Here is a 54,685-nt window from a genome sequence, read left to right on the forward strand (position 1 = left end):
GTCGGTGACGTGCAGCAGGCCGTCGATGCCGCCCAGGTCCACGAACGCGCCGTAGTCGGTGATGTTCTTGACCACGCCTTCGCGGACTTCGCCCTCTTGCAGCTGCGACACCAGCTCGGTGCGCTGCTCGGCGCGGGCTTCTTCCAGGATCGCCCGGCGCGAAACCACGATGTTGCCGCGGGGACGGTCCATCTTGAGGATGGCGAAGGGTTGTTCCTTGCCCATCAGCGGGCCGACGTCGCGAACCGGACGGATGTCCACCTGCGAGCCGGGCAGGAACGCCGAGGCGCCGCCCAGATCGACGGTGAAGCCGCCCTTCACGCGGCCGACGATGACACCCATCACCGGCTCGTTCTTGGCGTAGACTTCCTCAAGCCGCGTCCAGGCTTCCTCGCGGCGGGCCTTCTCGCGGCTGATGACCGCTTCGCCCATCGCGTTCTCGACGCGCTCCAGGAACACCTCGACGGTGTCGCCGGCCTTCAGCGGCGGACGCTCTTCGCCAGGCGCGGTGAATTCCTTCAGCGGGACGCGGCCTTCGGTCTTCAGGCCGACGTCGACGATCGCGAAGTCCTTCTCGATGGCCACCACCTTGCCGTGGACCACCTGGCCTTCCATGAAGTCACGCCCGCCGAGGGACTCGTCGAGCAGCGCGGCGAAGTCGTCGCGCGAGGGATTGAGGCTGATATCGTTCGCCATGAGATCTTTCGTTCGGAATGATCGACGTCCGCGCAGCCGGCGGCCCGCGGTCCGATCAGGTTAGGGGTTGAACCGAAGACGCGGGAAAACCACCCCGCGCGGGTGTAATCAAAAGTCTGCCCGCGGCGACCGAGGGAAAGGCGCGGTTGGATTCGCCCTGCCGGCCAAGCCTCCTATCGGGAAGCTTCCCAGCGGGCGCGCGCCGCCTCGACGATGCGGCGGGCCGCATCGGCGGCGAGGTCTATAGTCATTTCGGTGGTGTCGAGCAACTCCGCGTCGCGCGCAGCGACCATGGGGGCGGCCTCCCGGGCGCCGTCGCGGGCGTCGCGCCGGCGGATGTCGGCCAGCACGTCGGCGTACTCCACCGTCTCGCCCTGGCCCGCAAGCTGTTTCCAGCGCCGCTCGGCGCGGACTTCGGGCGTGGCGGTGACGTAGAGCTTGGCCGGCGCGTCGGGGCAGATGACGGTGCCGATGTCCCGACCGTCCAGAACGGCGCCGCCCGGCTGCGCCGCGAAGGCCCGCTGGAAGTCCAGCAGAGCGGCCCGGACGCCGGGATGGACCGCCACGCGGCTGGCCAGCTCGCCCGCGCCGCGGGTGCGCAGGGCGGGGTCGTCCAGGACTGCGGCCGTCAGCCCGCGCGCGCCGTCCGAGGCGGCGGCCTCGTCGTCCGGGTTCCCGCCCGCACGGTCGGTGAGCACGCCTACCGCACGGTAGAGCAGTCCGGTGTCCAGCACCGGCAGGCCGAACATCCGGCCCAGCCGCACGGCGATCGTCCCCTTTCCCGAGGCGGCAGGGCCATCCACGGCGACGACGAAGGAGGGCGCCGTCATCCTTCGCGTTCCCGCCTCACGCCTCGACCGCCTCGCCGATCCCGGCTCCCAGACCGCGCATCATGTCGACGAAGCCGGGGAAGCTGGTGGCGATCATGCCCGGCTCATCGACGGTCACCGGCGTTTCGGCCGAGAGGCCCAGCACGAGATGGCTCATGGCGATGCGGTGGTCGCCGTGCGTGACCACGCGCGCGCCGCCCTCCACCCGGTGATTGCCGCCCTTGGCGCCGACCACCGTCAGGGCCTCGGCTTCCTCCTCGATGCCGACGCCGCAGGCGGCGAGCCCCGCGGCCATAAGGGCGATCCGGTCGCTTTCCTTCACGCGCATTTCGCCGATGCCCCGCATCACCGTCTTGCCTTGCGCAAAGGCCGCCGCCACCGCCAGGATCGGATATTCGTCGATCATCGACGGCGCGCGCTCGGGCGGCACGTCCACGCCCGAGAGTTCGGAGTAACGCGCCGTGACGTCGCCCACGCTCTCGCCGCCCTCGTCGCGGATGTTGGTCACCGACAGGTCGGCCCCCATGTCGCCCAGGGTCTCGAGCAGACCGATGCGGGTGGCGTTGAGCAGCATGCCCTGGACCGTCACCTCGGATCCCGGCGTCACCAGGGCCGCCACCAGCGGGAAGGCGGCCGACGACGGATCGCCCGGCACGTGGATACGGGTTCCGCGCAGCTTCTGGCCGCCGGGCACGACGATGCGGCGGGCCGCCCCGTCCTCCGAGACGTCAACCTGCGCGCCGAAGCCGCGGAGCATCCGTTCGGTATGGTCGCGGGTAGCCTCGGGCTCGATCATTTCGGCGCCGCCGTCGGCGCGCAGGCCCGCCAGCAGGACCGCCGACTTCACCTGGGCCGAAGGCTCGGGCAGGCGGTAGGCGATCCGGCGCAGATTCCCGCCCCGCAACGTCAGCGGCAGGCGGCCGCCGGCGCGGCAGATCCAGCTCGCCCCCATCTCGCCCAGGGGTTTCAGAACCCGGTTCATGGGCCGGCTGCGCAACGAGGCGTCCCCCGTGAAGGTGACCGACAGATCGAAGCCCGCCGCCGCGCCCATGATGAGACGCACGCCGGTGCCGGCGTTGCCGCAGTCGATCACATCGGCCGGCTCGGCGAACCCGCCGCGCCCTTCGACGCGCCACGCCCCTTCGCCCAGACAGGTCACGTCGGCGCCGAAGGCGGCCATGGCGGCGGCCGTGCGCTTCACGTCGTCGCCTTCCAGCAGCCCCTCGATCTCGGTCACGCCCTCGGCGAGGGCGCCCAGGATGAGGGCGCGGTGGCTGATGGACTTGTCGCCGGGAGCCCGCACCCTGCCCCTCAGGGGGCCAGAGCGCCGGGCGGTCAGGGTCGCCGCCGTCATGAGTGAAAAACACGCCTCCGAAAACGGGGTCAGATCGAAAGGGGGATTGCTTTGACAGCCGCCTTCGCGCGTGGCAAGGGACGCCGCTTTTCGCGAAACCGCCATATCTAGAGGGTCGCCGTCTTTGGCCAATCCCGAGCTGGGCACGAAGCAAATCTGCCCCAACTGCTCCGCCAAGTTCTATGATCTGAACAAGCGGCCTGCGCACTGTCCCAAGTGCCATACCGAGTTCGATCCCGACGAGGCCGTCCGCAGCCGCCGCGTCCGCGCGCGCGCCGTCACGCCCGAAGCCGAGGCGGACGACGAACGCGAGGATCAGGTCGCCGACGACACCGAGCGCGACGAGGATGAAGAAGAAGAGGCGGCGACGCCCGAGCTGGACGACGTCTCGGACGAGCCGCCGCTGAGCTCGGACGACGACGACAGCGACTCCGAGCCGGCCCAGGTCTCGGAAGACCTCGGCGAATTCGGCGACGACGAGGAAAGCGACGAGGACGACGACGTGCCGTTCCTGGAGGACGAGGACGACGACGACTTCGACGAATCCGAGATCGAAGGGCTTCCGGACGAAGGGGACGACGACCGCTAGGAGGCGGTCGGAACCCGGCCGCGCCGGCCACCAGACCGGCGCGGAACCTGCCTTTTTCGTCACCGGCCAGCGGCCCGTGGCGACCTTCCTCCGAGGGAGGAAGAAAAGACGAAAAAAGCCTGCGAAGTGGGCTTGATCGCAGGAACCGGTTTGAATAGGTTCCGCGCCTTCCTGGGGCCCCGGCTCTCGGGAAGACCCGGACCTCGGGGCTATAGCTCAGTTGGTAGAGCGCTTGAATGGCATTCAAGAGGTCAGCGGTTCGACTCCGCTTAGCTCCACCATGAAGCCTCCCAGGAGACCCCTGGGAGGCTTCATCATTTTCGGGCCAGAGTCTCGTTCGGGCGGGACACGCGCCGAGCAGCGTCAGCAGGAGGGGCGGCTCCCGGCCGCGCCCTCCCTCTCACAGCCTGGTTCCGGGGCCTGGTTTCAGGGCCTGAACTTGAAGTGGCGGCCACCGAAATCGAACTCGGTATAGCGACCTTCCCACGCTGGCGGGACCTTGTCCGCCTCCCAGCGGTCGTACTGCGCCTTGAGCCTGGCCAGCCGTTCGGGCTCCCGGGCGGCGAGGTTGGTGGCCTCCTTGGGATCCTCACGCAGATTGTACAGGTGCTCCGCGCCGTCGAAGTCGCGATGATACTTCCAGTCGCCCTCGCGGACCGTGCGCAGCGGCGTGGAGCGCCAGACGAACTGGCGCGCCGCATCGCCGCCGGCCTTCACCTGGGCCAGCAGGTCGCGGCCGTCGTAGACCCGATCCTTCGGCAGCTCCAGGCCAGCCGCCTTCACCACGGTCGGGAAGACATCCATGCTCGACACCGGGGCGCGATGCGTCCGACCCGCCTCCAGGGCGGCGGGCCAGCGCATGACGAAGGGCACGCGGATGCCGCCCTCGTAGTGCGTGAGCTTGCCCCCCGTGAGCGGCTCGGGGCTGCAGAGGCCCGGCAGGTACGCCGCACAACCGTTGTCGCTGAGGAACACCACGATGGTGTTGCGACCGAGCCCGCGCCTGTCGAGATGATCCAGCACCTCGCCGACACTGTCGTCCAGGGCGCTGACCATGCCGGCGTACACGCGCTGGGCCTTGTCTTCGATATGGGGGAAGCGGTCGTAGTACTTCAGGGTCGTCTGGAACGGCGTATGCGGCGCGTGGTGCGCGAGGTAGAGGAAGAACGGGCGGTCGTCGGCCGCATCTATGAACGCGATCGCCTGACGGGTCAGTTCTTCGGTGAGATACCACTCGCCGTGCGGGACGACCGTGCGGTCAGCGCCCTTCACCACGGCGTTCAACGGATCGACGATGTCGTAAGGCTGGGCGATCGTGCCTTCGCCGCGCGTCCGGCTGATGGGCGCGCCGTTCACGACGGTGGGCGCGCGGGGATCGATGAAGTTGGTCTGCCCGGTGAGGAATCCCCACCAGGTCTCGAAGCCCCGGTTGGTGGGGTAGTGCTCGTCGTTCCAGCCCAGGTGCCACTTGCCGATGGCGGCGGTCCGATAGCCGCCGGCCTTCATCACCTGTCCGAGGGTCACCTCCCGCGTGTCCAGGCCGAGATGCTGGTCGGCGTCGCGGCGGGCCGGTCCGTTGTTGTACTCGAAGCCGTACCGCTGCTGGTGGCGTCCGGTCATCAGCGCGGCCCGGGAGGGCGAACAGATCGGCGTCGACACATAGCCTTCGGTGAAGACCACGCCGTCGCGGCCCAGCCGGTCTATGTTGGGCGTGGGAATCCGCCCCTTGTGATAGGTCGAAACGTCGGCGTACCCCAGGTCGTCCGCCAGGATGACGATCACGTTCGGGCGAGCGGGCTTTGCGGCGTCACGGGCCTGCGCCCCCGTGGCGAACAGGCCGGCGCAGACGATGCCGGCGGCGACAAGGGTTCTCCGGAGCAATATTTCCTCCCATCGGGATCATGTCTTTGACTGACCGAACGGTAGGTAAGAGATTTGACGCGGTCAATCCGGTGACGCCTGACGGGCATGAAGCCGGCGCGGGACGCAGCGTGGAGAGGAAGGAGACGGCATGCCCTATCTGACGAGGCCCGACGGCGCGAAGATCAGCTGGGAGGCGCACGGCCCGCCGGGCGCGCCGCCCCTTCTGCTCTGCACCATGGCGACCGCCGCGATGTCGGTCTGGACGCCGCTGGTCGAAGCCCTGTCGCCCGACTGGCGCGTGCTGCTGCACGACCGGCGCGGCGAAGGCGACTCGGACGCCGGCGCCCCCGCCACCCACACCTTCGAGACGATGCGCGACGATGCGCTGGCGGTGATGGACGCGGCAGGCGCGGCGTCGGCCGCGGTCGCCGGCATGGCCTTCGGCGCGCGGGTCGCGTTGCGGATCGCCCTGGACGCGCCCGACCGCGTCGCGGCCCTGATCCTGTTCGACGCCACCGGCGGGCCCCCGGCTCCGCTCGCCGAGCGCACGGCGGGCCGCGAGGCGGCGAAGGCCCTGCGCGCGGCGGCCGGGCTGGCGGAGCCGGCGGTCGAGCGGGCCTGGTTCCGCCGCCGCGACCCCGGGGGCGAGAAGGTCAACGGCCGCGCGCTCGCAGGGCAGCCGGCGTGGATGCCGGGACTTGAGCGGATCTCGGCCCCCACGCTGGTGGCGTGCGGCGAGCAGGACCCCAACCTGCCGGGGTCGCGCCGGCTGGCGACGGAGATCCCCGGAGCCCGCCTGGAGGTGATGCCGATGGCCGGGCACGGCTCGATCCTGGACCGGCCCGACCATGTGGCGGCCTGCGCGCGCGCCTTCCTGGAAGGCCTGCCGGCCTGACGCCGCGTTCCGCCGGAATAGGGTTCAGAACGCCTCCTCGTGCAGTTGGAAGTACTCCCGGTAGGGCGCGCCACGCGAGGTGAGGAAACCGCCATCGACGGGCAGGTAGACTCCGCTGACCGCGCGCGCGGCCGGGCTGGCCAGGAAGGCGCACACATTGGCGACGTCCTCCGGCTCCACGACGCGTTGCAGCGGCAGGTTCCGCGCGCTGGCGGCCTGACGCTCGGCCGGGATGTCACCGCCGCCCATGCGGTTGCGCATGGGGCCGGGCGCCACGGCGTTCACCCGAACGCCCCGCCGGCCCAGTTCGAAGGCGGCATGGCGGACGAGGCCCGTTAGCGCCGCCTTGGTGGCCGCGTAGTGCGCGCCGCTCATATAGGCCACATGTTCGGCGGCGACGGACGAGATGGCGGTGATCGAGCCCTCGCCGCGCATCACCCGCGCACCGGCCTTGAGCGTCAGGAAGACGCCGGTCAGGTTCACGTCGACCACGCGCCGCCACTGGTCGGCGCTCATCTGCGGGATGGTGTGGCGGCTGGCGATCCCCGCGCAGCAGATCACGTGGTCAAGGCCGCCCTCGCTCAGCAGCCGGTCGGCCAGCGCCTCGAGCGCCTCGGCGTCGGTGACGTCCAGCATGACGGCCTCGGCCCGCCCACCTCCGTTCACGATCGCGGCCGCCACGCCCTCGGCGCCGCGCGTATCGAGGTCGCAGACCGTCACCTGCGCGCCGTCCGCGCCGAACCGCCGCGCCACCGCCGCGCCGATCCCTGAACCTCCGCCGGTCACCAGCACCCTGCCGCCCGAAGACACCATCACATCCTCCCTTGTTCCACGTCCCCAAGTACCGCCCGTCCGTCCGGTAAGTCTACGGGATTGCAGAAACCGACCGACCGGTTAGTCTGTGCGCGATAGGGTCGGCGAAGACGTCCGGAGCGATTCCCGGCCGAGGCGCACAACGGAGGTGGAGATGGTGAAGTCGCCGGCGCCGGTTTCCCGCCCCGCCCTATCTTCCCGCCCCGCTTTGCCTGCCCGCCCCGTCCCGTCATTTCGGCCGGTCCGGGACAGTCACCCACATCCAGGGCCCCGGCCTTGACGACGCCCCGCAGGCCCAAGCCCGGCGATCTGGTCATCGATCCTCTGCCGCCCGCGCGGACCCATCCGGTCAGCGAACGCCTGCGGCAGATCTACGCCGAAGCCGCGCGGCTGTTCGTGGAGAAGGGCTACGACGCCACCTCGATGAGCGACATCGCCCAGGCGGTGAACATCACCAAGGCCGGCCTCTATCACTTCGTGAAGAGCAAGGAGGACCTGCTCATGACGATCGTGACCCACGGCATGGACCAGCTCTTCGACGACGTGGTGGAGCCGGCCCGCGCCGTCGCGGATCCGGCCGAGCGCCTGAGCCTCATCGTCCGAAACCATGTGATGAACATCGGCCGCGTGCGGGGACGGTCCGGTAATCCCCTCACCATCATCGCGGACGATGTTTCCGGCCTCGGCGGGGAACGCAAGCGCCAGATCGATCGCCGCAAGCGCGAATATTTCGACCTCGTGCGCGACACGCTGGGCGCACTTCAGGCCCGCGGCGACATCGACGGCGCGCTCGACATCACCGTCTGCGCGCACAACCTGATCGGCGTGATCCTCTGGACGGCGCGGTGGCGCCGTCCGGAAGGCCGCGCTTCCCGCGACGATGTCGCCGAGCAAATCCTGGCCTTCGTTTCGCGCGGCGTCCTGGCGCGCCGCCCGCCCGACACATCAACGCTTGCGAACCTGCCGACCGATCGGTAAGTGGTCTCCATTCCTGCGATCGTGCGGCACAGCCCGAGGCGGGACCCAGGGAGGTCGACCTATGCGTATCGGTCCCGTTGGAGCCTCCGTCGGCGTCGCCGCGCTGGTCGCGGCCCTCGCAGGGGGCGCCTGGACGGCGCTTTCGGCCACGCCCTCCGACGCCCGCGCGTCGCGGGCCGAACCCCTGACGCCCCGCGACGCGGTGATGGTCACGATCCCCGGCGGGGCGGTGACCGTCGGAGACGACGCCGGGCCGCCCGACGAACGCCCGGCCCTCACCCGCCGCTTCCAGCCGTTCCTGCTCGACCGCACGCCGGTCACGGTGGGCCAGTTCGCGGTGTTCGTCCGCGAAACCGGCCACGTCACCGAGGCCGAGAAGCTCGGCGAGGGCGGCGTACTGGACCGCACGGCCGGCGCCTGGGCCTCCGTACCGGGAGCCGACTGGCGTCATCCTCAGGGGGCGGACCGACCGGCCGCGCCGGCGGACCATCCCGTCACCCAGGTGTCCTGGGCCGACGCCGACGCGTTCTGCCGGGCCTATGGCGCGCGGCTGCCCACCGAGTTCGAATGGGAGCGCGCCGCCCGGCTGGGCCAGACACCGGACGGCCACGTCTTCCGGGCGGGCGATCCCCTGGCGCTCGACGGCCGGTACCTCGCCAACACATGGCAGGGCTTCTTCCCGATCGAGGACCGGGGCGAGGACGGGTTCCGGACCACCTCGCCCGTGGGCGCCTTCGGCGAGACGCCAGCAGGCCTCACCGACATGGCCGGCAACGTCTGGGAATGGACCGCGTCATGGCGGCGACCCTATGCGACGCTCGACGCGCCGTTCCGCCCGGGCGTCGGCGCGGAACGCGTGCAACGCGGCGGCTCCTTCCTGTGCGATCCCTCGTTCTGCGAAGGCTTCCGGGCCACGGCCCGCAACCATTCCACCCCGGAGACGGCGCTCATGCACGTCGGCTTCCGATGCGCCGCCGATACCGGCCGCGCATCGCCCCTGATTGGCCGCATCCGCCCCCTCCCGCAGGCCTGAGCCCCAGGATCCCAACGCCATGAAGCATCCTCTTCGCCTCGCCCTCGCCCTCGCCTGCAGCGCGACCCTGGGCCTCACCAGCTGCATGAGCGGTCCCGGCGCGCCCGCCGCCGGCGCGGAGACGGTCGCACGCGCGCCCGCGCGAGCGCCGAACGTGATCATCATCATGGCCGACGACCTGGGTTACGCCGATATCGGCGCCTATGGCATCAAGCGCATCCCGACCCCAAACATCGACCGGATCGGGATGGAGGGCGTGCGCTTCACGGACGGCTACGCCAGCGCGCCCGTCTGTTCGCCGTCGCGCGCCGGAACCCAGACCGGCCGCTACCAGCAGCGCTTCGGCTTCGAATTCAACAACGGCCCCGCCCGCCGCGACCACGAGGAATCGCTGGGCATAGACGTGAACGAGATCACCCTGGGTCAGGCGCTGAAGGGCCAGGGCTACGCCACCGGCCTGGTGGGCAAGTGGCACCTGGGCTCCCGCGACCCCTTCTATCCGACCAACCGTGGCTACGACGAGTTCGTGGGCCTGCTGAGCGGCGCCACCAGCTACATCGACACCACGCGGGAGGACGTCGTGCACTGGGTGCGGCCTGGGCGCGAGGGCAACGACGGGCCTTCAGGTCGCCGGAACCGGTTCACCGAGATCTACGAAGGACCGGACCGCAAGCTCGTCGACAACTATCAGGAGTACCTGACCGAGTACCTCGGTCGCCGCGGCTCGGAGTTCGTCACGCGCCATGCGCCGGCCGCCAACCCCTACTTCCTCTATCTCGCCTTCACGGCGCCGCACGATCCTATGACGGTGACCCGCAAGTACTACGACCGCTTCCCGCACATAAAGACGGAGCACCACCGCATCTATGCGGCCATGGTTTCGGCGCTGGACGACGCGGTGGGCCAGGTACTGGACGCCGTCGACCGCTCGGGCGAGGCCGACAACACGATCGTCTACTTCCTGTCCGACAACGGTTGCGCCGCCTATTACGACGGCATGTGCGCCTGCGAGCCCCTGCGCGGCGGCAAGCTGACTCACTATGAAGGCGGCGTGCGGGTGCCCTACCTCGTGCGCTGGCCGGCGAAGCTGAAGGCCGGGACGATCTATCGCCAGCCGGTCTCGACCCTCGACATCTTCCCCACCGTCCTGGCGGCGGCGGGCGGCAAGCTCGCGACCGACCGCGTCTACGACGGCGTGGACCTCCTCCCCTACCTGAGCGGCGCCAAGGCGGGCCTCCCGCACGACACGCTGATGTGGCGCCGCAGCCCGCTGGTCTCGATCCGCCAGGGCGACTGGAAGCTGTGGAAGGACCTGAACGGCAAGTACACCCTGCTCTTCAACCTGAAGGACGACCTGAACGAGACCACCAACCTCGCGGACCGGCATCCCGAAAAGGTGCGGGAACTGGAGGCCGCGCTCGACAAATGGTCGAAGGACCTTCAGGACCCCAGGTGGCCGTCGCGGCCGCATACGACCTACAACGTCTGCGGCACGCCGTTCACGGTCCCGATCTGACGGGCGAGGGCGGAGGCGGATGGATCAGCAGTCGAGCTACACGACCGACGTCGCCTATCCGTCCGCGTTCGGGGCCTTCCAGGCTCCGATCCACCTGGCGCAGGCGGCCTGGGGAGCAGGTCGCGGCGGGCCGGCGCTGGATCGTCCCTTCGCCTACGCCGACCTGGGCTGCGGCGCCGGCCTGACCCTCTGCGTCCTCGCCGACTGCTATCCCGACTCGGAATTCCACGGCGTCGACCTCAACCCCGCGCACGTGGCCCAGGCCCGCGCGCTCGCCAAGGCGGCCGGACTGTCGAACGTGGTGGTCCACGAGGCCAGTTTCGCGGATCTGCCCAAGCTGAAGACGCCGACGCTGTCGTTCGCCGGCCTCAGCGGCGTGTATTCCTGGCTTCCGTCCGGGCTGCGGCGCGCCTGCCTGGACTTCCTCGGCGAACGGCTGGCGCCCGACGGCGCGGTGTTCCTCCACTATGCGGCCCTGCCTGGAAACGCCCAGGTGGACGCGCTCTATTCGCTGATCCGCGAGGTCGCGCGCGAGGCGCCCGGCGACAGCGTCGAACGCTTCCGCCATGCCTGCGGGGTCGTCGGCCGGCTGCGCGCCGCAGGGGCCCGCTTCTTCCGCATCAATCCGCAGGCCGACGCCTGGTTCGGCCAGCTCGACGGACACGATCCGCGCGGGATGGCGCATGAAGTGCTGAACGCCCAGTCTGTGAGCCTCTCCGCCCGCGACGCCGAGGACGAGGCGCGCGCCAGCGGCCTGGCGTTCGTGGCCAACGCCCAGCTCGAGCTCAACGACCTGGCGCTGACGGCTCCCGACGCCCTGCGCGCCGATTTGGAAGGCGTCTCCCGCACCGCGCGCGAGATGCTGATGGACGCCGTGCGCAACACCCACAGCCGGATGGACGTCCTCATGCGTGGCGACGCGCCGGTCGCCAGTGGCGCACCGGCCCTCTGGGTGGACCGGCTGACCCGCGGTCCCCTGGACGAGGAGCGCAGGACGCTCTCGGCGCGGACCGGCCTGGACCTCTCGGCGCCGGCGTTCTCGGCCATCCTGGCCCGCGTCGACGGCCGCGCCGCGCCTCTCGCCGACCTCGCCGCGACACCCGAGGACGCCCGGGCGGTCCAGCGGCTCGCGGCCCTGAAGCTCGTAAACCTCCTGCGCCGTCCCTACGCCGCCGCTGCGCCGGCCGGCCGGCCGCGCCTCGTGTCGCGCCTCAACGAACTCGTCCTGCAGGACCGGATCGAGTCGAGCGGCCCGACGCCCTTCGCCTCCCCTGTGGCGGGCACCCAGCTCCTGCTCCCGCCGCAGGACCGCCTGGCGCTTCTCCATCTGGTCGGCGGCGACTTCGCGGCGGCCTGGAAGCGGCTGGCGGCGGCCGGCCAGACGGCGAAGATGGACGGGCGGACGATCGACGGCCCGCAGGCGCTGGCGGACGCCGCCGCCCGGCGGGGCGAGGCCCTGGGCGCCCAGATGATCCCCACCCTCGCGCGGCTGGGGATCGTGGCCTGATCAGCGCGGCCGGACGGCCTCGAAGAAACGGGCCTGGGCGTCGGCGTAGTCCGAACGCATCTGGTGTCCTGCAAATGCGATGAGCATGGCGTTCAGGATCTCGCGGCCGCTCGCCCCGGCCGGCAGCATCCGACCCAGGTCCGCCATCTCGGTCCGCCCCAGAACCGGTCGCGCGGGCAGGGCCGCCCGCCGGCCCGCCGCATCGATCAGCCCGGCGGCGCGCAGGGCGTCCAGCGTCCGGCCCGCGGCTTCCGCGTCTCGGCCGTCCAGTCCCGTCAGGTCGTCCACGGTCAGCGCCCGCGGCCTGGCCAGGTGCGCCTCGGTCCGCGTTCCCACCTCGTCCACGCGCCGTATGGCGGCGCCGACGCGCGTCGCATCGACAAGGCCATCGGCCTCGGCGGTGACCGCGAAGATCGGGGGGAAGTCCGCCCCGGCGTAGGCCACGGCGAGCGCCGGCACGGGGCCCATGTAGTTGGCGACGCCCGCCACCGGCAGACCGACGCGCCGGGCCGATGTCGCGAAGACCGTGGCGAAGCCCCCGCCATTGGACATGCCCATCGCATAGACGGGCGTCGTCGCGCCGAGGGCGCCGCGATCGACGAGCGCCTTGTGCAGGGCCAGCATGTGATCGACATCAGCGTTCGTCCCGGCGCCGACGGCCTCGAGATTCCATCGCGCGGGATCGCGCGACTCCGAGCGGGTGGCGACGACCGCGTAGCCCCGCTCCAGCAGGGGGCCCAGCGCACAGCGCGTCTCGGGCCTCCGGGCGAAGGCCTCCGAGCCGCCCGTGCCGTGGAACAGATACACCACCGCCCGCGGCGAGGGCGGCAGGCGCAGCAGCGTCGGGCGCCCCGCGACCGTCTCCTGGACATAGGCGATGTCGGGCGGCGCACAGGCCGCCGTCGCCGCTCCGGCCCACGCGAGCCAGATCGAACAGGCGGCGGCAGCGGCGAGCCGGCGCATCATGGCCGCCCCCCACTTTCCCCGCGGACCAGGACGCCGCCCAGGGCCATCCGAGTGATCTGCTCGATGATCTCCTCGACCGACAGCCGTCCCTTCGGCTTACGCCAGCGGGCCACCCACAGGATCATGCCGATGATGTTGTGGGTGGCGATGGTGAGGTCCAGGTCGTCGGCCACGTCGCCGCGCTCGCGCAGTTCCTGAAGCGCCCCGCGGACCAGATCGAAGTACTCGCGCTTCCGCGCGTCGATGATCTTCTGGAACTTGGGGCTGAGGCCCGCGGGGTCGTCGGCGACGATCGTCACCGGATTGCCCTGCTTGCTGCTCACCCGCGTGATGTTGAGGAGGTGGGCGCGGATGATCAGCCGCAGCCGCGCCAGGGGGTCGGGCTCCTCGCGGGCCGGGTGGACCACTTCATCGAACAGCTCGTCCATGCCGAAGGTCTTGATGATGAAGAGCAGGTCCTCCTTGCTCTTCACGAAGTGATAGAGGCCTGCCTTGGTGATGTTCACCGCCTGGGCGATGTCGCTCATCGAGGTGGCGTCGTAGCCCTTGGCGACAAACAGCCGCGCGGCCTGAAGGTAGATGTCCATCTGACGGGCGCTGGCCACCCGCGGCCTGTCGGGCCGGAGAACTTCGTAGTCGGAATCGGCCGTCGACGCCGTTCGAACCGGCTTCGCGCGTGAAGGCTCCTTCGCGGTCTTGACGGCGGGTCGTGTCCGGCGTGCGGCCGGGGCGGGTGTCTTCGGCAACGGTGGCCCCCTGTGGCCGCGCCGAAGTGCGGCGCGGCGTTCTTTCGACGGTTAGCATCATAGTTTCGCATGCGTCACGTTCGCCGGGAAACCCGGTTCGACGCCCGCGATGCGTGCACGGCTTGCAGCACATCTCCAAGCGCCTGTACAGGTTTTGCCTACCGATCGGTTGGTAGGCCTTTATCCGAAGGCAAAGCTGGGGTATGGCTGGCGAAGGCCGAACCTACCGGCCGGTCAGTCTACCACTTCTGCAACGAGAAAAGTCCAAGGGGAAGCGTCATGGGTTCCAGACATAGATTTCTGGCGCGTGCGTCCGTCATGGTGCTGGCCGCGGCGGTGGCCGCGCCCGTGACGCCGGCCGCCGCGCAGACCATCGAGGAGCTGGTGGTGACCGCGCGCAAGCGCGAGGAGAACGTCCAGGACGTTCCGGCGGTCGTCAGCGCACTGAGCGGCGAGAACATCAGGGCCCTGGGCGGCGTGAGCGACACGCGCGACCTGGTGCAGTTGCTGCCGGGCGTGACCTTCATCGAGGCCGCGTCGAAGGCCAACGCCGAGCCCAACATCCGCGGCGCCGGCCAGGCCCGCCTGCCCAACTCAGACGCGGCGATCGGTCTCTATCGCGACGGAGCCTACATCGCCGGGGGCAACATCGGCGGCCGCGCCTTCCAGAGATTCGACCTCTTCGACGTCGAACGCGTCGAATCTCTGCGCGGGCCGCAGGGCGCGCTGTATGGCCGAAACGCCGTCGGCGGCGCGATCAACACCATCACCCGCAAGCCGGGCTTCAGCGATTCGGCCGAGGTGACCGTCGGCTACGGCGATCACGACACCCTGGTGGCCAACGGTCTCTTCAACAAGGCGGTGACCGACACCTTCGCCGTGCGCCTGGGCTTCGACCACACGCAGCAGAGCGGATGCATCTACAAGCGCCTGGACACCGGCGGCTGCTTCGACTTCATGAAGTATGGCGCGGGCCGCCTCGCGATGCGCTGGCGCCCGAACGACCGCTTCGACGCGACGTTCGTGGCCGACTATTCCGACATGGCGACCGACTCGGGGGGCGTCGGCTTCTACCGCAGCGCGCCGCGGCCGTTCGACACCAACGACGTGAACGGCCGCACCTCGCTCAACACGGCGCAGTCCAATTTCAACTTCAGCTTCAGCTACGACCTGGGCTGGGCGGACCTCTATTCCACCACGAACCATCGCCGGCGCGACAGCGCATGGTACACCGACCCTGACGGCCTGACCGGCAACGCCCAGGCGCTGCGCACCGACAAGTCCGAGACGACGTTTCACGAGACCCGGCTGCAGGGCGAGGCCGATCGCCTGAACTGGCTGGTCGGCGCAGATCTCTTCTACCTGAAGGACGACTACAACATCCGCGAACGCGGCCTGGCGCTCCTCGTCAACACGATGACGATGACGACAATCAACCCGAACAGCGACCTCAACACGTTGCTGGACAGCGAATCCTACGGGGTCTTCGGCTCGGTGGAATACAGCCTGACCGAGCGGGCGAAGCTGCAGGCCGAGGCCCGGTACAGCTACGACAAGAAAGAAGGCGAGATCATCGCCGTGCGTGTCGACGGCGGTCCCCGCTATGTCGACTTCCCCCCAGGCAGTCCGCAGGCGCGGCCCAGTGTCAGCTTCGAGAACCTGTCCTGGGGCGTGACCGCCTCGTACCGGTGGACGCCCGAACTCATGACCTTCGCGCGGGTCGCGACGGCCTTCCGCGCAGGGGGCTTCAACTCCGAGCTGGGCAACCCCTGCAACATGCCCGACGAGGTTCCGGGCACGTCCTGCAACCTGATCGACGTGCCGTTCACCTACGAGCCGGAGAAGTCCATCACCTACGAGGCCGGGCTGAAGAGCACCTGGTGGGAGCGCCGGCTGCTGCTGAACGCCAATGTTTACTGGGTCGAGTACAAGGACCTGCTCGCGAACCTGAACAACGGCATCCCGCCGATGATGGACCCGCTCAACGGCGCGATGTTCCTCGCGAACGCGGGTGACGCCTGGGCCCTCGGCGCCGAGGTGGATCTGAGCGTGAGCGCCCCCCTGCCGCCCGAGCTGGGTCAGCTCACCTTCACCGCGAACTACGCCCACCAGGAGGGCGAGTTCCGCGATCCGCCGGCCTTCCTGACCACGGTGCGGAAGGGCAACAAGGTCGCCCGCCTGCGGAACGCGCAGGTCACCGGCTCGGCGCTCTACGCCAAGCCGATCACCGAGGACTGGATACTGAGAGCGTCCCTGACCGTGCGCCACGAGTCCGGCGGCTTCCAGGGGGCGGAGAACAACACGATCCTGGACGACTACACCGTCTTCGGCGGGCGGGTGGCGCTGGAGTCCCAGCACTGGACCCTCTCGGTCAGGGCCCAGAACCTGTTCAACCACAGGTACTTCACCAACCAGGGCGGCACGCAGGTCTCCCCCGGCCTGCAGGAAGAGTACCGCCTGAACGACCCGCGCTACGTCGAAGCGACGGTCACGTACCGCTGGTGAGTCTTCTCCCCGAACGCCTGCCCGGCCGGCGTCGCCGGCCGGGCGTCTTTCGGGGTCGCAGGAAGGGACGAGGATGAAGCGCGGAACCCTGGCGCTCGCGACCGTCGGAACGACGCTCGCCGCATTCGCGGCCGGCGCCGCGGCGGCCTGGGTCATGAGCGGCGCGGCCTGGATGCGGACGGGCGTCGGCCCCGGCCCCTGGAAGACCAACGCGGGCACAGGCGACGCCACCGCCGGTCCTCTGCATCGGGCCCTGGTGTCCCGTACGGGTCTCTGGGCGCTTCCCCAGTCGGAGGTGGTCTACTTCCGGGCCCTGACCGACGACGACGGCCGACCGCTCTCCCGCGCCTGCGTCTACGAGATCGCGGGACGGGGCGACCCTCCGACCCGCTGGTGGTCGATCAACCTCTATCGGGACCACTTCTGGGTGGACAACCCCACCGACCGCTACTCGTACTCCAGGACCACGGTGGCGCGCGCCGGCGACGGCTCCTGGCGCGTCAGGGTGGCGGCGGATCCCCAGCCGGGCGACTGGCTGCCGATGGGCGACCAGGACGGCCTGTTCCTGCTGTCGTTCCGGCTCTACCAGCCCGCGCCCTCGGTGGCCGCAGCCCCTCAGGAGACCCCCTTGCCGGGCGTGCGGAGAATATCATGCGCCTGAAGACCGCAGCCATGCTGGCGGGCGTCGCCGTCGCCGCCGCGACGGCGGGCTGGTTCGGTGCGCTGGAGATCATCCCGCGCCACGCCACCGACCGGATGTGGAGCCAGTTCCAGAAGGCGGGCATGAAGCTCAACCGCCTCTCGCCAGCCCGCATACGGACCGCGAAGACGGCGAAGGTGGTGGCCGACAACGCCGACACTCTGACCCGCTCGGCGATCATCGACCTGTCGGACGGGCCGATGTTGTTCACGGCCGAGATTCCGGGCGACGACCGGTACTGGTCGGTCTCGCTGTTCGCCCACAACACCGACACCTTCTTCGTGGCCAACGACCAGACGGTCGGGCCGGGACCCTACCGCCTGCTGATCCGCGAACGGGGCCAAGCAGGTCCCGCCGAGGCGGAGGCCGACGACGTGGCCGTGAGCCCCAGCCGCAGGGCTTTCCTCATCATCCGCGCCGTCATGCGCGACCGCAACGATCCCGCCGAAGCGCAGGCGCTTCAGGCCCAGGTGATGGCGTCACAGCTCGAGCCGGTGCGGTAGATGCGCCGTCGGACCGCCGCCGTCGCCGTCCTGGCGCTGACGGCGACCGCCGCGATCGCGTTGTCCTGGACCACCCCCGTGCGGCCCATCGCCTGGACTCCCGATCCCAGCGATCCCGCCTTTCAAGGCCGCCGCACGGGTCTCACGATCGTCCGCACGCTCGATCTCGGGCCCGGCGCCGGTCCCGAGGACTGCGCCGCTCTGGCGGACGGGCGGCTGGCCTGCGGGCTCGCCGACGGCCGTATCGTGGTGGTCGAGGCCGACCTGTCCGGCGTGGCCGGCGTCATGGCGAACACCGGCGGCCGGCCTCTGGGCATCACGGTCCGGGGCCACGACGTGCTGGTCGCCGATGCGCGCAAGGGCCTGTTGCGGATCACGCCCGACGGCGCCGTGGCCGTGCTGCGCGCCGCATGGCCCGAAGGCGACCTGCGGTTTGCGGACGAATTGGCGACGACCCCGGACGGCGGCATCTGGCTCACGGACGCCTCGTCCCGCTGGGGACAGGATGCGGTGGCGCAGGAGTTCACCGAACGTCGCCCCACGGGCCGGCTACTGCGGCTGGGACCCGACGGCCGGGGCGGCGCGGTGATGGAAGGATTGGGGTTCGCCAACGGGGTCGCGGCCGGCGCCGACCACGTCCTGGTGGCCGAAACCTCGCGGTGGCGGATCCTGCGGCGCTGGACCGCGGGGCCGCAGGCCGGCCAGAGCGAGGTGTTCGCCACCGGCCTGCCCGGCAGCCCCGACAACCTGACGCTGGATTCGCACGGGCGCCTGTGGGTGGCGCTGGTCGGGCCGCGCGGCGAGGAGGACGAACGCCTGGCCGGCCGCCCGCTGCAGCGGGCGATCCGCTTTCGCCTCCAGCGGCTGGCCGGGCCAAAGCCCCAGGGCCTCCGGCCGAGCGCGGTCATGGTGTTCGGGCGCGACGGGCGCTTGCTGGGCCTGTTCGACGTTCCCCATCCGGAACTCGGGGGCGTCACCACCGTCGTTCCGACCGATCTGGGCCTCGTCCTGGGGACGAACCGGGGCCGCAAGCTGGCGCTGGCGGCATGGCCCGCCCTGCCGCCGGCGGAGGCGCCCGTCGGACCGCCGACCCGGTTGTCGGCGCCCTAAGCGGCGCGAACGGCCTGCATCCTGCGGTCTCAGACGTCGTCGTCGCCGACGGGGCCGCCCTCGTTCTCCCACTTGCCGATGGCGCGGGCGTCCTTGCGGTTGAACTTGAGGCGCACGCCCACACCGCCATCGGGCCCTTCGTCGATCAGGACGGCGCCGCCCTCTTCCAGCGCGAGGCGCAGGCGCCCCGCCGCGGCGGCGTCCAGACTCGCGCGACCCGCCTCGAAATCGGCGATCGCCGTCTCGTCCAGGCCCGACAGGCGGGCCACATGGTCGCGAGGCCACTGGACCAGGGCCCGGGCGGCGCGCGCGAGTGGGCCGGTGATGGGGGAGCCTGCGGCAGGCATGAAGCGTCGTCTCCTGTCGGTCACTCGCCCTGGCGCGGGGCCTTGAGGCGGAAGATCATCTTCTCGATGCGGCGCTCGTCCGCCTCTGCGATCTCGACGGCGTAACGGCCGATACGGACCACCTCGCCCTCCTGGGGGAAGCGGCCCAGGTGGTTCAGGATGAGACCCGCCGCGGTGTGGAAGCCGCCGGGCTCGAACGGCTCGTCCAGCACGTCGGACAGCTCCACGAGGTCGGCCTTGCCGTCCACGCGCCAGACACCCTCTTCGATGGGCATGATCGACGCGTCGGGATCGTCGTGCGCCTCCGGGAAGTCCCCAGCGATCATTTCCAGAAGATCGGTGGGCGTGATGACGCCCTCGAGGCCGCCGAACTCGTCGACCACGAAGGCCATGTGCAGCTTCGACGCCTTCATCTGCTCCAGGGCGCCCAGCAACGACGTGGTCTCGGGGATGTAGATGGGGTCGCTGGCGAGACGACCCAGGTCAAGCGGCTCGCCGGCCAGGAGGGCGTCGGCCACGTCGCGCTTGTGGACCACGCCCAGCGGGCTGTCGAAATCGGTTCCCTTGGCCAGGACGAACCGCGAATAGGGGCACTTGCGCACTTCTTCGCGGATCACCGCCTCGGGATCGTCCAGCGATATCCAATAGACCTCGGTGCGTGGGGTCATGGCCACGCGGACGGGTCTGTCGCCCAGGCGCATCACCTCCTGCATCATCGCCTGCTCCTGGGGCTCGATGACGCCGGCGCCCGTGCCCTCGGCCAGGACGGTCTCGACCTCTTCCTGAGTGACGGCGCTGCCATCCCGGTCGCGGACGCGCAGCAGGCGCAGCACCGTGGCGGTGGAGAAGGTCAGGAGGGTGACGAACGGCCCCATCAGCCGTGCGAGGACGGTCAGCGGTCCGGCCACCACGCCGGCGATGGCCTCGGAATGGATCAGGGCCAGCCGCTTGGGCACCAGTTCGCCCAGGATCAGCGAGAAGTAGGTGAGCATGACCACGACCAGGCCGGTGGCGATCTGCTCGGAATAGGGCGCGAGCAGCGGCCACGAGCGCTCCAGCATCTCGTCGAGTTCGCCCGCGATGGTGGCCTGACCGTAGGCGCCGGCCAGGATGCCGATGAGGGTGATGCCGACCTGGACGGCGGACAGGAAGCGGGTGGGATCATCGGCCAGGGCCAGCGCGGCGCGGGCGCCCTTGTCCCCGCGCTCGGCGCGGGCCTGAAGTTTGGCTTTTCGGGAGGACACCACGGCCAGTTCGGACATGGCGAAGAGGCCGTTCAGCAGCACCAGAAGGAGCACGACGGCGGAAGCGAAGAGGAGCATTTTCCCGTGTTTCGGCGAGGCGCAGGCCGCCCCGACGCCCAGACTAGCGGGTGGGACCGCAAGACGCGAGGGCGCCCTGCGCCACCCGCCGTCGGCCGGCTTGCGCAGCCTGTGAGGCGGGGCCAAAATGCGCATATGACCGGCGCCCCGTCGCACGAGAATCCCTCACACGCCCTGGCAGGCCCCATCGCGCAGGCCGCTCCGGCCGGGCTGCTGATCCTGGCCGCCGCGCTCTCGGTGACCGGTTGCGACCAGCCCAAGCCCCGCAATCCCCCGTCGGCCGCCGCCGGGCCGCCGGCCGCGCCCACGCCCACGCCCCCCACGCCGGACTGGGCGAAGCCCCTGCTGGGCCAGGCGCTGCAGGCCGCATTCCCCAAGACCGGCGCCTGCAAGGGCAACACGGACATCGTCCAGCGGACCTACGCCGGCGATCCGGCCGGCGTGCAGATCCACGGCTGGGGCTGGGACGCGGCGCGCAAGGCCCGGGTCGAGCGCGTGGTCCTGACCGACGCGGAGGGGCGCATCGTGGGCGCCGGCGCCGGCGGCGGCGAGCGGCCCGACGTCCCGGTCGCCCTGGCCGAGGTGACGGACGGGCATACGGGGTGGAACGCCGATGCGCCGGTGACGCACGGCCCGCTGCTGGCCTACGGCGTGGTGGCCGACGACACCGCCTGCGTCCTGGGCCGCATCGACTTCTGACGCGACCGGCGGTCGGATTTCCGACCGATCCGGACAGCGGGCAGCGCCCCCGACAGCGCCGTCATTGATCCGCTTCGTCGCAATCCCCACATAGGGTTTGTCCGGGCGAACCGAGCCGATACCGGGCGGTTCGACCGGAGAGTCGCTTCTTTCGAGGACTCTTTGGAATGAACCGCAGCCTGATCTTCGACAGTCCGTTCCTGTTGGGCTTCGAACACACCCGGAACCTGATCGAGCGGGCGTCGAAGGCGGCCGCCGAGAGCTATCCGCCCTACAACGTGGAAGATCGGGGCGACGGCGCCCTGCGGATCACCCTGGCCGTGGCCGGGTTTTCGCCCGATCAGCTCAGCGTGACCGTAGAGGATCGGCAACTCACCGTGGCGGGCCGTCGCGACGGCGGGGGCGCGAAGACGGAAGAGGCCTATCTGCATCGCGGGATCGCGGCGCGCGGCTTCCTCCGCAGTTTCGTCCTTGCCGACGGCATGGTGGTGGATGGAGCGACCCTGGAGCACGGGCTGCTCCACATCGATCTGGCCCGGCCGAAACCCGAGACCCGGATGCAGACCATACCGATCCGCACCGCGGGCTAGTTTCGCCAGGACCAGGAAGAGCCGGACCGCTGCATTGCGCAGGGTCCATCAGATGCAGGGCCGGCTGAACCGGCGGCCCCCGCAAGCGTTGAAGAGTACGGAGGTGGTCATGATGACGCCTGTTCTTTCGATGGAAGCGTTCGCCGCACTTGGCGCGCCCAATCTTGTCTATGTCCGCCCGATCAAGGCGTCGGAGATCATCGCCAGCACCCCCGCGGCGCAGATCCAGGCGTTCGAACTCGACCCCGAGCAGACGCTTTACGCGGTGCACCGCGCCGACGGCGAGCGCCTGGCCGTGCTCACGGACAGGGATTCCGCCGTAGCCGCCGCCCTCGCGCATGAGTTGGCGCCGGTCTCGGTGCACTGAATCCGGCCATCCCCTCCGACGGTGAGGAGCCCGGGAATCTAAGCCGCCGGCCGCGCGGCGTCCTGAACCAGAAGGACGTGAACCGCGTCGGCCGTGCGAGCTTTGCGCAATTGCTCGCGCAGATCGCCCTGGCGCATGACGCGCGACACCCGGGCAAGGGCGCGCAAATGGTCCGCGCCTGCGTTTTTGGGTGCGAGAAGAACGAAGAGCAGATCGACCGGCTGGTCGTCGACGGACTCGAACTCCACCGGTTGTTCCAGGCGCACGAAGACGCCGCGCATCCGCTCCAGGCCGTCAAGGCGCGCATGGGGCACGGCCACGCCATGGCCGACGCCGGTCGAACCCGCGGCCTCACGCTCCAGGAGGGCGTCGAGCACCTCGCCAGTCTCCAGGCCGAAATTCCGCGCGGCGATCTCGGCGATCACCGCCAGCGCCTTCTTTTTGTTGGCTGCGCGCACGCGCAGTGAGATCGCACCGCGATCCAGCAGTTCGCCGATGTTCATGGTCTCGAAGCACTACCTCGATCCGCTCGCGTCCGCCGGTGAGGGCGGACACGGCGGACGCCGCTGCAACTAGTGGGCCGGACCGGAAGACGCCCCGTCGCCGCCGTTCCGGCTCCGGGTCCGTTCCGGGTCGATCCAGCCGATATTCCCGTCGGGGCGGCGATATACCACCGAAAGTCCCCCATGCGCGGCGTTTCGAAACACGATTGTTTGAGCTGCGGTCAGGTCGAGCTCCATGACCGCCATAGAAACCGTCATCGAGCGCACCGGGCGCTCGGTTTCCGCGATGATCATGGGCTCGGCGCCGTTCCCGGAGGCCGGGGCGTCGTCGTCCTCGTCATCCCCCTCGGGCGCGGCGATGACGAAATAGGCGGCCGTCTCGGCCTGGCGCGCCATGGCCTGGGGGTGGTGATCCTTGAGCCGGTTCTTGTAGCGGCGAATGCGCTTCGACATCTTGTCCAGCGCCGCGTCGAAGGCCTGATGGGCGTCGGCCCCCAGACCCTGGGTCGTGAGCTGTTGCCCCGAGGCGAGGGTGACGGCGCAATCCACCTTGAAGGCGCCCCCCTCTCGGCTCACGACCACGTCGGCGCCGCCGCCACGGTCGAAATACTTCGCAATGCTGGTGGAGAGTTCGTCGGCGACTCGCGAACGCAGAGCCTCTCCGACATCGACATGCTTGCCGGTGACTTGGACTTGCATGAGCTAAGAACGCGCCACCCGGCGGATGGTGTCAAGCCGGTGCGAACGCCTGCCAGAGGTGCAGGACCAAGCTGACGATAATGTGAGCCGCCAGCACGAGAACGCCGGCGCTGGCCACCGCCACGAGATAGCCGGCCAGCGCGATCGCGCCGTCCCGCTGGATCAGCGCGAACGACAGCGCCGACACCGCCATCGCCGGCAGGAAGTTCCCGCCCGGGATGGGCAGGATCAGGACGATCGCCAGCACCAGGCAGACCAGGCCGATCAGCCGCTCGCCCAAAGATCCGAACAGGAAGGTGAGCCGCGGTCTGGAGACCGCCTCCAGCCGACGCAGCCACGGCACGACACGGGGCAGCGCCGCCCGCAGGTCGGCGGTGGACAACCGGCGCGACGTCACGCGTTCGGGCAGCCAGGGCGCCGAGGCGCCGATGACCAGCTGGGGCGCCAGCAGCACCAGCGGAAGCCCGAAGATCGTCGAAGCCCCCGGCGGCAGGGGCAGCATGCAGGCCAGGCCGAAGATGAACAGCAGCGCCCCGATCGCGCGGCCACCGAACTTCTCGGTCAGTTCGCCGATCGAGATGTCCGGCTCGCCGTGGTTGGCGATGTCGAGCAGCACCGCCGACAACGGCGCCTCGTCGGACGAGGTTTCGGCGGTCTGGGCGGACTCGGACATCACGTTCTCATCTGGCGGCCCGGATTGTCCCCGCCAAGTGACGTAACGCGATTTCCGGGCGCGAGGGTTCCCTCGGGACAGACCTTCAGGCCGGTTCCTTGAGCATCCGCCGGCGCTCCACCGAGGACGGGATGCGCAGGGCTTCGCGGTATTTGGCTACCGTGCGCCGGGCGATGTCGACCCCCCCCGCCTTGAGGATCTCGACGATGCGGTCGTCCGAATGGACGTCCTCCTCGCGGGCTTCGGTGTCGATGAGCTGCTTTATCTTGTGCCGGACGGCCTCGGCGGAGTGCGCCTCGCCGCCCTCGCTGGAGGCGATGGCCGAGGTGAAGAAGAACTTCATCTCGAACAGGCCGCGCGGGGTGGAGATGTACTTGCTCGAGGTGACGCGGCTGACCGTGGACTCATGCATTCCGATGGCCTCGGCGACGGTCTTGAGGTTCAACGGCCGCAGGTGCTCGACGCCGAACGCCAGGAAGGCGTCCTGCTGCCGGACGATCTCGGAGCTGACCTTCAGGATGGTCCGGGCTCGCTGGTCGAGGCTCTTCGTCAGCCAGTTGGCCTGGGCCATGCAGTCCGAGACGAAGGTCTTCTCCTGGTCGCTGCGCGCCTGGGCCGACACGCGCGCATGGTAGCGCTGGTCCACCAGCAGCCGCGGCAGGGTGTCGGAATTCAGCTCCACGTGCCAGAGCCCGCCCGGGCCCTCGCGGACCAGAACGTCCGGCTGGACCGGCGTGGCCGCGTCGCCCCCAAAGGCCGCGCCGGGCCGGGGCGACAGCCCGCGAATCTCGGCGATCATCTCGCGGAGATCCTCGTCGTCGACGCCGCAGATCTTCTTCAGCGCCACCAGGTCGCGTTTCGCGAGCAGCGGCAGGTTGTCGAGCAGGGCGCCGATGGCCGGATCGTAGCGGTTCTGATCCTTGAGCTGGATCATCAGGCATTCGCGCAGGTCGCGCGCGGCGACCCCCACGGGGTCGAAGCCCTGGACCACGGCCAGCGCCGCCTCGACCCGGGTTTCGGAACATCCGAGCCGCTGGGCGATCTCGGCCACCTCGGCGCGCAGGTAGCCCGCCTCGTCCACCGCGTCGATCAGGACGTGGGCGATGGCGGCGTCGGCCGGCGCCAGACCCGAAGCGGCGACCTGATCGGTCAGGTGCTCGGCCAGGGTGGCCTCGCGGGTCAGCCGCTGCTCGAAGCCCTCGCCGTCACCATCGAAGCTGCCGCCCGAGCCGGCGCGGGACCAGTCCACCTGGCCGCCGGCGTCGGCTGGCCCGGCCTCGGCCACATCGGGAGCGTCGCCAGTGGCCCGTTCGCCCGGCGAAACCTCGTCATATTGCGTGTCGAGGTCGGCGCGGGCCTCGGCGTCGGCGGCGTGCTCGTCGCGGGCGGCGTCGGCCGTCGCCTCGGGCGCCTCGGGCTCACCCTCGTCGCGCTGGAGCAGGGGATTGCGCTCCAGTTCACCCTCGACGAAGGCTTCGAGTTCGAGATTCGACATCTGCAGCAGCTTGATCGCCTGCTGCAGCTGGGGGGTGATGACCAGCCCCTGCCCCTGCCGAACCTCGAGTCGTGCGCTGAGCGCCAACGAACCGCCCCCTTGACCTGATTTCCTGGCCTGTTTCTTGCTTCAAGCTAGGCGGCGATCCCAACCGACAGGTTAACGGCGGGCGTTTTCCGGCCCGACGGCGGATTTCGCCTGGACGAGACCATTGACAGCGCCGGCCTCACGAGGCCCCCTGGCGCTCGGTTTGTCAGCAGAGTGGCGACAGAAATCCATGCGTCGCGCCGACCGCCTGTTCCAGATCATCCAGATCCTCCGGCGCAATCGCGGGCCGATCACCGCGGACGCCATCGCCGCGGAACTGGAGACCTCCAAGCGCACCGTCTACCGCGACATCGCGGACCTGATCGGTCAGCGGGCGCCGATCCGCGGCGAGGCGGGCGTGGGCTATATCCTGGAGGACGGTTTCGACCTGCCGCCGCTCATGCTGACGCCCGAAGAAGTGGAGGCCGCGGTTCTGGGCGCCCAGATGGTGGCCGCCCGCGGCGATCCGGCCCTGCGTCGCGCGGCCGAGGACCTGATCGCCAAGATCGGCGCCGTGATCCCGGAGAATCTGCGCCCGCTGGTGGTGGAGCCGGCCACGCGCGCCGCGCCGAGCTGGAAGACCGCGCCCGACAACATCGACATGGCGTCGGTGCGCCAGGCGATCCGCGGGGGCCGCAAGCTGACGCTGACCTATCGCGACGAGCATGAGCGCGAGACGCAACGGACGGTCTGGCCCTTCGCCATCGGATACTACGAGACCACCCGCCTGGTGGTGGCGTGGTGCGAGCTGCGCCAGGATTTCCGGAGCTTCCGGACCGACCGCGTCTCCACCGCCCAGTTCCCGGACGAACGCTACCCCGACCGCCCGGCGTCGCTCCGCGCCCGCTGGCGCCGACGCCAGCAGGAACACTGGGCCGCGATGGAAGCCCGGAAGGCCCAGGAAGCCCGGAAGGTCCAGGGCGCATAACCTCCGCCCGTCGCGGACGGCGCACCGTTCGCCGATCTGGCGGTCTCGTGACCGTTCGGTAATTTGTTGGCGGCCGCGGCTGCGCCTAAGCGTAACGGCATACGCTGGGAGTTACACCGAATGACCGGACTGAATCGCCGCGAGGCGTTCCTGCTGGCGGGCGCCGCCGCCCTCGCGCCCACCGCCGCCGCCGCCGCGGAACCCGCCCTGCCCGCCGTCTGGGACCTGACCCCGCTGTACCCCACGCCGGCCGCCTGGGACGCCGAGCGCGCCGCCGTCGAGGCCGAGTTGCCGAAGCTGGCGGCGTTCAAGGGGCGGCTCAGCGAGAGCGCCCAGGGTCTGCGCACGATCCTCCAGGCGATCTCGGATGTGAACAAGCGGCTGGAGCGTCTCTTCGTCTACGCCACCCTGAAGGGCGACGAGGACCTCCAGGTGGCCGTCGATCAGGAGCGGCGGCAGACGGCCCAGTCCCTGCTGGCCAAGGCCGGCGAGGCGACGGCGTGGGTGAATCCCGAAGTGCTGGGCATGGGGCGGACGCGCATCGAGGGCTTCCTGGCCGCCGAGCCAGGCCTGGCCAAGTTCCGCTTCGGCCTCATGGACACCCTGCGGCTGGCCCCGCACACCCTGGACGAACAGGGCGAGGCGCTGCTGGCCGGGGCTTCGAACCCCCTGAGCGGGCCGGGCGCCATCCGCGGCCAACTCGTGGCCTCGGATATCCCCTGGCCCACGATCGAGGTCGGCGGCGAGGACGTCCGGCTGGACCTCCAGGGCTACATGGTGGCGCGCACCGCCCCGGACCGCGCCGACCGGAAAAAGGTGTTCGACACCTTCTACACGGCGTTCAAGGGTTTCGAATCCAGCCTGGGCGCGGCGCTGACCGCCAAGGTCCAGGGCGACATCTTCGGCGCGCGGGCGCGGAAATACGACAGTTCGCTGGCGGCGGCGGTGGACCGGCCCAACATCCCCCAGGATGTCTACCGCACCCTGGTCGCCGAGGCGAACCGCGGCCTGCCCATCCTGCACCGCTACTTCGAGGTGCGCCGCCGGCTGCTGGGACTGGCCGACATGGGCTACTGGGACATCTATCCGGCGGTCACCAAGCTGGACACGAAGTTCGATCTGGCCGCCAGCCGGCGTCTGTCGCTGGAGGCCATGAAGCCGTTGGGCCGTGAGTACGGCGACGCCTTCGCCAAGGCGACGACCCAGCCGTGGGTCCACGTCTACCCGCAGAAGGGCAAGCGCGCCGGGGCCTATGTGTTCGGGGCGGCCTACGACGTGCACCCCTTCATGCTGCTGAACCACACCGACAACTACGAGGGCCTGTCGACCTACGCCCACGAATGGGGCCACGCCATGCACACTCTGCTGGCGCAGAAGGCCCAGCCCTACGAACTCGCCAGCTATCCCACCTTCACCGCCGAGGTGGCCTCCACGGTCAACGAACTGCTGCTGGTGGAGCACATGCTGCGGGGCGCGAAGACGCGGGAGGCGCGGCTGTTCTACCTGGATCGCGTCTGCGAACTGATGCGGGCCACGTTCTACCGGCAGACCATGTTCGCCGAATTCGAGCTGGCCATCCACGAGACCGCCGAGAAGGGCGAGGCGCTGTCGGGTCGGCGGCTGTCGGCCCTCTATCTCGACCTGCTACGGCGCTACCACGGGCCGAAGGTGGCCATCGAGGAGGTCTATGGCCTGGAATGGGCCCTGCCCGGCCACTTCTTCGACTACGATTTCTACGTCTACCAGTACGCCACCTCGGTGACGGCCGGCGCAGCCTTCGTGGAGCGCATCCTGAAAGGCGGAACGGCCGCGCGCGACGCCTATCTGGGCGCGCTGAAGGCCGGCGGCTCGGACTATCCGGTGGACGTGCTGAAACGCGCGGGGGTCGACATGACCACCCCCGAACCCTACCGCGCCCTGCTGGCCCGCTTCTCGAGCACCCTGGACGAGATGGAGAAACTGATCGGATAGCGGGTGCGGCGCCGGCCGCGCCTCGTCACGACGGCGGACCCTCGCCGCCGCCGGCGGCCTCGGCCTCCCGAAGGCACCGCACGTTGTCCTCGTGCTTGCGGCGGTCGATGTTGTAGGCGGCCATCAGGCTGATCGAGACCGTGTAGATGGCGATCAGGGTCGGGATGTAGATCATCATCAGGTCCCGCAGGACCTGCGGATCGACCTCGCCCGGCTTCGCGCCGATGGGAAACGCCGAGGCCGACAGGATCAACCCCGCGATCGCCGGACCACCCGACGACCCGATCTTCTTGAACAGGCTGTCGGCGGCGAACAGCAGGCCCTCGGTGCGACGTCCGATCCGCACGGCGTTGTCCTCCACCACGTCGGCGATCAGGGCGGTCAGGAACACGCCGGTCATGGCCCACGACGTCATGGTGACGAAGGCGCCCGACGCCACGATGTAGAACACCCGCGGGTCGCCGTTCTCCGGCATCACGCCGGCCAGGCGGGCGAAGTAGGGCGTCAGCTCGGCGACCGCGCCCAGGATGTAGCCGAGGACCGCGGCTTCCTTCTTGCCGATCGCCCGCGAGATCGGCGAGGCCAGCGACGCGCCGATCAGGCCGCCCACGGCGTTGAAGGTCACGATGGTGGCGATCTGCGCCTGCGTGAGCTCCCAGAAGAAGAGGGTGATGTACAGCGTCAGCCCGCCGGTGACGCCCGAGACCAGGAACACCAGGCTTCCGGAGCCCACGATGGTGAAGAAGGCGCGGTTGCGCAGCGTCGAGAAGATGTCGCCCAGATGCTCGCGCCCGCTGCGACGGTCGGGCGGCGCCTGGCGCAACCACGGGATGAAGCGATGCGTGGCGGCCGATGAGATCAGGATGGTCGTGAAGATCACCGTCGCGCCGGCCATGGCGTACGAGAAGTAGCCGTCCTTCGCCAGTACGCCGCCGCTTCCGTCGGGCATTTCGCGCAGGGCCACCTGGTAGGCGAAGACCATCATCAGCAGGCCGCCCACCACGCTGCACAGCGTCCGGATCGAGATCAGGACCGTGCGGCGGTCGTAGTCCTCGACCAGTTCCGGGATCAGCGCCGAGGACGGCAGCTCGAAGAAGGTGTCGAACAGCCGGATCGAGAGCAGGCAGGCCATCATGTAGCCGAACAGGGCCAGCGGCTCGAGGCCGGTCGGTGGGTTCCAGATCAGGAAGAACAGGATCGCGACCGGCGCCGCGGCGGCGTACATGTAGGGGTGGCGGCGGCCCAGGCGACTGCGCGTATTGTCCGAAAGCTGGCCCACCACGGGATCGACCAGGGCGTCGAATATGAGCGCCAGCGCGGTCCCGAGACCCACCCAGGCGGCGGGCAGGCCCATCACCTGATTGTAGAAGATCATCAGGAAGGTCGCGAGGCCGCGGGTCTTCGTCGAGTTGGAGACCGCCCCCAGCCCGTAGGCGATCATCACGCCCCAACCCAGCCGGGGACGTGGCCCCAGAGGCGAGGAACCCACGGAGGACGTGCTGGTCATCGGCCCGGCGACACCCGCCGGCCAAGCCGTTCGACGAGATTCTCGGAGACGCGGATGGGGGCGGCGTCCAGACAAGACGCGGCCGGCTCTGCGATGGCCATCGGCTCCAGTTCCTCCCCCTTCTCGTTGCCCGCAGGCTAGGGGTGGAGGAACGGACGGCCCACAGCGCAAATTTTTGGCGGTGGGCAAAATTCGATTTGGCGGACAGCGGTCCCCGTCGATCGGCTCCGTCGGCGCCCGCCGTCAGTTGAAGCGGTCGCCCAGGTAGACGCGCCGGACTTCGGGGTCGTCGACGATCTCGTCGGGGCTGCCCTCGAACAGGACTTCGCCGGCGTGGATGATCGAGGCGCGATCGATGATGTCCAACGTCTCGCGGACGTTGTGGTCGGTGATCAGGATGCCGATGCCGCGCTGCTTCAGGTAGCCGATCACCTCGCGGATGTCGGCGATGGCCAGGGGGTCGATCCCCGCAAAAGGCTCGTCCAGCAGCATGAAGCTGGGCTCCGACGCCAGGGCCCGCGCGATCTCGACCCGCCGCCGCTCACCGCCCGACAGCGAAACCGCCGGCGAGTTCTTGAGGTGCTCGATATGCAGCTCCTCCAGCAGCTGGGCGACCGTCTCGCGCGCCTTGCGGGCGTCGTTCTGGCGCAGCTCGACCACCGCCATCACGTTCTCCCAGACGCTCATGCCCCGGAAGATCGACGTCTCCTGGGGCAGGTAGCCCACGCCCATGCGGGCGCGCTGGTACATCGGCTGGGCGGTGATGTTCTCGCCGTCCAGGTAGATGGCGCCGTAGTCGGCCGGGATCAGGCCGGTGATCATGTAGAAGCAGGTGGTCTTGCCCGCGCCGTTGGGCCCCAGCAGGCCCGCCACCTCGCCGCGGGCGAGCCGCAGCGAAACGCCTTTCACCACCGGCCGGCCACGGAACGACTTGCCGATGTTGTCGACGACCAGACCCTCGCTCGGGATCGCGGCCTGCGGGCGAATCCGCTGCGGCGCGTTCACCGGGCGGCGCTTTCGGATTTCTTGGACGGATAGAACACGCCGCGCGGGCGCGACTTGGCGTTCGCGCCGGTGGCGGTTCCGACCATCCGGCCCTCGCCGGTGTTGGTGTTGAACACCATCCGACTGCCGCGCAGCACGTTCTGCCCCTGCACCGCCACCACGTCGCCGGTCAGGGTGACGGTGTCGTTGCGCGCGTCGTAGGTCCCGTTGTCCCCGCGCACGCGCTGGTCCTTGGAGGTCACGTAGTAGACGTTGCCCTCGGCTTCCATGCGGACGAGATCGCCGCAGGCGCCCGTCCCCGTGGCGCTGGTGGCGCCCGCCCGGGTCTCGAAGATCGCGCGCAGCACGTCGGCCCGCAGCCGCGCCTGGCCCTGGAGCGCCTCGGCCTTGCCGCGCCACACCGAGACACAGGCCTTGTTCTGGACCTCGAGTTCGTCGGCGGTGATATCGACCGGGCCGTCGGAGTTGGGGCCCAGGCCCTGCGCCACGGCCGCGCCGGGGACCAGGGCGCCGAGCGTGAGGGCGCCGAAGGCCAGTGCGAAGGCCGGGGCGACCGCCGCGGAGGTGACGAGAAACTTCATGTCCGTCCTTGACCTGTTCGACCCTTGACCTGCTCGATGTGGCCGGAAAACGCGGTGCGCTACTTCTTGTTGGGTTCGAGGCGCGTGCGGACGCCGCCCTTGAAGACCATGCGCTCACCCTTGCCGTAGACGCCATAGGACTCTGCGCTGATTTCTCCAAGACCCCCAGCCCCCTGAATGGGGCCTGAACCGACGACCTCGCCGGTCTTGGTGTCGAACATGGAGGCGGCCGTGGCGAACGCGTTCTTGGTGTCGGCCATGCGAACGCCGTTGGTGAGCTCCAGCTTTCCCGTCTGCTCGTGGAAGACGCCCGAGGCGCCGTTGATGCGCATCTCGTCGGGGCCGTTCTCGTCCAGCACCAGCGCCGGCTTCTGGAGGATCACGCGCTGGTAGTCTGAGGGATCCCGCGTGGCGGTGTCGGCGGTCAGCCGGAAGGCGCGGCCCTTGTCGTCGCGGCCCATGAAGCGCGGGTTCAGGAGTCGGATCGGTTCGTCGCCGGCGCCCGACGCCTTGGGCTGGGCGCTGAAGGTGGACCACGCCACGCTGCCGATCAGGCCGGCCAGGATGAGGGCGATCACCGCCGGCAGCACGACGCGCAACGTGCGGATCAGGCGCGAACGGCGCCGCCAGCGCTCGAAATCGGCCCGGCGGTGCTCGGGCAGCGAGGAGTCGGAGAGGACGGCGTCGGTCGCGGTCATGGCGCTTATCTAGGTATGCGCGAAGACATCGGCATCCTCCCAGCCGGCCACGTCCAGCAGGGCGCGATGCGGGAGGAATTCGAAACAGGCGCGGGCCAGGTGGTCGCGACCCTCGCGGGCGAGCATGGCGTCCAGGCGGTCGCGGAGGGCGTGAAGGTGCAGGACGTCCGAGGCGGCGTAGGCCACCTGGTCGTCGGACAGCTTGGGCGCGCCCCAGTCGGAACTCTGCTGGGCCTTGGAGATGTCCACGCCGATCAGTTCGCGCGTGACGTCCTTCAGGCCGTGGCGGTCGGTGTAGGTGCGGGCCAGCTTCGAGGCGATCTTGGTGCAGTAGACGGGCGCGGTCACCACGCCCAGATGCAGCCGGAACATGGCGATATCAAAGCGCCCGAAATGGAAGATCTTGGTCACCGCGGGGTCGGTGAGCAGGCGCTTCAGGTTCGGCGCGTCGTAGGTGGCGCGATCCAGCCTGACCACATGGGCGTCGCCGTCGCCGGCCGAGAGCTGCACGACGCACAGGGGATCACGTCCCAGACGCAGCCCCATGGTTTCGGAATCGACGGCCACCGCCGTCGCGCCGGCCAGGGCCTCGGCCGGAAGATCGCCTTCGTGGACGTGGATGGTCACTTCGCCAGCAGCTCCGACACGACAACCCCTTAGGGGGAACCCCCGTTTATCGTAGGGGTGGTGCCCAGGAAAGGACTCGAACCTTCACGGCCGTTAAGCCACTGGCACCTGAAGCCAGCGCGTCTACCAATTCCGCCACCTGGGCCCCGTCCGTCGGATCGGGAGGCGGCTACATATGGCGCCGCCCGGTTGCGGTCAACGGCCCCTGCGCAACGGACCGGCGCGTCACATTGCGATAGGCGGCCGCATCGTTTAATCGGCGGGCTTTCCAGGCTTCAGGGACCGGCCGCGCCGCCATGCAGAACCTCGTCACCGTCTTCGGCGGCTCCGGCTTCGTGGGGACCCAGGCCGTCCGCTTCCTGGCCAAGGCCGGCTGGCGTATCCGCGTGGCGGTGCGCAACCCGAACCTGGCCTACCGCATGCGGCTGCTGGGCGACGTGGGCCAGGTGGACATCGTCCAGGCCAACCTGCGCGACCGGCCGTCGCTCCTGCGCGCGCTGGAGGGCGCGACGGCGGCCGTGAACCTCGTCGGCCTGCTTTACGAGCGGGGCCGGCAGGGCTTCCAGGCGGTCCACGTCATGGGCGCCCGCAACGTCGCCGAGGCCGCACGCGCGGCGGGCGCGACGCGACTGGTCCAGGTCTCGGCCCTGGGCGCCGATCCCGAGTCGCCTTCGAAGTACGCCCGCACCAAGGCCGAGGGCGAGGCGGCGGCGCGCGAGATCTTTCCCGGCTTGGTGGTGGCGCGGCCCTCGATCGTGTTCGGCCCCGGCGACGGCTTCTTCGAACGTTTCGCCACCCTGGCCCAGTTCAGTCCGGCGCTACCTCTGATCGGCGGCGGCGAGACGAAGTTCCAGCCGGTGTTCGTGGGCGACGTCGGCCGGGCCCTGGCGCGCATGGTCGCCGATTCCGACGCCGAGGGCCGGACCTACGAACTGGGCGGCCCCGGGGTCTTCAGCTTCAAGGCGCTGATGGAGATGATGCTGGCCGAGACGGGCCAGCGTCGCCTGCTGGTCCCCGTGCCGTGGCCGGCGGCCAGCCTGATCGGCAAGGCCGGCGATCTGGTGGCCGGGATCGTCCCCCCGCCGCTCACGGCCGATCAGGTCGAGAGCCTGAAGGCCGACAATGTGGCGAGCGGCCGCCATCCGGGCCTTGCGGACCTGGGCGTCGCGCCCACCACCCTGGAGGCGGTTCTGCCGACCTACCTCTATCGCTATCGCAAGGGCGGCCAGTACGCCGACCAGGACGCTCGCGAACTCGAGGCCGGCCGGGCCTGACAGATCCGTCGGCCCGATCAGTCGGGGCGATCAGTCGGGGCGACCGTGCCGCAAGCCAGGCGGCGCACGACGGGCGGAACCCCCAGCGTGCGGTCCCGCACCACCGTCGGTGCGGGTTGATAGATGCGGAACGACAGGGCGATCCTTCCCGGCCCCGGCCCCAAGGCCAGGGGATTGGGACCCTCCCGACCTTGGGCGGACAAGGTCATGGTCCAGCCGCCGTCCGGCTCCCGCCCGATGTCCGTCGACGACCACGAGTACCTGTCGTTCGGATTGGCGATGTAGAAGCCGCCGCGATAGGCCGTCAGGCTCCACCAGCGGCCCGGCGGATCCCGTCCCTCGACCGAATAGACGCAGTCGCCAGTCAGCGGCCGCCCTTCGGCGTCGCTGCGGGCGGTGTAGTAGATCGCCTCGGACGGGGGCAGGCCCCAGATCCCGAAAAGGGCCACCCGGGCGCGGGCGTAGGGATCCTGCCGCGCCCCGCCGATGTCGGCCACGGTGGTCCAGCCCCCGATCTCCCGCTCGCCGGGAAACAGGGGGCCGACCGTAAGCCAGAAGGCGCCGAAGCCGGCCCCTGCCCCCAGGATGGTCCCGGCGGCGATGGCGATGAGGGTCCGCGACCTCATGCCGCCGGCTCCAGGACCAGGGCGCGTCGCGCGGGATCCAGCGCCTCAACATAGGCGGCGTCGGTGCGGTCGCGCATGAAACAGCGGATCAGCAGCACGGCGACGCGCGACGGCGACGGAACGTCCTGGGCGTCCGAAACGGGCGACTGTCCGGCGTGTCGGAAGCCTATCCGGACATGACCCTCGGGATAGTCCCGGTCCGACGCGATGAAGACGGTCCGGGTGTCGTGGGCGAAGAGCGAGGCCGACCAGTAGACGCAGGCCTTCGGCAGGGGCCCTTCCAGCACCAGAGGCCCTTTCGACAGGTCCAGATAGGCCCGGCTCGTGAGGCTGTCCGGGTTGGCAAGGGGAACGCTGGTGGTCCCGGCGCGGGGCGGCGGGCTGTGCTGGAGCCGGTTCCAGACGGCGCCGCGGGCGAGACCGGCCTCGATCTGGCGGTCGGTGGCCCACCGCGGCGCCGCCCACAGAAGCCCTGCGTGGACCAGCAGCCCCACCACCACGGCGGTGGCCAGAAAGACGACGACTGTCCGCATGTTCCCCGCCAAAGCCCGGCCGGCGATACGATTACCGACCGGCCGGTTGGTCGTCAACCGGCCTGGGCAGACGCAGCGTGCGCTCACTCGAAACACAACCTATGGACTCAATTACCGATCGGTCGGTAAGTTTTACGTCGCGCACGGCGAACCGCCGGCGCGATGGAGGAAAGCCCATGATCTCGCAGACCTATGACGGCGCGACGGACAACAGCTGGGACGCCGACCAGTTCACCCACGGGGCCAGCCGCACCGGCGTGCTCGAAGACTACAAGTTCGACGTTTACGCACCCGACACGCCCGGCACGTACAAGGTGATCGTCTTCAGTCACGGCAACGGCGGCAACGGCGGGGCGCCCGAGGACTTCGCCGCCGAATGGACCGCGCGCGGCTATATCGTGATCGCGCCCTATCATGCCGACTCCGGGCAGGGGAACTACACGCAGACGGATGTCGCGACGCTCATGAACACGCCGGGCCTGCCGGACGACGCCGAGATCATGAAGTTCCGCGTAGACGACCTCCGCATCGCCCTGGACATCGCGACGGCCTACGCGCCCACGGCGCAGGGCGGCGGTGGCGGCGTCTTCGTCATCGGCGGCGGCAGCTATCAGTTCGACATTTCCGAGCCGGTGGTCGCCGGCCACAGCCGCGGGTCCAACACTGCGACGATCGCAGGCGGGGGCAATCCGACCTATTCGACCGGCCTGTTCTCCACGACGACCTACACGAACTGGGATGATCCCCGCTTCGTCGCCCTCATGACGTTCAGCGGCGGCGGCCCGACGACGACCGATATCTTTTCCGACGGCGCCGCCTTCGCCGACATCGCCATCCCGTGGCTCCGGGTCACGGGCAGCCTCGATGTAGTGGACACGTTCGACGACGTGGGCGACCGGCTCGAACCGCTGTTCGCCGGGACCGCTTCGGATACGCACTCCGTGCTGGTCCGCGGAGCCACGCACGCCACCATCAAGGACCCGGGCGCGACGGCGCCGCCCACCGGCTCGCCTGACGCGGCCGCGCACTTTGCGGAGTCGGTCGCCGCATCGAACGCCTTCCTGGACTACTATGTCGACGGCGTCGGCAGCGGCCTGACCGCTCTCCAGGCGGTCGAAGTACAGGCGGCCCAGATCCTCACGACAGGCGCCGATTCCTTCAGCGGCGGCTCGGGCGACGAGATCCGCTTCGGTCGCGCAGGCCAGGATGTTCTCAGCGGCGGCGGCGGGAACGACGAACTGTATGGGGGAGAGGATCGGGACACCCTGTCGGGCGGAGACGGCGACGATGTGCTGAGCGGCGGGCCGGGGCGGGACAGGCTGACCGGCGGCGACGGGGCCGACACGCTCTCGGGCGGCAAGGCCAACGACGTCTTCGTCTACACGTCCACCAGCGAAAGCCCCTCGGGCGGTGGGATCGACGTGATCCTCGACTTCGACGACGCCGGGGACGACCAGGTCGACCTTTCGGCCATCGACGCCGACGTGACCACGGCAGGGAACCAGGCCTTCACCTGGCGGGGGACCGGCGCGTTCACCGGTCCGGGCCAGGCGCGGGTGGAGGCGGACGGCGCCGACGTGCTGCTGCATCTGAACACCGATGCCGACCTCGATCCCGAGATGACCATCCGGTTCATCCTGACCACGACAGCCTCGATGACGTCGGGCGACTTCTTGCTCTGAGCCGAGCGCGGCGCGGGCGCCCGCGCGCCCGCGCCGTCAGCCCAGAATCGGCCGTCAGCCCAGCATCGTCAGGCCGATCAGGCCCAGGACGCCCACCACGATCCGCCAGATGGCGAAGGGCGTGAAGCCGTGGCGGGCCACGAAATCCAGCACGCGCCGGACCGTGAAGACCGCGGCCACCAGGGCGCACACGAAGCCCAGGGCGATGATTCCGGCGTCGTCCCAGCTCATGTTCTCGTAGTTCTTGACCAGATCGACGGTGAAGGCGCCCGCCATGGTGGGCATGGCGAGGAAGAACGAGAACTCGGCCGCGGCCCGCTTCTCGCAGCGCAGCAGCAGCGCCCCGGCGACGGTGGCGCCCGAGCGCGACACGCCCGGGATCATGGCCAGACACTGGAAGAAGCCGATGGCCAGCGAGGTCTTCAGCGGGAACGCCGCCGCGTCGGTATGCTCGGGCGGCTTCTTGATGCGGTCGACCGCCAGGAGCGCGAACCCGCCGACGATCAGGCTGACGCAGATCAGCACCGGGGTCTCGAACAGCACGCCCTTGATGAAGTCGTGCGCCAGGACCCCGATGAAGGCCGCGGGCAGGAAGGCGATCAGGATCGAGGCCACGAACCGTCGGGCGGCCGGGTCGTCGTGGAGATGGGTCGCCACGTTCCAGAGCCTGGCGAAATAGACCGAGATCACCGCCAGGACCGCCCCGAGCTGGATCATCACCTCGAAGGTATGGCCCGTGGATTCGAAGCCCAGGAAGTGGCCCAGCAGCAGCAGGTGGCCAGTGGACGAGACCGGGATGAACTCGGTCAGCCCCTCGACGATCCCCAGGATGATGGCGTTGACCCAGTCCGGCACGACCGCGCGCTCCAGTTCGACGAATGCAGGGGGACGAGAGGCGCGCACTAACGTGAAGAAGCCGTTCACTACAAGGCGGGTTCAGGCGCGCTCGGGCTCGGGTCCGACGTAGCGGGCGCGGGGGCGGATGAGCCCGGCGCTCTGGCCCTGCTCGATGGCGTGCGCGATCCAGCCGGCGCAGCGGGCGACCGCGAAGAGGGCGAACGGCGCGTCGCTGGGCAGGCCCAGGTGCTCGCAGGCGGCCACCAGGGCGAAGTCGACGTTTGGGGCCAGGCCCGCGACGGCGCGCGTCGTCTCGGCCAGCCGGGCGAGGCCGGGCGGCGGCGCGAAACGGTCGAGCAGGGCCGCCGCACGCGGATCGCCGTCGGGATAGAGGTTGTGGCCGAAGCCCGGCAAGGCGCGCTCGTCCTGCAGACGCGCGGCGACGGCGGCGCGAGGCCCCGCCTCGGCCGCCTCGGCGGCGAAGCGGCGCACGGCGTTGGTGGCGCCCCCATGTCGCGGCCCGGACAGGGTCGAGAGGCCCGCCAGCGCCGCGGCCGACAGGGATGCGCCCGTGGACGCCGCCACGCGGGCGGCGAAGGCCGAGGCGTTCAGCTCGTGGTCGGCCACCAGCACCAGGATGCGCCGGATCAGGTCGGCGCCCGCGCCGCCCGGCCCCTGCCCCCAGGCCAACGCCAGCCGGTTGTGGATCGCCCCGCCCATCACCTCGCCCGCCACCGCGTCGGCCAGGACGTCCATCAAGGTGGCCGCCTCGACCGCCAGCGCCAGGGGCGCTCGGCCCACGGCCGGCGGGTCGGCGGCCGCGCGCTTGGCCAGAGCCAGGTAGGCGCGGGTCGCCATGTCGCCGGCGACGGGCGGCGCGGGCCGTTCGGTGCGTTTCAGCGCCGCGCCGTGGCCGCCCCGCAGCAGTCGCGCCACCGCCTCCAGGGTCTCGGTCTCGGCCAGGCGGATGGCGTCGCGGCCGCGGTAATAGAGCCGTCCGCCCTGGACGGTGGTGATCTCGGAGGCCAGCACCGGCTCGCCCCAGGCGATGGCGCCGGCGGCCACGTCCGACAGCTTGCGGCTGCGCGACTTCCGTTCCGCCAGCGCGTCGATGTCGGCGGCGCGATACAGGCTCCGGCGCGGGTCCTGCGGATCGGGGCGCACGGCCACCCGGCCGCGGCTGACATAGGCGTAGAGCGTCTGCGGGCGGACGCCCAGGCGGTCGCGGGCGTCTTCGGCGGCGATCCAATCAGGAGACGACATTTATATTGATTATATTGATCAAGATTGACCCACAGAGCTTGGGCGCATTCTCTCCGGCGTACAAGAGAGAAGGAGATCGCCATGACCGCAGCTTCCGACGGCCTGGAAGGCGTCGTCGCCGCCGCGACCGTTCTGAGCGAGGTGGACGGCGCGGCCGGACGCCTGATCGTGCGGGGTCGCTCGCTGGACGAACTGGCCGGGCGCACCACGTTCGAGCAGATGATCGGCCTGCTGTTCGACGGCTTCTACGCCGACCTGCCCGCCGACATTCCGGCGGCCCTGGGCCAGGCGCGGGCCGAGGTGTTCGCCGAGGTGGCGGCGCTGGACACCGGCCTTCTCGACCGGACGCCGGTCGAGGCGATGCGGGCGCTGACCGCACGACTGGCCGACGGCGACGACGCCGCCACGGCCTTCCGCCTGATCGCCGCGCCGGCCGTCTTCACCGCCGCGGTGGTGCGGGGACAGGCCGGCCTGGCGCCCGTGGCGCCCGACCCCGCGCTGCGCCACGCCGCCGACACCCTACGGATGCTGCGGGGCGCGCCGGCCAGCCCGGCCGAGGCCGATGCGCTGGACACCTACCTCGTCACGGTGGCCGACCACGGCCTGAACGCCTCGACCTTCGCCGCGCGGGTGGTGGCCTCGACGCGGGCCGGCCTCACCTCGGCGGTGCTGGCCGGGATCAGCGCGCTGAAGGGGCCGCTGCACGGCGGCGCGCCGGGGCCGATCATCGAGATGCTGGACGAGATCGGCGAGCCTTCGAACGCCCGCGCCTGGATCGAGGCGGCGCTGGCGCGCGGCGACCGGCTGATGGGTTTCGGCCATCGCATCTACAAGGTCCGCGATCCCCGCGCCGATGCGCTCAAGACCGCCGTGCGCTGGCTCGACGCCCGCCAGGGCCGCCTGGAGTTCGCCGAGGCGGTGGAAGCGGCCGCGTTGCAGATCCTGCGCGAGCACAAGCCGGAGCGGTCGCTGCAGACCAACGTCGAGTTCTACACGGCGCTGCTGCTCGAGGCGCTGGACTTCCCGCCCCCGGCCTTCACCTGCGTCTTCGCCATGGGCCGCGTCGCCGGGTGGCTGGCCCACGCGCGGGAGCAGCTCGCGGGCGGTCGCCTGATCCGTCCGGCCAGCGTCTACGTCGGCCCCCTGCCCCGTCAGGCGGCTTAGCGGACTTCGGGGCGGACGTCGGGCCGGATCTCGACCGCCTCGCCGGACTGGGCCTTTTCCAGGAGGTCCTCCAGGTCGGGGCGGGCGACCGCCACGCAGCCTTCGGTGGGCGGATATCCCGGGCGCGCGATGTGGAGGAAGATGGCCGAGCCCATCCCCGGAACCGGCGGGTCGTCGTTGTGCCCCAGGACGACGACGATATCGTAGACCCCGTCCTCGCGCCACAGGCGCTCGGCGCTGGCCGGATAGGGCAGCTTCACATGGCGATTGTAGGCCGGGTCGGCCGGGTCGTCGCACCAGCCGTCGTCCTCGGCCATCGCGTGGACCCGGATCTCGGTGGCCGGCGGCGGACCCCGGTCGGGCCGGTACCACACCTCGCGGATCGGCCAGACTCCGGCCGGCGACGCCCCGTCGCCCTCGCGCTTGGCCGCCGCAGGAACCACGCCCGCCGGCCCCAGCGCACAGCGCGCCAAGCGGCCGTCGATGTCCAGCCAACCGTCCGCCGTGGCCACGAAGTTCATCGGAACCTTCGCCGCATCTGGGCGATTCCCTTGCCGCATCACGTCTTCATGGTGTTTGTTGCCCCGCATGGCTCAACGCAAGACTCTCCTCATCGTCGACGACGACCAGGACCTTCGCGGGGCGATCGCAGAGCAGTTGCAGGCCGAGGGTTTCGAGACGCTCGAGGCCCCGACAGCCGGCGATGGCGTCCGCGCCGCGCGCGAAACCAAGCCCGACCTGATCCTTCTGGACGTGGACCTCCCCGACATGGACGGCCGCGACGCCTGCAAGCGCATGCGCGAGGACGGGGTTCAGGCGCCAGTGATCATGCTGACCGCGGCGTCCACCGACGAGGACACCGTCCGCGGCCTGGACTCGGGCGCCAGCGACTATGTGACCAAGCCCTACAAGTTCGCCGTCCTGCTGGCGCGAATCCGCGCCCAGCTCCGCGACTACGAGCATTCCGAGGGCGCCATCTTCCGCCTGGGCGCCTACGAGTTTCGCCCCGCGGCCAAGATGCTGATGGACGAACGTGGCCGGAAGATCCGTCTCACCGAGAAGGAGACGAACATCCTGAAGTACCTCTACCGGGCCGGCGAGAAGGCGGTCTCGCGCGAGGAGCTTCTGGCCGAGGTGTGGGGCTACAACGCCGGCGTCACCACCCACACCCTGGAGACCCACGTCTACCGCCTGCGCCAGAAGATCGAACCCGATCCGGCCAATGCACGCCTGCTGCTGACCGAGCAGGGCGGCTACCGCCTGGCGCCCTGAACGCCGCTAACCGCGATCCACGGCGAACGGCGAGAAGGCCTGCTGGACCGGCATCAGCTCCAGGGTGTTCACATTGATGTGGGCCGGCAGGCGCAGGACGCTCTCGCACACCAGCGCGATGTCGTCCGCGCTCATGGCGTGGACGCCGGCGTAGACTTTGCCAGCGGCCCCCTCGTCGCCCTTGAAGCGCACCACCGAGAACTCGGTCTCCGCCATGCCCGGTTCGATGGACGTGACGCGCACCTTCGTGCCCAGCAGGTCGGCCCGCAAATTCAGCGAGAACTGGCGCACGAAGGCCTTGGTGGCGCCGTACACGTTGCCGCCCGGATAGGGATAGCTGGCCGCCACGGACGAGAGGTTGAGCACGTCGCCCCGATTGCGGGCCACCATGCCGGGCAGGATCGCGCGCGTGACCCGCGCCAGGCCCGTCACGTTGGTCGCGATCATCGTCTCCCAGTCGGCGAGGTCGGCCTCGTGCGCCCTGCCGAGGCCCAGGGCCAGGCCGGCGTTGTTGTAGAGGATGTCGATGGCGGCGAAGTCGCCCGGCAAGGTCTCGGCGAAACCCGCCACCTGCGCCGCGTCGGTCACGTCCAGCACCCGCGGCAGGAGCCGGTCGGTCCTAAGATCGGCGACCAGCGCATCGAGACGGGCCTGTCGCCGCCCAGTGGCGATCACCCGGGCGCCGCCGGCGATCAGCCGCCGGGCCATCGCCTCGCCGAACCCGGAGGTTGCGCCCGTCACCAGGGCGATACGGCCTTGGGCCCAGGAAGGATCGCTCATGCCGTCCCGATAGGCGTCGCGGCCCACGTCATCAAGCGCCGCCGCGCCGACGGTGGACATCGGCCCGCGCCCGCGTATCGTCGCCGGCCATGTCGTGGGCGCAGCTCTACATGGACGCCGAGATCAAGCCGAACCGCTCCCTGTCCGAGCGCGGGTTCGTGATCCTCATCTCGTTCATCACCCTGGTGAACGTCGCCTCGGCGATGATCTTCGTGAGTCAGGGCGCGGCCTGGGTGGTCCCCTTCCTCGGCCTGGACGTCCTGGCCGTGGTGGTCGCCTTCATCGTCAGCTACCGCAGCGGCCAGATCGTGGAGCGAGTCCAGGTCAGCCCCTCGGCGATCCGCGTGACCTGGGAATCGCCCCGGGCGCAAAGGCTGGTCTGGGAGAGTCCGACCGCCTTCACGCGCCTCACCCTGGAGCGGGACGAGGAAGACCGCGTCATGGGCCTGCGCCTGGCGCTTTCGGGCCGCGAGACGCCCGTGGCCGCGGCGCTGAGCCCCGGCGAGCGGGGCGAGTTCGCCGAGGCCCTGGAACAGGCCATCCGGCAGGCCCGGCGGCATAGAGGCTGACCCGCCCTCAGCCTTCGGCCACCACCGCCTTCAGCGCGTCCAGGCGTCGGCCGTCGGCGGGGTGGGTCGAGATCACCTCGGGCGGGCGTGGGCCGCCGTCGTTGCGGGCCGCCATGCGTTCCCAGAAGCGGATGGCGGCGGCGGGGTCCAGCCCGGCCTTGCGCATCAGCCCCACGCCGACCGCGTCGGCCTCCAGCTCATGCCGCCGGGAATAGGGCAGGATGACGCCGAACACCGCGCCCATGCCCAGCGCGGCGCCGATCTCGTCGGCCCACTCGCCGCCCTCGCGCGACATCAGCACCTGGGCCAGGGTGACGCCCGCGTTGACCGCCAGTTCCTGACTCACCCGTTCGGCCGGATGGCGGGCGACGATGTGGCCGATCTCATGGCCCACCACCGAGCCCACCTCCTCGTCGTCGCCAGCCAACTCCAGCAGGCCCCTGAAGAACCCCACCCGGCCGTTCGGCAGGACGAACGCGTTCAGTTCGGGGCTGTCCAGCACGGTGAAACGCCAGTCGAGGTCGGTGCGGCCGGACGCGTCCACGAGCGGGCGCGCGATGCGGGCCAGGCGCGCCTGGACCGCGGGGTCGGCCACCGGCGGGTGCTTGCCCGCCACCTCGGCCCACGCCTGATCGGCCATCGCCGCGAGCTGGCCGTCGTCGACCAGGACGAGCTGGTTGCGGCCCGTCGTGGCGTTCTCGGTGCAGGCGGCCAAACCCACGGCCGCCACACCCCAGGCGGAGAGGCCGGCCAGAAAGCCCCGCCGCGACGCGCAGCGGCCGCACATCAGAGGATGAACTTCGACAGGTCCGCGTTCTGCGCCAGGCCGCCGATCCGCTCCTGGACGTAGGCCGCATCGATGGCGATGGTCTCGCCGCTTCGGTCGGCGGCGGTGAAGCTGATCTCTTCCATGACCTTCTCCAGCACCGTCTGCAATCGCCGGGCGCCGATGTTCTCGACCGAGCCGTTCACCGCCACCGCGGCGTCGGCCAGCGCGTCCACGGCGTCCTCGGTGAACGTCAGCATCACGCCCTCGGTTGCGAGCAGGGCCTGGTGCTGGCGGATCAGATTCGCCTCGGGCTCGCTCAGGATGCGGCGCATGTCCTCGCGGGTCAGGGCCTTCAGCTCCACCCGGATCGGCAGGCGACCCTGGAGTTCGGGCAACAGGTCCGAGGGTTTGGCCACGTGAAAGGCGCCCGAGGCGATGAACAGGATGTGGTCGGTCTTGACCGGCCCGTACTTGGTGGAGACGGTCGTCCCCTCGATCAGGGGCAGCAGGTCGCGCTGGACCCCCTCGCGACTGACGTCGGCGCCGGCGCGGTCCTGCCGGCTGGCCACCTTGTCGATCTCGTCCAGGAAGACGATCCCCTGGCTCGCGGCCAGTTCGAGCGCCTCGGCGGTGAGGGCGTCCTGGTCCAGGAGCTTGTCGCTCTCCTCGGCGAGCAGCGGGGCGTAGGCGCCCGCGACGGTAGTCTTGTGCGTCTTGGTCCGACCGCCGAAGGCCTTGCCGAACATGTCGCCGAGATTCAGCATCCCCATCGAGGCGCCGGGCTGGCCGGGAATGTCCATCATCCCCAGCGGCGACGAGGTGTCGGCGAGTTGAAGCTCAACCTCCTTGTCGTTCAGTTCCCCGGCGCGCAGCTTGCGGCGGAAGCTTTCGCGGGCGGCCGTCGAGCCCGGCCCGGTCAGGGCGTCCAGGATCCGCTCTTCGGCGGCGGCCTCGGCGCGGGCGCGCACGCCGGCCCGACGCTTGTCGCGCACCATGGCGATGGCGCTCTCGACGAGGTCGCGGACGATCTGGTCCACGTCGCGGCCGACATAGCCCACCTCGGTGAACTTCGTGGCCTCCACCTTCAGGAACGGGGCCTGGGCCAGCTTGGCGAGGCGGCGAGCGATCTCGGTCTTCCCGACGCCGGTCGGGCCGATCATCAGGATGTTCTTGGGGGTGACCTCGTCGCGCAGGTCGTCGGGCACGCGGCGGCGGCGCCAGCGGTTGCGCAGGGCGACGGCCACGGCCTTTTTGGCCTCGTTTTGGCCGACGATGAAGCGGTCGAGTTCGGAGACGATCTCGCGGGGGGAGAATTCGGTCATGTCGGGCCTCAGATAGTCACGAATCGCGCGCGGCAAGGCGCCTACAGCACTTCCACCGTGAGGCTTCCGTTCGTGTAGACGCAGATGTCGGCGGCGATGCCCATGGCCTTGCGGGCGACGGCCTCGGCGTCCAGGCCGTCCACGTCTACGAGCGCCCGCGCGGCGGCGAGCGCATAGTTGCCGCCCGAGCCGATGGCGGCCACCCCGTGCTCGGGCTCCAGCACGTCGCCGACGCCCGTGACGGTGAGGATCTGATCCTTGTCGGCTACGATCAGCATGGCCTCCAGCCGACGCAGGTACCGGTCCGTCCGCCAGTCCTTGGCCAGGTCGACACAGGCGCGGGCCAGTTGGTCCGGATACTGCTCCAGCTTGGCTTCCAGCCGCTCGATCAGCGTGAAGGCGTCGGCGGTGGAGCCCGCGAAGCCCGCGACGACGCGGCCGCCGGCCAGCTTGCGGACCTTCTTCGCCGTGCCCTTGACGACCGTCTGGCCCATGCTGACCTGGCCGTCGCCGGCCACGACGGTGCGCCCGTCCTTGCGCACGGCCAGGATGGTGGTGCCGTGCCAATCGGGAAAGGTTGAGGTATTCGACATCGGCGCGATGTGAGCAGCCGGACCGCGCCGGTCAAGCCGCGCCGGGCCGAAACCATGTCGTTCACCGACGAAGAGATCGAGCGCTACGCCCGTCATCTGGTCCTCCGCGAGGTGGGCGGCCCGGGACAGCAGCGGCTGAAGGCGGCCCATGTGCTGGTGGTGGGCGCCGGCGGCCTGGGCGCGCCGGTGTCGCTCTATCTGGCGGCCGCCGGCGTCGGCCGGATCACGCTCGTCGATCCCGACGTGGTGGATCGCTCCAATCTCCAGCGGCAGGTGATCTACGCCGAGGACGACCTGGGTCGGCCCAAGGCGACGGCTTCGGCGGCCCGGCTGACGGCCATGAACCCCAACGTCCGCGCCGAGGGCCGGGTCGAGGCGCTGGACGCCGCGAACGCCGATGCGCTCGTGGCCGGCGTGGACCTGGTGCTGGACGGGACCGACAATTTCGCGGTCCGCTTCGCGGTGAACGCCGCCTGCGTCCGCCGTGGCAAGCCGCTGGTGTCGGGCGCCATCGGCCGCTGGACCGGACAGGTGGGCGTGTTCGGCCGTCAGCCCTGCTATCGCTGCCTCGTGCCCGAGATCCCGCCGGACGCCGAGACATGCGTGGCCGTGGGCGTCGTCGGCGCCCTGGCCGGGGTGGTGGGTTCGATGATGGCCCTGGAGGCGATCAAGGTCGTGACCGGCGCGGGGGAGCCGCTGGCCGGCCGGCTCCTCATCTACGACGCCCTGGCGGGCGAGACGCGCACGGTCCGGATCGCGGGCGACCCGGAGTGCGCGGTGTGCGGCGGCGGGTGACGCCGACGGGCGAAGGGTCGTGCCGGCCGTTCAATGGTGAGGGCCGTGAGCGCCGAAGGGATTCAAACCACGGAAGACACGGAAGAGGATGGCCGGCCGGGCCGCGGCCAATCTCCGGAACTTCTGTGTCTTCTATGTTTTCCGCGGTTCGAGAAGCCAGCGCCTGCGGCGCTGGGCGCAGTCCCTACAGCATCTGGGGGATGACGCGGTCGGGCGGGCGGTGGCCGTCCATCCAGGTCTTGATGTTGATGATGACCTTCTCGCCCATGTCGACCCGGGCCTCGACGGTGGCCGACCCCATGTGCGGCAGGAGCACCGCGTTGGGCAGCTTCAGGAGCTTGGGATTGATCCGCGGCTCCTGCTCGAACACGTCGAGGCCGGCGCCCGCGATCTTGCCCTGAGCCAGGAGTTCGGTCAGCGATTCTTCGTCGATCAGGCTGCCCCGGGCGGTGTTGATGACGATCGCGTGAGGCTGAAGCAGTTTCAGCCGGCGGCCCGACAACAGGTGGAAACTGGCCGGCGTCGCGGGCGCATGCACCGAGACGATGTCCACCCGCGCCAGCATCTGGTCCAGGCTGTCCCAATAGGTCGCCTCCAGCTCGTCCGCGACCAGGTGACTGACGGGCTTGCGGTTGTGGTAGTGGATCTGGAGACCGAACGCCTTGGCCCGGCGCGCCACGGCCGAGCCGATGCGCCCCATGCCGACGATCCCCAGGCGCTTGCCGGTGATTCGCCGCCCCAGCATCCAGGTGGGCGCCCAGCCGGTGAATTCGCCCGCCTGGACCGCGTTGGCGCCTTCGATCACCCGCCGCAGCGTGGCCATCATCAGGGTCAGCGTCAGATCGGCGGTGTCCTCGGTCAGCACGCCGGGTGTGTTGGTGACGATGATCCCCTTCGCGTTCGCAGCCGCGACGTCGATGTGGTCCACGCCGGCGCCGAAGTTGGCGATCAGCTTCAGGTTCTCGCCGGCCTTCTCGATCAGGGCGGAGTCGATCCTGTCGGTGATGGTCGAGGCCAGCACGTCGCAGCGGCCGACCGCCTCGATCAGCGCCTTTCGGCTCAGAGGCTCGTCCGTGAGGTTGAGTTCGGCGTCGAACAGTTCGCGCATGCGGGTCTCGACCGAGTCCGGCAGTTTGCGCGTGACGATGACTTTCGGCTTGCGGGTGGGCATGCGCCTACGGGAGAAAGGGCCATGCGCCGCTCGGGCGCGTACGCGGATTTGCCGATTCCTTAGCAGGGGGGCCGGTCACGGCCAAGGCGACGCAGGGACAACACCGGTCGGCGGGCGCGACGGGACGGGGCGCGGAGCGGGTCGGCTGAGAGGTAGGACGAAGGGTTGAGTGTCCTGAAGCGAGGGGCGTACCGGCGGGCGGCCTTCCTGGCGACCCTGATCCTGGCGCTGCCGGCCACGGCGCAGGACGCCCGGCCGCGGCAGACGCCATCGGGCTATCCCGTTCCCCGCTACGTCACGCTGAAGTTTGGCGAGGTGAACGCCCGGGCCGGGCCAGGCGACGACCACCGGCTGCTGTGGGTCTACCGCACGCGCGGCCTGCCGGTTCAGGTGGTGGCCGAGACCAGCGACTGGCGGCGGGTCTGCGATCCCGAGGGCGGAAAGGCCTGGGTGCACAAGCGCGTGACCGACGGCCGCCGGGCGGTGATCAACCTGGGGTCCCGTCCTCAGCCCCTCTTGCGCAAGCCCCGCACGGGCGCCGAGACGGCGGCGTTCCTGGGGGCGCGCGCGCTGGCCTCCCTGGACCGCTGCGACAAGGGCTGGTGCCGTGTGAAGGCGGATCGCGCGACCGGCTGGGTGCGCCAGGGCGCGCTGTGGGGAACGACGGACACCCCGCAATGCCGTTGAGGCCCCGTACGTCAACGTGCTAGGCCCGGCCCCTTCGGAATCTAAAGGCTCCTTCGAATGACCGACGCGGCGAACCGGCCCTCCAGCTTCACGCGCGACGAGCTTCTGGCCTGCGGGCGCGGCGAGATGTTCGGACCGGGCAATGCGCAGCTCCCGGCTCCCCCGATGCTGATGTTCGACCGCATCGTCGAGATCAACGCCACGGGCGGCGCGCATGGCAAGGGCCATGTCGAGGCCGAACTGGATATCGCCCGCGACCTCTGGTTCTTCGACTGCCACTTCATCGGCGACCCGGTGATGCCCGGCTGCCTGGGCCTGGACGCCATGTGGCAGCTCGTGGGCTTCTTCCTGGGCTGGAGCGGCGCGCCGGGCCGCGGTCGCGCGCTGGGCGTGGGCGAGGTGAAGTTCACCGGCCAGGTGACGCCGGCCGTCCAGAAGGTGGTCTACAAGATCGACCTCAAGCGGGTGATCCTGCGCAAGCTGGTGATGGGCGTGGGCGACGGGGTTCTCCTCGCCGACGGCAAACCCATCTATGAGGCGAAGGACCTGCGCGTGGGCCTGTTCAAACCCGAAGACCTGGCGTGACGACGGCCAGGCGAGAGTTCGGAGGAGACTGACGGATGCGTCGCGTCGCCGTCACCGGGATGGGAATCGTCTCGTCCATCGGCAACAACACCAATGAGGTCCTGGCGTCCCTGCGCGAGGCGAAGTCGGGCGTCACCGCGGCGCCCGAGTACGCCGAGCTGGGCTTCCGCTGCCAGGTCCATGCGCCGCCGCGCCTGGATTGGGAGACGATGGTCGACCGCCGCGCCGCCCGGTTTCTGGCCCAGGGCACGGCTTTCGGCCACATCGCCATGGAGCAGGCGATCGCCGACTCCGGGCTGGAAGATTCCGAGGTCAGCCACGAGCGCACCGGGCTGATCGTGGGGTCGGGCGGGCCGTCTACCAAGGCGATCGTCGAGGCCGCCGCCATCGCCCGGGAGAAAGGGCCCAAGCGGGTCGGCCCGTTCGCGGTGCCCAAGGCCATGAGTTCGGGCGCGTCGGCCACCCTGGCCACCTGGTTCAAGATCCGCGGCCTGAACTTCTCCATCAGCTCGGCCTGCGCTACCTCGACCCACTGCATCGGCACGGCCTACGAGCAGATCCTGATGGGCAAGCAGGACGTGGTGTTCGCCGGCGGGACCGAGGAACTGGACTGGACCCTGTCGGTCCTGTTCGACGCCATGGGCGCCATGAGCGCGAAGTTCAACGACCGGCCCGAGGTCGCCAGCCGGGCCTACGACGTCGACCGCGACGGCTTCGTGATCGCCGGCGGCGCCGGCGTCCTCGTGCTGGAGGAGATGGAGCGGGCCAGGGCGCGAGGTGCGAAGATTTACGGCGAGATCGTGGGCTACGCGGCGAATTCCGACGGCTTCGACATGGTGGCCCCGTCCGGCGAGGGCGCGGCGCGCTGCATGCGCCTGGCCAATCCCGAGGGCCGGGCCATCGACTACCTGAATCCGCACGGCACGGGCACGCCGGTGGGCGACGTCAAGGAGATGGAGGCCGTCCGCGCCGTGTTCGGCGACAAGGCGCCGCTGATCTCGTCCACCAAGTCGCTGACCGGCCACAGCCTCGGCGCGGCCGGCGTGCAGGAGGCGATCTATTCGCTGCTGATGCTGAACAACGGCTTCGTGGCCGAGAGCGCCCACATCGAGAACCTGGACCCCGCCTTCGCCGACATGCCCATCGTGCGCGAGCGGCTGGACCGTCCGCTGGAGACGGTGATGAGCAACAGCTTCGGGTTCGGCGGCACGAACGGCTGCCTGGTGATGGCCCGCGCCTGATGGCGGGGCGGGCCTGATGGCGGGGGCCTGATCCCGTGGCGACGCCCGACCCGAAGATCCCGCGGCCGCCCGACCGGCCGCAGGACTACGAGTGCTGCAAGCGCGGATGCTGCCCCTGCATCTTCGACTACTACTACGACGCGCTGGAGCGCTGGGAGGCGCGCGTCGAGGCGATGGGTTTCGATCCGAAGGCGGTGCTGGCGCAGTATCCCTCCTGAGCCAGACCCGATCGGCGCCCGGCCCCAGACCCATTCTGGCCGCTGGCGCGGCCTGTCCCGCCCCATTAAGGGAGGGGGACGAACGAGGGAGAACCGCCACGTGGCCGATGACTATCAGATGCCGACCGGGACCCTGATGAAGGGTAAGCGGGGGGTGGTGACCGGGGTCGCCAATCACCAGTCCATCGCCTGGGGCATCGCCAGCCAGCTCGCCGCGCAGGGGGCCGAGATGGCGTTCCTGCACCTGCCCGGGATGGAGCGGCGCGTGCAGCCCCTGGCCGAGAGCCTGGGCGTGAAGGTGATCGCACCCGTCGACGTGACCGACGACGCCTCGATGGACGCCGGCTTCAAGGCCGTCGAGGACGCCTTCGGCCAGATCGACTTCTTCGTCCACGCCATCGCCTTCGCCAACAAGGACGAGCTGAAGGGCAGCTTCGTGGACAACACCACCCGCGACGGCTTTCTGCGGGCGATGAACATCTCGGCGTTCAGCTTCGTGGACTGCGCCCGGCGCGCCGCCGCCCTGATGCCGGAATCCGGCGGCTCGATCGTCACCCTGACCTACATGGGCTCCGAGCGGGCGATCCCCAACTACAACACCATGGGCGTGGCCAAGGCGGCGCTGGAGGCCTCGGTGCGCTACGCCGCGCGAGACCTGGGCCCCAGGGGGATCCGGGTGAACGCCATCTCGCCGGGCGCCATGAAGACGCTCTCGCTGGCGGGCATCTCGGGCGGTCGCGGCATGCTGGCCAAGGGCCGGTCGCTGTCGGCCATGAAAGAGGACACGGCGATGGAGGGCGTCGCGGGCTGCGCGCTGTGGCTGCTCTCGGACCTGGGCCTCTCGACCACGGGCGAATGCATCCACGTGGACGCCGGCTTCCACATCATGGGCTTCTCGGACGACGAGGAGGGCTGAGCCCGCCTCGCCTACGGCGCGTAGGCCCGCAGGAAGCGATGGGCGGCCTCGCGCGCCAGCCGGTCGATGCGGAAGTCGTCGAGCGTGGTGTCCACGCCGAGCAGCGACGCGGTCTGGTAAGAGCCCAGCACCATGCCGGCGAAGAACTCGGCCGCCTCCTGCGGGTCCGGGCAGTTCAGGCGGCCGGCCGCCGTCTCCAGGGCCAGGAACTGCGCCAGCTTGCGCCGGCTGGCCCGGGGCCCGGCCTCGAAGACCGCCACGCCCATGTCCGCCAGCCGTGTGGCGTCCAGCATCGCCATCCGCATGAACGCCACCGCCCGCGAGGTCATCGCCATCTCCAGGAGGATGCGGGCGAAGGCGGCCAGCGCCTCGCGGGGATTCTCGGCGGCGCCCGGCGTCTCGAGCGAGGCGGTGATCTCGTGGACCCGGCGGGCCATGAGGGCCCGGATGAGTTCGGCCTTCGAACCATAGTGGTTGTAGATCGTCTGCTTCGAGACCCCGGCGCGGCGGGCGATCTCCTCCATCGAGGCGGAGACCCCGCGCTCGGTCAGCACCTCGACGGCGGCGTCCAGGATGGCTTCGTTCTTCGACAGGTCGATCCGGCCGGCGATGCGGGGCATCAGTCGTCCCCACCCGGCCTGGCCGCCGGGGCGGCGGGCGCGCTGGGCGCCTTGAGCCCGGCCGGCGCGGCGAAGAAGCCGATGGCCGCCGCGATCGCGGCGCCGACCGCCACCAGCGCGAAGGCGTCGATGTAGGCCAGCACCTGGGCGTCGCGCTGGATCATGAACCCCATCGCCTTGCGCGCGGCGCCGGCGGGATCGGCCACGCCCAGCTCCTCCATCCGCGAGGTCATGCCCGCCAGGAAATCCTGGGCGCGCAGGCTCGCGCCGCTGACCCCCTGGCTCAGGGCCTGGAGATGGGCGGCGCCCGTCTGGAAGAGGGTGGTGGAGATGATGGCGATGCCAAAGGCGCCGCCGACGTTGCGGATCAGGTTTATGAGGCCCGAGGCGTCCTTCATCATCGAGAGCGGCAGGGTGGCCACGCTCATCTGAGAGGCCGCGATCATGGCGACCATCGAGCCGAGGCCGCGGGCCGTCTGCATGCCGGCGAACTCCCAGAAGCCCCACTGGTCGTTGACGTAGACGCCCTGCCACATGCCCCAGGCGGTGAGGGCCATCCCCAGCCCGAGGGAGAAGCGGAAATCCACCGCGCGGACGAACCGTCCCAGCGCGGGCGTGGCCACGAACATCACCAGTCCGGAGACCAGCATCACGTTGCCCACCTCCGCCGCCGAGTAGCCCCGGACGTGCGCCAGGAAGAGCGGCAGCAGGAACGTGCCGCCATAGAGCGAGGCGCCCGAGATGAAGGTGATGAGGATGCCCAGGGTGAAGTTGCGGTCCTGGAACGGCGCCAGAGACACGATGGGCTGGCGATAGACGAGCTGTCGCCAGATGAAGGCCACGCCGGAGATCACCGTCAGAACCGCGACCCAGAGCACGATGTCGTCCTGGAACCAGCTGTTCTCGGCGCCCTCCTCCAGAACGTACTGCATCGCGATCAGGAAGGTGGTCATCAGGCCCAGCCCCCACCAGTCGATGCCCTTGGCCATGCCGGGCTCGGGCCGGTCGAAGTCGAGGTAGCGGCCCACGAGGAACAGAACCAGGAGGCCCGGGCCGATGTTGATGAAGAACAGCCAGCGCCAGCCCATCGCCTCCGCGATGTGGCCGCCCAGCGTCGGGCCTATGGTGGGCGCCAGCGTCACGATCATGCTGACGATGACGTTGGCCGAGAGCCGCTTTTCGATCGGAAAAACGGTCATGGCGATGGCGAAGGTCGCCGGGATCATGGCGCCGGCCGCCAGGCCCTGGAGCGCGCGGTTGAAGATCATCGTCTGAATGTCGCTGGACAGGCCGACGGCGATCGAGGTGAGGATGAAGGCCACCGTGGTGACCATGTAGAACGGCCGCACCCCCCAGAGCTTGGACAGGTAGGCGCTGACCGGGATCGCGACCACCTCCGTCAGCAGGTACACGCTCTGGATCCAGCCGATCTCGTCCGCCGTCGCCCCGATGCCCGCCTGGACCTCGGCCAGGGCGGCGGCCACGATCTGGATGTCCAGCAGGGCCATGAACTGGCCCACGGCCAGGCCCGAGAAGCCGAGGTAGACCTTGGTCCAGTCGACCGGCCGGCCGTCGGCCCCCAGCGGCTGAGGACCGGCCGGCGCCGTCGAAGCCGCCGCCGCGACGGCCGTCGGTCCCTGGCCTGTGGGTCCCTGGCCTATGGGTCCCTGGCCGGCGGGGACGTCGGTCGGACTCACGGCCGGACCGCGCCTCCGGCGTAGCGGGCCGGGCCCTGGGCCGCCTCGGCGAAGCTCGGACCGGTGTTCTCACGCACGTCCACCTTCACCTCGACCGAGAGGCCAGGTCGCAGCGCCGCCGCCAGGGGCTGGCTGCGGTCGACGGCGATCTTCACCGGCAGCCGCTGGGCGATCTTGGTGAAGTTGCCCACCGCGTTCTCGACCGGGATCAGGGCGAACTCGGCCCCCGTGGCCGGCGAGAACGACATCACGTGGCCCTTGATCGGCCGGCCACCGAAGGCGTCGGCCTTGATCTCGACCGGCTGGCCGATGCGCAGGCGCGCCACCTGGGTCTCCTTGAAATTGGCGACCACGAAGGCCTCCCCCAGGGGAACCACGGTCATCATCACCGCGCCGGGCCGCACGTACTGGCCGGGTCGCACCCCCCGCGCGCCGACCACGCCGGCGGCCGGCGCCTTGACCTCGGTGCGCGAGAGATCGATGCGCGCCTGCTCGACCGCGGCGCGGGCCGCCTGGGCCTCGGCGACGCTTCGCTCCCGCGTGGAGCCCAGGCTGGCGGCGGCGCGCCGCTCGGCCTCCAGCGCCGCGGCGGCCTGGGCGACGTCGGCCTCGGCCTTCTCTGCGGCCATGCGGGCGTTCTGGGCCCGTTGCGACGACACGTAGCCCGACGTGGCGAGGGCGCCGTAGCGATCGAGTTCCGACGCGGCGAAGCGGGCCTGGGCCCGGGCGCTGCTCACGGCCGCCGTCCGCTCGGCGATCACCGCCTGAGCGAGACGGGCGCGGTCGTCCACCTGGTTCACGGCCGCATCCAGCGCCGCGGCGTTGGCCTGGGCGGCGGCCAGTCGGGCGCCGATGGTCGCCGGATCGATTCGCGCCAGGACCTGGCCAGCGGTGACCGGCTCGTTGTCGTCCACCAGCACCTCGGCCACATAGCCCTCGACCAGGGGCGCCACAGCCACGTTGTCGGCCTGGACGAAGGCGTTGTCCGTCGCTTCGTACCTCTGCTTGCCCGTCCACCAGACGACGCCCAGGGCGAGGACCGCCAGCCCCGCGATGCTGGCGGCGGCGATCATCGCCAGCCGGCTTCTGAGTAGCTGCATCATTCCGGGCGCGTCCCAACTGAAACTTGGACTCTGCGGTCCATTCACCGCCAATAGAGGCCCGGCCCCGACGGGCGCCAAGCGAAAACTGGACCGGCGCGTCCATTCGCCTTGCGCTGGACGGGCGCGGGCTTTCGTGGCGTATGCCCGCCATGCCCGATCCGGATACGCCAACGACCGCGGACGTCGTCATCGCCGGGGCCGGGATCGCCGGGGCGACCCTGGCGCTCTCGCTGGCCCGCGCCGGGCTTCGACCCGTCCTGATCGA

58 protein-coding genes and 2 tRNA genes (1 of these 60 cut by a window edge) are annotated in these 54,685 nt (G+C 70.2%); 28 read left to right on the forward strand and 32 right to left on the reverse strand.

Annotated elements, in window-relative coordinates:
• From ABS78_RS17750 to aroA, 3 genes are all read right to left on the reverse strand, one after another.
• A partial coding sequence (locus tag ABS78_RS17750) for a S1 RNA-binding domain-containing protein (protein ID WP_293382424.1) occupies positions 1–696 on the reverse strand: 696 nt, incomplete at its 3' end.
• A gap of 173 nt (positions 697–869) precedes the next feature.
• Positions 870–1,526, reverse strand: a complete 657-nt coding sequence (cmk, locus tag ABS78_RS17755; RefSeq protein ID WP_293382427.1) for a (d)CMP kinase — start codon at positions 1,524–1,526, stop codon at positions 870–872.
• Between the two features lie 16 nt (positions 1,527–1,542).
• On the reverse strand, positions 1,543–2,880 hold the full coding sequence (aroA, locus tag ABS78_RS17760; protein WP_293382430.1) for a 3-phosphoshikimate 1-carboxyvinyltransferase: 1,338 nt from the start codon (positions 2,878–2,880) through the stop codon (positions 1,543–1,545).
• A gap of 124 nt (positions 2,881–3,004) precedes the next feature.
• On the opposite strand from aroA, the gene ABS78_RS17765 reads away from it, so the two are divergent.
• Positions 3,005–3,469: a TIGR02300 family protein gene (locus ABS78_RS17765; RefSeq protein ID WP_293382433.1), complete on the forward strand. Its 465-nt coding sequence runs from the start codon at positions 3,005–3,007 to the stop codon at positions 3,467–3,469.
• A 205-nt stretch (positions 3,470–3,674) separates the two neighbouring features.
• A tRNA-Ala gene (locus ABS78_RS17770) sits at positions 3,675–3,750 on the forward strand.
• Positions 3,751–3,895: 145 nt separating this feature from the next.
• Here the strand turns inward: ABS78_RS17770 and ABS78_RS17775 are convergent.
• Positions 3,896–5,350 (reverse strand): sulfatase-like hydrolase/transferase, encoded by a 1,455-nt coding sequence (locus ABS78_RS17775; RefSeq protein ID WP_293382436.1) that lies wholly within the window; start codon positions 5,348–5,350, stop codon positions 3,896–3,898.
• A 130-nt stretch (positions 5,351–5,480) separates the two neighbouring features.
• Between ABS78_RS17775 and ABS78_RS17780 the strand changes: the two genes are divergently transcribed.
• Entirely contained in the window at positions 5,481–6,227 is a 747-nt protein-coding gene (locus tag ABS78_RS17780; RefSeq protein ID WP_293382439.1) for an alpha/beta fold hydrolase, read from the forward strand.
• Positions 6,228–6,251: 24 nt separating this feature from the next.
• Here ABS78_RS17780 and ABS78_RS17785 read toward each other — a convergent pair whose 3' ends face one another.
• Entirely contained in the window at positions 6,252–7,040 is a 789-nt protein-coding gene (locus ABS78_RS17785; RefSeq protein WP_293382442.1) for an SDR family NAD(P)-dependent oxidoreductase, read from the reverse strand.
• Between the two features lie 276 nt (positions 7,041–7,316).
• Between ABS78_RS17785 and ABS78_RS17790 the strand changes: the two genes are divergently transcribed.
• From ABS78_RS17790 to ABS78_RS17805, 4 genes are all read left to right on the forward strand, one after another.
• Entirely contained in the window at positions 7,317–8,018 is a 702-nt protein-coding gene (locus tag ABS78_RS17790) for a TetR/AcrR family transcriptional regulator (protein ID WP_293382445.1), read from the forward strand.
• A gap of 61 nt (positions 8,019–8,079) precedes the next feature.
• The gene (locus tag ABS78_RS17795) at positions 8,080–9,051 is read left to right on the forward strand and encodes a formylglycine-generating enzyme family protein (protein WP_293382447.1); all 972 of its coding nucleotides are present in this window, start codon (positions 8,080–8,082) and stop codon (positions 9,049–9,051) included.
• A 19-nt stretch (positions 9,052–9,070) separates the two neighbouring features.
• The gene (locus ABS78_RS17800) at positions 9,071–10,567 is read left to right on the forward strand and encodes a sulfatase-like hydrolase/transferase (protein WP_293382450.1); all 1,497 of its coding nucleotides are present in this window, start codon (positions 9,071–9,073) and stop codon (positions 10,565–10,567) included.
• A gap of 19 nt (positions 10,568–10,586) precedes the next feature.
• The gene (locus ABS78_RS17805) at positions 10,587–12,074 is read left to right on the forward strand and encodes a class I SAM-dependent methyltransferase (protein WP_293382453.1); all 1,488 of its coding nucleotides are present in this window, start codon (positions 10,587–10,589) and stop codon (positions 12,072–12,074) included.
• Here the strand turns inward: ABS78_RS17805 and ABS78_RS17810 are convergent, their stop codons facing one another.
• Both ABS78_RS17810 and ABS78_RS17815 read right to left on the reverse strand, forming a co-directional pair.
• The gene (locus ABS78_RS17810) at positions 12,075–13,040 is read right to left on the reverse strand and encodes a hypothetical protein (protein ID WP_293382456.1); all 966 of its coding nucleotides are present in this window, start codon (positions 13,038–13,040) and stop codon (positions 12,075–12,077) included.
• Positions 13,037–13,627 (reverse strand): TetR/AcrR family transcriptional regulator, encoded by a 591-nt coding sequence (locus tag ABS78_RS17815; RefSeq protein ID WP_293382459.1) that lies wholly within the window; start codon positions 13,625–13,627, stop codon positions 13,037–13,039. Before ABS78_RS17815 ends, ABS78_RS17810 begins: the two co-directional genes overlap by 4 nt.
• A 438-nt stretch (positions 13,628–14,065) precedes the next feature.
• On the opposite strand from ABS78_RS17815, the gene ABS78_RS17820 reads away from it, so the two are divergent.
• From ABS78_RS17820 to ABS78_RS17835, 4 genes are all read left to right on the forward strand, one after another.
• The gene (locus ABS78_RS17820) at positions 14,066–16,291 is read left to right on the forward strand and encodes a TonB-dependent receptor (protein WP_293382462.1); all 2,226 of its coding nucleotides are present in this window, start codon (positions 14,066–14,068) and stop codon (positions 16,289–16,291) included.
• 73 nt (positions 16,292–16,364) lie between these two features.
• Positions 16,365–16,952, forward strand: a complete 588-nt coding sequence (locus ABS78_RS17825) for a DUF1214 domain-containing protein (protein WP_293382465.1) — start codon at positions 16,365–16,367, stop codon at positions 16,950–16,952.
• Positions 16,943–17,494: a DUF1254 domain-containing protein gene (locus ABS78_RS17830; protein WP_293382468.1), complete on the forward strand. Its 552-nt coding sequence runs from the start codon at positions 16,943–16,945 to the stop codon at positions 17,492–17,494. Before ABS78_RS17825 ends, ABS78_RS17830 begins: the two co-directional genes overlap by 10 nt.
• Positions 17,495–18,604 carry an SMP-30/gluconolactonase/LRE family protein gene (locus ABS78_RS17835; protein WP_293382471.1) on the forward strand — a complete coding sequence of 370 codons (1,110 nt, stop codon included), beginning with the start codon at positions 17,495–17,497 and terminating at the stop codon, positions 18,602–18,604.
• Positions 18,605–18,633: 29 nt separating this feature from the next.
• On the opposite strand, the gene ABS78_RS17840 is transcribed toward ABS78_RS17835, so the two are convergent.
• Both ABS78_RS17840 and ABS78_RS17845 read right to left on the reverse strand, forming a co-directional pair.
• Positions 18,634–18,951 carry a DNA-binding protein gene (locus ABS78_RS17840; RefSeq protein ID WP_293382474.1) on the reverse strand — a complete coding sequence of 106 codons (318 nt, stop codon included), beginning with the start codon at positions 18,949–18,951 and terminating at the stop codon, positions 18,634–18,636.
• Positions 18,952–18,971: 20 nt separating this feature from the next.
• On the reverse strand, positions 18,972–20,273 hold the full coding sequence (locus ABS78_RS17845) for a hemolysin family protein (protein ID WP_293382477.1): 1,302 nt from the start codon (positions 20,271–20,273) through the stop codon (positions 18,972–18,974).
• Positions 20,274–20,408: 135 nt separating this feature from the next.
• On the opposite strand from ABS78_RS17845, the gene ABS78_RS17850 reads away from it, so the two are divergent.
• From ABS78_RS17850 to ABS78_RS17860, 3 genes are all read left to right on the forward strand, one after another.
• Positions 20,409–20,972, forward strand: coding sequence for a hypothetical protein (locus ABS78_RS17850; protein ID WP_293382480.1), 564 nt, complete (start codon positions 20,409–20,411; stop codon positions 20,970–20,972).
• Between the two features lie 167 nt (positions 20,973–21,139).
• Entirely contained in the window at positions 21,140–21,562 is a 423-nt protein-coding gene (locus ABS78_RS17855; RefSeq protein WP_293382483.1) for an Hsp20 family protein, read from the forward strand.
• A gap of 112 nt (positions 21,563–21,674) precedes the next feature.
• Entirely contained in the window at positions 21,675–21,929 is a 255-nt protein-coding gene (locus ABS78_RS17860) for a DUF1150 domain-containing protein (RefSeq protein ID WP_293382602.1), read from the forward strand.
• A 38-nt stretch (positions 21,930–21,967) separates the two neighbouring features.
• Here ABS78_RS17860 and ptsN read toward each other — a convergent pair whose 3' ends face one another.
• The 4 genes from ptsN to rpoN form a co-directional block, all read right to left on the reverse strand.
• Positions 21,968–22,432 (reverse strand): PTS IIA-like nitrogen regulatory protein PtsN, encoded by a 465-nt coding sequence (gene ptsN, locus ABS78_RS17865; protein ID WP_293382486.1) that lies wholly within the window; start codon positions 22,430–22,432, stop codon positions 21,968–21,970.
• A 69-nt stretch (positions 22,433–22,501) separates the two neighbouring features.
• Positions 22,502–23,131: a ribosome-associated translation inhibitor RaiA gene (raiA, locus tag ABS78_RS17870; RefSeq protein WP_293382489.1), complete on the reverse strand. Its 630-nt coding sequence runs from the start codon at positions 23,129–23,131 to the stop codon at positions 22,502–22,504.
• Between the two features lie 31 nt (positions 23,132–23,162).
• Positions 23,163–23,804 carry an exopolysaccharide biosynthesis protein gene (locus ABS78_RS17875; protein ID WP_293382492.1) on the reverse strand — a complete coding sequence of 214 codons (642 nt, stop codon included), beginning with the start codon at positions 23,802–23,804 and terminating at the stop codon, positions 23,163–23,165.
• An 85-nt stretch (positions 23,805–23,889) separates the two neighbouring features.
• Complete coding sequence (gene rpoN, locus ABS78_RS17880; protein ID WP_293382495.1) at positions 23,890–25,386, reverse strand: RNA polymerase factor sigma-54; 1,497 nt, start codon at positions 25,384–25,386, stop codon at positions 23,890–23,892.
• Positions 25,387–25,576: 190 nt separating this feature from the next.
• On the opposite strand from rpoN, the gene ABS78_RS17885 reads away from it, so the two are divergent.
• Complete coding sequence (locus ABS78_RS17885; RefSeq protein ID WP_293382498.1) at positions 25,577–26,314, forward strand: YafY family protein; 738 nt, start codon at positions 25,577–25,579, stop codon at positions 26,312–26,314.
• A 120-nt stretch (positions 26,315–26,434) separates the two neighbouring features.
• Positions 26,435–28,285: a M3 family oligoendopeptidase gene (locus ABS78_RS17890; protein WP_293382501.1), complete on the forward strand. Its 1,851-nt coding sequence runs from the start codon at positions 26,435–26,437 to the stop codon at positions 28,283–28,285.
• A 25-nt stretch (positions 28,286–28,310) separates the two neighbouring features.
• Here the strand turns inward: ABS78_RS17890 and ABS78_RS17895 are convergent, their stop codons facing one another.
• From ABS78_RS17895 to ABS78_RS17920, 6 genes are all read right to left on the reverse strand, one after another.
• On the reverse strand, positions 28,311–29,726 hold the full coding sequence (locus ABS78_RS17895) for an MFS transporter (RefSeq protein ID WP_293382605.1): 1,416 nt from the start codon (positions 29,724–29,726) through the stop codon (positions 28,311–28,313).
• A 309-nt stretch (positions 29,727–30,035) separates the two neighbouring features.
• Positions 30,036–30,761, reverse strand: a complete 726-nt coding sequence (gene lptB, locus ABS78_RS17900) for an LPS export ABC transporter ATP-binding protein (RefSeq protein WP_293382608.1) — start codon at positions 30,759–30,761, stop codon at positions 30,036–30,038.
• 32 nt (positions 30,762–30,793) lie between these two features.
• Positions 30,794–31,378 (reverse strand): LptA/OstA family protein, encoded by a 585-nt coding sequence (locus tag ABS78_RS17905; RefSeq protein WP_293382504.1) that lies wholly within the window; start codon positions 31,376–31,378, stop codon positions 30,794–30,796.
• A 59-nt stretch (positions 31,379–31,437) separates the two neighbouring features.
• Positions 31,438–32,076, reverse strand: a complete 639-nt coding sequence (lptC, locus tag ABS78_RS17910) for an LPS export ABC transporter periplasmic protein LptC (protein WP_293382507.1) — start codon at positions 32,074–32,076, stop codon at positions 31,438–31,440.
• Between the two features lie 9 nt (positions 32,077–32,085).
• A complete protein-coding gene (locus ABS78_RS17915; protein ID WP_293382510.1) occupies positions 32,086–32,703 on the reverse strand; it encodes a ribonuclease D in 618 nt (205 codons plus the stop codon).
• Positions 32,704–32,761: 58 nt separating this feature from the next.
• Positions 32,762–32,848, reverse strand: a tRNA-Leu gene (locus tag ABS78_RS17920).
• A 151-nt stretch (positions 32,849–32,999) separates the two neighbouring features.
• On the opposite strand from ABS78_RS17920, the gene ABS78_RS17925 reads away from it, so the two are divergent.
• Entirely contained in the window at positions 33,000–33,977 is a 978-nt protein-coding gene (locus ABS78_RS17925) for a complex I NDUFA9 subunit family protein (protein ID WP_293382513.1), read from the forward strand.
• A 17-nt stretch (positions 33,978–33,994) separates the two neighbouring features.
• Here ABS78_RS17925 and ABS78_RS17930 read toward each other — a convergent pair whose 3' ends face one another.
• Complete coding sequence (locus tag ABS78_RS17930) at positions 33,995–34,603, reverse strand: DUF1214 domain-containing protein (protein WP_293382516.1); 609 nt, start codon at positions 34,601–34,603, stop codon at positions 33,995–33,997.
• Complete coding sequence (locus ABS78_RS17935) at positions 34,600–35,136, reverse strand: DUF1254 domain-containing protein (protein ID WP_293382519.1); 537 nt, start codon at positions 35,134–35,136, stop codon at positions 34,600–34,602. Before ABS78_RS17935 ends, ABS78_RS17930 begins: the two co-directional genes overlap by 4 nt.
• A 176-nt stretch (positions 35,137–35,312) precedes the next feature.
• On the opposite strand from ABS78_RS17935, the gene ABS78_RS17940 reads away from it, so the two are divergent.
• Positions 35,313–36,818: a hypothetical protein gene (locus ABS78_RS17940; protein WP_293382522.1), complete on the forward strand. Its 1,506-nt coding sequence runs from the start codon at positions 35,313–35,315 to the stop codon at positions 36,816–36,818.
• Between the two features lie 54 nt (positions 36,819–36,872).
• Here ABS78_RS17940 and ABS78_RS17945 read toward each other — a convergent pair whose 3' ends face one another.
• Both ABS78_RS17945 and ABS78_RS17950 read right to left on the reverse strand, forming a co-directional pair.
• Positions 36,873–37,673, reverse strand: a complete 801-nt coding sequence (locus ABS78_RS17945) for an undecaprenyl-diphosphate phosphatase (protein WP_293382525.1) — start codon at positions 37,671–37,673, stop codon at positions 36,873–36,875.
• An 81-nt stretch (positions 37,674–37,754) separates the two neighbouring features.
• Positions 37,755–38,918 carry a citrate synthase gene (locus tag ABS78_RS17950; protein ID WP_293382528.1) on the reverse strand — a complete coding sequence of 388 codons (1,164 nt, stop codon included), beginning with the start codon at positions 38,916–38,918 and terminating at the stop codon, positions 37,755–37,757.
• Between the two features lie 81 nt (positions 38,919–38,999).
• Between ABS78_RS17950 and ABS78_RS17955 the strand changes: the two genes are divergently transcribed.
• Entirely contained in the window at positions 39,000–40,082 is a 1,083-nt protein-coding gene (locus tag ABS78_RS17955; protein WP_293382531.1) for a citrate synthase/methylcitrate synthase, read from the forward strand.
• Here the strand turns inward: ABS78_RS17955 and ABS78_RS17960 are convergent.
• Positions 40,079–40,603: a L,D-transpeptidase family protein gene (locus ABS78_RS17960; protein ID WP_293382534.1), complete on the reverse strand. Its 525-nt coding sequence runs from the start codon at positions 40,601–40,603 to the stop codon at positions 40,079–40,081. The two genes, ABS78_RS17955 and ABS78_RS17960, sit on opposite strands and share 4 nt — an antisense overlap.
• A 67-nt stretch (positions 40,604–40,670) precedes the next feature.
• Between ABS78_RS17960 and ABS78_RS17965 the strand changes: the two genes are divergently transcribed.
• Complete coding sequence (locus ABS78_RS17965) at positions 40,671–41,354, forward strand: response regulator transcription factor (protein ID WP_293382537.1); 684 nt, start codon at positions 40,671–40,673, stop codon at positions 41,352–41,354.
• Positions 41,355–41,360: 6 nt separating this feature from the next.
• Here ABS78_RS17965 and ABS78_RS17970 read toward each other — a convergent pair whose 3' ends face one another.
• Positions 41,361–42,194 (reverse strand): SDR family NAD(P)-dependent oxidoreductase, encoded by an 834-nt coding sequence (locus ABS78_RS17970; RefSeq protein WP_293382540.1) that lies wholly within the window; start codon positions 42,192–42,194, stop codon positions 41,361–41,363.
• Positions 42,195–42,223: 29 nt separating this feature from the next.
• On the opposite strand from ABS78_RS17970, the gene ABS78_RS17975 reads away from it, so the two are divergent.
• Positions 42,224–42,703, forward strand: coding sequence for a DUF2244 domain-containing protein (locus ABS78_RS17975; RefSeq protein WP_293382543.1), 480 nt, complete (start codon positions 42,224–42,226; stop codon positions 42,701–42,703).
• Positions 42,704–42,710: 7 nt separating this feature from the next.
• On the opposite strand, the gene ABS78_RS17980 is transcribed toward ABS78_RS17975, so the two are convergent.
• From ABS78_RS17980 to hslV, 3 genes are read right to left on the reverse strand one after another with little or no spacing between them, the layout of a single operon-like run.
• A complete protein-coding gene (locus ABS78_RS17980; RefSeq protein WP_293382546.1) occupies positions 42,711–43,490 on the reverse strand; it encodes a M48 family metallopeptidase in 780 nt (259 codons plus the stop codon).
• Positions 43,490–44,794, reverse strand: coding sequence for an ATP-dependent protease ATPase subunit HslU (gene hslU / locus ABS78_RS17985; protein WP_293382549.1), 1,305 nt, complete (start codon positions 44,792–44,794; stop codon positions 43,490–43,492). Before hslU ends, ABS78_RS17980 begins: the two co-directional genes overlap by 1 nt.
• A gap of 41 nt (positions 44,795–44,835) precedes the next feature.
• Complete coding sequence (hslV, locus tag ABS78_RS17990) at positions 44,836–45,387, reverse strand: ATP-dependent protease subunit HslV (protein ID WP_293382552.1); 552 nt, start codon at positions 45,385–45,387, stop codon at positions 44,836–44,838.
• Positions 45,388–45,441: 54 nt separating this feature from the next.
• Here hslV and ABS78_RS17995 point away from each other — a divergent pair, with 54 nt between their 5' ends.
• Positions 45,442–46,182 carry a HesA/MoeB/ThiF family protein gene (locus ABS78_RS17995; RefSeq protein ID WP_293382611.1) on the forward strand — a complete coding sequence of 247 codons (741 nt, stop codon included), beginning with the start codon at positions 45,442–45,444 and terminating at the stop codon, positions 46,180–46,182.
• Between the two features lie 184 nt (positions 46,183–46,366).
• On the opposite strand, the gene ABS78_RS18000 is transcribed toward ABS78_RS17995, so the two are convergent.
• On the reverse strand, positions 46,367–47,353 hold the full coding sequence (locus tag ABS78_RS18000) for a D-glycerate dehydrogenase (protein ID WP_293382555.1): 987 nt from the start codon (positions 47,351–47,353) through the stop codon (positions 46,367–46,369).
• A 165-nt stretch (positions 47,354–47,518) separates the two neighbouring features.
• Between ABS78_RS18000 and ABS78_RS18005 the strand changes: the two genes are divergently transcribed.
• The 5 genes from ABS78_RS18005 to ABS78_RS18025 all read left to right on the forward strand — a co-directional run bounded on the left by ABS78_RS18005 (position 47,519) and on the right by ABS78_RS18025 (position 51,000).
• Positions 47,519–48,040 carry an SH3 domain-containing protein gene (locus tag ABS78_RS18005; protein WP_293382558.1) on the forward strand — a complete coding sequence of 174 codons (522 nt, stop codon included), beginning with the start codon at positions 47,519–47,521 and terminating at the stop codon, positions 48,038–48,040.
• Between the two features lie 57 nt (positions 48,041–48,097).
• Positions 48,098–48,625, forward strand: a complete 528-nt coding sequence (gene fabA / locus ABS78_RS18010) for a 3-hydroxyacyl-[acyl-carrier-protein] dehydratase FabA (protein WP_293382561.1) — start codon at positions 48,098–48,100, stop codon at positions 48,623–48,625.
• A 35-nt stretch (positions 48,626–48,660) separates the two neighbouring features.
• Positions 48,661–49,866: a beta-ketoacyl-ACP synthase I gene (gene fabB, locus ABS78_RS18015; RefSeq protein WP_293382564.1), complete on the forward strand. Its 1,206-nt coding sequence runs from the start codon at positions 48,661–48,663 to the stop codon at positions 49,864–49,866.
• 35 nt (positions 49,867–49,901) lie between these two features.
• Positions 49,902–50,084 carry an oxidoreductase-like domain-containing protein gene (locus tag ABS78_RS18020; RefSeq protein WP_293382566.1) on the forward strand — a complete coding sequence of 61 codons (183 nt, stop codon included), beginning with the start codon at positions 49,902–49,904 and terminating at the stop codon, positions 50,082–50,084.
• A 100-nt stretch (positions 50,085–50,184) separates the two neighbouring features.
• Positions 50,185–51,000 carry an enoyl-ACP reductase gene (locus ABS78_RS18025; protein WP_293382569.1) on the forward strand — a complete coding sequence of 272 codons (816 nt, stop codon included), beginning with the start codon at positions 50,185–50,187 and terminating at the stop codon, positions 50,998–51,000.
• An 11-nt stretch (positions 51,001–51,011) separates the two neighbouring features.
• Here the strand turns inward: ABS78_RS18025 and ABS78_RS18030 are convergent, their stop codons facing one another.
• From ABS78_RS18030 to ABS78_RS18040, 3 genes are read right to left on the reverse strand one after another with little or no spacing between them, the layout of a single operon-like run.
• A complete protein-coding gene (locus ABS78_RS18030) occupies positions 51,012–51,620 on the reverse strand; it encodes a TetR/AcrR family transcriptional regulator (protein WP_293382571.1) in 609 nt (202 codons plus the stop codon).
• Positions 51,620–53,317, reverse strand: coding sequence for a DHA2 family efflux MFS transporter permease subunit (locus ABS78_RS18035; protein ID WP_293382574.1), 1,698 nt, complete (start codon positions 53,315–53,317; stop codon positions 51,620–51,622). Before ABS78_RS18035 ends, ABS78_RS18030 begins: the two co-directional genes overlap by 1 nt.
• Positions 53,314–54,417, reverse strand: a complete 1,104-nt coding sequence (locus ABS78_RS18040) for an HlyD family secretion protein (RefSeq protein WP_293382577.1) — start codon at positions 54,415–54,417, stop codon at positions 53,314–53,316. Before ABS78_RS18040 ends, ABS78_RS18035 begins: the two co-directional genes overlap by 4 nt.
• Positions 54,418–54,569: 152 nt before the next feature.
• Between ABS78_RS18040 and ABS78_RS18045 the strand changes: the two genes are divergently transcribed.
• Positions 54,570–54,685, forward strand: the 5' portion of a protein-coding gene (locus ABS78_RS18045; protein WP_293382580.1) for a UbiH/UbiF/VisC/COQ6 family ubiquinone biosynthesis hydroxylase. It continues 1,147 nt past the right edge of the window; 116 of the gene's 1,263 nt are visible here — the first part of the coding sequence; its start codon is at positions 54,570–54,572; its stop codon lies off the right edge, out of view.

It is taken from the genome of Phenylobacterium sp. SCN 70-31 (assembly GCF_001724605.1).
Taxonomy (GTDB): domain Bacteria; phylum Pseudomonadota; class Alphaproteobacteria; order Caulobacterales; family Caulobacteraceae; genus Phenylobacterium.

Bases quoted from the DNA above. Each gene is read 5' to 3' on its own strand.
- cmk (WP_293382427.1), bottom strand. From the start codon at position 1,526: ATGACGGCGCCCTCCTTCGTCGTCGCCGTGGATGGCCCTGCCGCCTCG.
- aroA (WP_293382430.1), bottom strand. From the start codon at position 2,880: ATGACGGCGGCGACCCTGACCGCCCGGCGCTCTGGCCCCCTGAGGGGC.
- ABS78_RS17780 (WP_293382439.1), top strand. From the start codon at position 5,481: ATGCCCTATCTGACGAGGCCCGACGGCGCGAAGATCAGCTGGGAGGCG.
- ABS78_RS17785 (WP_293382442.1), bottom strand. From the start codon at position 7,040: ATGGTGTCTTCGGGCGGCAGGGTGCTGGTGACCGGCGGAGGTTCAGGG.
- ABS78_RS17795 (WP_293382447.1), top strand. From the start codon at position 8,080: ATGCGTATCGGTCCCGTTGGAGCCTCCGTCGGCGTCGCCGCGCTGGTC.
- ABS78_RS17800 (WP_293382450.1), top strand. From the start codon at position 9,071: ATGAAGCATCCTCTTCGCCTCGCCCTCGCCCTCGCCTGCAGCGCGACC.
- ABS78_RS17805 (WP_293382453.1), top strand. From the start codon at position 10,587: ATGGATCAGCAGTCGAGCTACACGACCGACGTCGCCTATCCGTCCGCG.
- ABS78_RS17810 (WP_293382456.1), bottom strand. From the start codon at position 13,040: ATGATGCGCCGGCTCGCCGCTGCCGCCGCCTGTTCGATCTGGCTCGCG.
- ABS78_RS17815 (WP_293382459.1), bottom strand. From the start codon at position 13,627: ATGGACATCTACCTTCAGGCCGCGCGGCTGTTTGTCGCCAAGGGCTAC.
- ABS78_RS17820 (WP_293382462.1), top strand. From the start codon at position 14,066: ATGGGTTCCAGACATAGATTTCTGGCGCGTGCGTCCGTCATGGTGCTG.
- ABS78_RS17825 (WP_293382465.1), top strand. From the start codon at position 16,365: ATGAAGCGCGGAACCCTGGCGCTCGCGACCGTCGGAACGACGCTCGCC.
- ABS78_RS17830 (WP_293382468.1), top strand. From the start codon at position 16,943: ATGCGCCTGAAGACCGCAGCCATGCTGGCGGGCGTCGCCGTCGCCGCC.
- ABS78_RS17835 (WP_293382471.1), top strand. From the start codon at position 17,495: ATGCGCCGTCGGACCGCCGCCGTCGCCGTCCTGGCGCTGACGGCGACC.
- ABS78_RS17840 (WP_293382474.1), bottom strand. From the start codon at position 18,951: ATGCCTGCCGCAGGCTCCCCCATCACCGGCCCACTCGCGCGCGCCGCC.
- ABS78_RS17845 (WP_293382477.1), bottom strand. From the start codon at position 20,273: ATGCTCCTCTTCGCTTCCGCCGTCGTGCTCCTTCTGGTGCTGCTGAAC.
- ABS78_RS17850 (WP_293382480.1), top strand. From the start codon at position 20,409: ATGACCGGCGCCCCGTCGCACGAGAATCCCTCACACGCCCTGGCAGGC.
- ABS78_RS17855 (WP_293382483.1), top strand. From the start codon at position 21,140: ATGAACCGCAGCCTGATCTTCGACAGTCCGTTCCTGTTGGGCTTCGAA.
- ABS78_RS17860 (WP_293382602.1), top strand. From the start codon at position 21,675: ATGACGCCTGTTCTTTCGATGGAAGCGTTCGCCGCACTTGGCGCGCCC.
- ptsN (WP_293382486.1), bottom strand. From the start codon at position 22,432: ATGAACATCGGCGAACTGCTGGATCGCGGTGCGATCTCACTGCGCGTG.
- raiA (WP_293382489.1), bottom strand. From the start codon at position 23,131: ATGCAAGTCCAAGTCACCGGCAAGCATGTCGATGTCGGAGAGGCTCTG.
- ABS78_RS17875 (WP_293382492.1), bottom strand. From the start codon at position 23,804: ATGTCCGAGTCCGCCCAGACCGCCGAAACCTCGTCCGACGAGGCGCCG.
- ABS78_RS17885 (WP_293382498.1), top strand. From the start codon at position 25,577: ATGCGTCGCGCCGACCGCCTGTTCCAGATCATCCAGATCCTCCGGCGC.
- ABS78_RS17890 (WP_293382501.1), top strand. From the start codon at position 26,435: ATGACCGGACTGAATCGCCGCGAGGCGTTCCTGCTGGCGGGCGCCGCC.
- ABS78_RS17895 (WP_293382605.1), bottom strand. From the start codon at position 29,726: ATGATCGCCTACGGGCTGGGGGCGGTCTCCAACTCGACGAAGACCCGC.
- ABS78_RS17905 (WP_293382504.1), bottom strand. From the start codon at position 31,378: ATGAAGTTTCTCGTCACCTCCGCGGCGGTCGCCCCGGCCTTCGCACTG.
- lptC (WP_293382507.1), bottom strand. From the start codon at position 32,076: ATGACCGCGACCGACGCCGTCCTCTCCGACTCCTCGCTGCCCGAGCAC.
- ABS78_RS17925 (WP_293382513.1), top strand. From the start codon at position 33,000: ATGCAGAACCTCGTCACCGTCTTCGGCGGCTCCGGCTTCGTGGGGACC.
- ABS78_RS17930 (WP_293382516.1), bottom strand. From the start codon at position 34,603: ATGAGGTCGCGGACCCTCATCGCCATCGCCGCCGGGACCATCCTGGGG.
- ABS78_RS17935 (WP_293382519.1), bottom strand. From the start codon at position 35,136: ATGCGGACAGTCGTCGTCTTTCTGGCCACCGCCGTGGTGGTGGGGCTG.
- ABS78_RS17940 (WP_293382522.1), top strand. From the start codon at position 35,313: ATGATCTCGCAGACCTATGACGGCGCGACGGACAACAGCTGGGACGCC.
- ABS78_RS17950 (WP_293382528.1), bottom strand. From the start codon at position 38,918: ATGTCGTCTCCTGATTGGATCGCCGCCGAAGACGCCCGCGACCGCCTG.
- ABS78_RS17955 (WP_293382531.1), top strand. From the start codon at position 39,000: ATGACCGCAGCTTCCGACGGCCTGGAAGGCGTCGTCGCCGCCGCGACC.
- ABS78_RS17960 (WP_293382534.1), bottom strand. From the start codon at position 40,603: ATGAACTTCGTGGCCACGGCGGACGGTTGGCTGGACATCGACGGCCGC.
- ABS78_RS17965 (WP_293382537.1), top strand. From the start codon at position 40,671: ATGGCTCAACGCAAGACTCTCCTCATCGTCGACGACGACCAGGACCTT.
- ABS78_RS17970 (WP_293382540.1), bottom strand. From the start codon at position 42,194: ATGTCCACCGTCGGCGCGGCGGCGCTTGATGACGTGGGCCGCGACGCC.
- ABS78_RS17975 (WP_293382543.1), top strand. From the start codon at position 42,224: ATGTCGTGGGCGCAGCTCTACATGGACGCCGAGATCAAGCCGAACCGC.
- ABS78_RS17980 (WP_293382546.1), bottom strand. From the start codon at position 43,490: ATGTGCGGCCGCTGCGCGTCGCGGCGGGGCTTTCTGGCCGGCCTCTCC.
- hslU (WP_293382549.1), bottom strand. From the start codon at position 44,794: ATGACCGAATTCTCCCCCCGCGAGATCGTCTCCGAACTCGACCGCTTC.
- hslV (WP_293382552.1), bottom strand. From the start codon at position 45,387: ATGTCGAATACCTCAACCTTTCCCGATTGGCACGGCACCACCATCCTG.
- ABS78_RS17995 (WP_293382611.1), top strand. From the start codon at position 45,442: ATGTCGTTCACCGACGAAGAGATCGAGCGCTACGCCCGTCATCTGGTC.
- ABS78_RS18000 (WP_293382555.1), bottom strand. From the start codon at position 47,353: ATGCCCACCCGCAAGCCGAAAGTCATCGTCACGCGCAAACTGCCGGAC.
- fabA (WP_293382561.1), top strand. From the start codon at position 48,098: ATGACCGACGCGGCGAACCGGCCCTCCAGCTTCACGCGCGACGAGCTT.
- fabB (WP_293382564.1), top strand. From the start codon at position 48,661: ATGCGTCGCGTCGCCGTCACCGGGATGGGAATCGTCTCGTCCATCGGC.
- ABS78_RS18030 (WP_293382571.1), bottom strand. From the start codon at position 51,620: ATGCCCCGCATCGCCGGCCGGATCGACCTGTCGAAGAACGAAGCCATC.
- ABS78_RS18040 (WP_293382577.1), bottom strand. From the start codon at position 54,417: ATGCAGCTACTCAGAAGCCGGCTGGCGATGATCGCCGCCGCCAGCATC.